Genomic DNA, 57671 nt, shown 5'->3' with positions numbered 1-57671 from the left:
TCAAGATTAGGTCGTTGCATGCGACGTTCAGGATTATTGTCAATCTGAATGTTGTGTGACAATTCTCGCCGAAAGGTGGTCGGGAAAAGGCACGGCGTTTGCATCGATTGTTTACGGGTAATCTGTTATACTAATATATAGATGAAGTTAGGTTAAGGATGCACCATGCGTATTCTGGTCGTTGAAGATGATGTGAAAACAGCCGCCTATCTGCGACAGGGGCTTTCCGAGAACGGGATGAACGTCAAGGTCGCCCATGAGGGGGACGAGGGGCTCAACCTCGCCCTCACCAGGGAGTTCGACCTCATTATCCTCGACGTCATGCTCCCCAATCTGGACGGGTGGCAGGTCCTGAAAAAGATCCGCGATCGGGGGAAGGGAATCCCCGTTATCTTCCTGACCGCCCGGGATGCGGTGCCGGACCGGGTCAAGGGATTGGAGTTGGGGGCAGACGATTACCTGGTGAAACCCTTTGCCTTCTCCGAGCTCATCGCCCGCATCAGGAACATCGTTCGTCACGGTCCCGCCAAACACGATGACGTTTATCGTGTGGGGGACCTCGAGATGGACCCGATTGCCCATACCGCCAAACGTGCAGGGAAGCGTCTCGATCTCACCCCAAAGGAATTCGCCCTCCTATCGCTCCTGATGCGGCGGACGGGCGAGGTGCTGACCAGGGTCCGGATTGCCGAGCGGATCTGGAACATGGAATTCGAGAGCGACACCAATGTGGTTGACGTGCACATGCGGCGCCTGCGCGCGAAAGTCGATGACCCCTTCGGCAGGAAGCTGATCCATACGGTCCGGGGGGTCGGTTATGTTCTGGAAGAGCGTGAGTCATGAATAACAAACTGGCCTTTCCCCGTATCTTTTCCCTCGTCGGCAAGCTGACGGTCCACTACACCCTGTTCACGTTCCTGATACTTCTGACCTCTACCGTCCTGATGTACTGGGGGCTGATCAGCTCTTTCGACAGGCGCAACGCAAGCTATCTCGATTCCCAGGTCCAGCTCATCGGGGAACTGTTGCAGAAGGGAGATCAAGAGGCCTTAAAGAAGGAGGTTCTGTACGAACATGTACCCGCCGAATATATCCGTCATTATGAGCGGGTTCTGGACGAGGGTGAACGTGTCCTGCTGGAAACCCCGGTGATGCAGAAGCTGGTTCCACCGCAACTTTTCACTGCGGAGTCTTTCAAAGGGAATATGAAGGCGCAGCGGTTTGCCGACGGCAACCTGTACGTGCTGAAATCGGCCTGGTTCCCTCTGGCGGGGGGGGGGAAGCGGCTTGTCCAGGTGGTGCTGGAAATATCCCAGGTGGAAAAAATCAGGGCGGATTATCGCCATAAGCTCCTGGCGGTGCTTCTTGTAGGGGTCTTACTCTGTGCAGGGGCCGGCGTCTTTATCGCGCGCTGGGACCTGCGGCCTCTCCGGGAGATCACGGATACCGCCCGGAACATTACTGTGTCCAATCTGGACGAACGTATCTACAAAGAGTCGTTTCCCCAAGAACTCCGGGTGCTGGCAACGGCTTTCGACGGCATGCTCGATCGCCTCAAGAATTCATTCGAAAGCCTTTCCGATTACAGCGCCAATCTTGCCCACGAACTGCGGACCCCCATCAGTATCCTCATGGGAGAGGCGGAGGTGGCTTTGTCACGGCAGAGGAGCGCCGAGGAGTACCGGCGGGTGATCGAGTCGGAACTGGAGGAGTGCCAGCACCTTACGCGGCTGATCGAAAGCCTCCTGTTTCTTGCCCGGTTCGACAGACACGAGATTGAACTGAAACCGGAAGAGGTGAATGTCTGTGAGTTGGTCGAGGGTATATGGGAATATTACGGCCCACTGGTGGAAGAGCATGGCATCACGTTCGACTGTACGGGTGATGTGCTCCTGAGGGGAGATCGGGAACTGCTTCGCCGGGCTTTCGGCTATCTCCTCCATAATGCCATTGTCTATAACAAGGAGGGGGGCAGGGTGGCGGTGGCGATGCACTACAGGGAGGACCGTTCCCCTGAAATCCGTATAAGCGACACCGGTTGCGGCATATCTCCCGAGAACCTCCCGCGCATATTCGACCGTCTCTACCGGAACGGCCGGTCCAAGCAGTTGTCGCCCATGTGGCCGGGGCTGGTGCTTCCCACCGCCAAGGCAATCATGGAGATCCATGGTGGTACGATCACCGTCGAGAGCGAACTGGACCGGGGGACCACCTTTACCCTCCGGTTCCCTCCTCCCACCGCATGATGCATTCTGGAAGATGACGAAATCGTAATCTTGTTGTAATCTTGCCGTGCGGCACTTTCCGTACTTTTCTCCGCCACCCCGGTTGTATTCCGAAAAACACCATCCTTTCTTTTCCCTGTACCAAAAGGTCCCGATTCCGGGACCTTTTTTTTATTTTGAAAAATGCAAATCATTTCAGTGGTTATCCGAACGTTGGATGTCTTCCTCGGCATATGTCGGACGAATCGGGCACGGCAGTTGCCAATATACGTATGAAAAGAAAATGCGTGGCGGACAAAACGGTTAATTTCCAATAACAATCGGGTAACGGTGAGATCAGGGTCGTTACTCACAACATACATCGGATGATGACGACACCTTTGGCGTCATCATGGCGATGCCAGCACGGAGGGGGCAGGGCCTACCGGGTTTTCACCGACTGGTCCTGCAGTGCACAAAGAAAAGGGGGTGGTTACAGCGAAAGGGTAATCAATGGGCAGTACGTAACCAGCAGTATGAAGAAATCAGCGGAAATGAAAGAAAAAACCAAACACAAGATCAAGAAAGGGAGAAAAAGATGAACGCATCGAAGATTCTAGTCGCGGCAGCTATGCTGACACTCGCGGCCTCGGGCAGCGCTTTCGCCTTCCATGACGGCGGCGTCGCCTACTGCGACGGTTGCCATACCATGCACAACTCTTCCGGCAACAAGTCCATGTCCGGCGGTCGCAACACTGCCCTCACCGGTTGGAACGCCGCTGGCAAAGCTTCCACCACTCAGTTCCAGGGCAATGCCTTCCTGCTCCAGGGCTCCGACGACAGCTCCACCTGTCTTAACTGCCATGCTGCCAACGATGCCACCGGAAGCGGCTATCACGTTATGACCTTCCCCGCTCCAGCCGTCAACGCTGCTGCGCCGGTCGAGCGTACCCCCGGCGGCGACTTCGCCTGGTTGACCCAGACCTTCCCGAAAGCCGGCTATGCTGCCCAGAGCATCGGCGAGCGCCATGGCCACAACGTAGTTGCCCAGGATTACGGCTTGACTGCCGACGCCACCCTGCTGACCGCCCCGGGCGGACAGTATGACGCGAAAGCGCTCTCCTGCGCAAGCTGTCACGATCCCCACAGCCGCGCCCGCATCGTCGACGCCAACGGCACCATCGCCTATGCCAAACCGGGTCAGAAGGTTCTGCCGATCGGCGCGTCCGGTTCCTACGGTGCAGTAGCCGACGCTAACACGGCTACCGGTGTGTACCGCCTCCTGGGTGGTGCCAACTACTCCCAGATGTCCTATAGCAACCCGCTGGCATTCAACGCTGACCCGCCGGTTGCCGTTGCTCCCAGCGCCTACAACAGAACTGAAGGAACATCCGACACCCGCGTCGCTTACGGCCAGGGGATGTCCGAGTGGTGCTCCAACTGCCACCGGTCGATCCACAACGACAACACCAACGCCGCCAACACCGCCCTTATCCACCCGGCCGGCAACGGTGCCAAGCTGACCGCCGCCGCCAATGACCTGAACGGCAATGCCACCGGCACCACCATCGCCGCTCTTTACAACGCCTACAAATCCTCCGGCGATCTGACCGGCACCCAGGCCGCTTCTTACAGCTCCCTCGTACCGTACGAGGAAGGGACTGGCGTCATCGCTACCCTGGCTGCCCATGCGGACACCACCGGCACCCAGACTGCGGGCCCCACGACCGGCGCTGAAAACGTCATGTGCCTCTCCTGCCACCGCGCCCATGCCACCGGCTTCAACAGCATGACCCGCTGGAACAACAACAGCGAATTCCTCACCGTCGCCGGCGCATGGCCTGACTTCGCCGCCGCTGCCGGTTCCGATTCGCTCAAGAACTCCAACGGTATGAACCAGGCAGTTTACCAGGCCGCCATGTACGACCGCCCGGCCAGCAAGTTTGCCTACGATCAGCGTTCGCTCTGCAACAAGTGCCACGCTAAAGACTAATCGATTAATTACGTATGTTATGCATGCCGGGGGCTTTGCCCCCGGCAAATTTTCCAATGTTAGTAAAGGGGGGCCGGTTGTGCTAACGGTCCCCTTTTGTCAGTAGTGCAGATTTTCACGTAACGGGACGAAGTGGTTGTAATCCCTGAGTGCGGGCAACAGCAATGTTTATGAAAAAACCAACAACGAGAAAAAAATCTATTGCCGACGCTTTGCCGACGGTGGCGAAGTGGCTGCTGCTGGCAGTTTTCCTGCTTGCCGGCGTCAATGCAGAGGCAAAACTTGATTATCTCTACAATCTCTCCAATTTCAACGGTCCCATTGCCTCCAGTTGGGTAAACTTCGGCATCGACACGGCGCAAAAAGAACTGTACGTCGTCAATCCTTCGGACCAGTCGGTTGACGTCTTTGATAAAAGCGGTCTCGTCGTGCATTCTTTCGGCGACGACGGCGAATTCGGCGTCATCCGCGGCCTTACCCTCGACGACAGCGGAACCATCTATCTCCTCTCTAATATCGGGACCCATTTCCGGGTCTTCGTGGCCAATTTCCGCGGAGCTCTCCAGGAGGAGCTCAAGCTGGAGGGGCTGTCCCCTCTGTTCACGGATGACTTTCGTCCGGACCGGATCTTCTGCCGAAAGGGTCACCTGTACCTGGTGGATACCCAGCAGTTCAAGGTCCTCATGACCGACCTCCGCGGCAGGTATGAGGATGGCTTCTCCTTCGCGTCCATTATCGGCGTCAATTACAAAAAGCGAAGCGACTTCGATATCCGCGGTTTCACTATTGACGGAGACGGCACCATCATCTTCTCTATTCCGGTTCAGTCACAGGTGTACCTGCTCTCTCCGGACAAGAAGCTCAAATCTTTCGGACAGCGGGGGAGCAGCCCCGGAAAGTTCAACGTCGTCGGCGGGGTTGCCGCGGACGATAAGGGGCATCTGTATGTGGCCGACACCCTGCGCTGCGTCATCATGATCTTCGACCGCACTGATGATTTCAAGTTCCTTGGGGAGTACGGGTACCGGGGATTTGCCACAGGGAACCTCATCGCCCCTATGGAAGTGGCCGTACTGGGAGATCTGGTCTACGTCTCCCAGAGCGCCAACCGTGGGGTGAGCGTCTACCGTTTTGCTTCGGAATAGACGCATTCCAACGCGGCCATGTCTTCTGCAGCACGTAAGGTTATTTACCCAGGAGTTACGGTTTGAAACAGCATGCAGTTGGTCGGGTCAGTGGTTCTGTAAAGGATTTGCCGTGAAACGATATTACCTGAACATAGTGCTGGCGTTGTTTGCCGTTTCCTGGCTTCTCGCCGGTTGCCAGGCACAGAGAATGCTTGTCAAGCCTCCCCTCACGGAGCAGGGAGAGCTCGTCCTCTATGTACGTCCCATTCCCCACGAAGCGCGGCGCCTGAAATTTGCCCTGTCACAAGTGCTAGCGGTGAAAGACGACGGCAGCGAGTATCCCCTGGAGCTTTCTTTCAAGGATTTCTCCAACGATCTCGCCAAACGGCAGCGCTTTTTCGCTTCAGGTCAGCTTCCCCCGGGTGAATATGTCGCTCTTGCCATGGGGGTCACCGGGGCGACCCTGCAGGACGAGGAGGGGGAAGAGAGGCTTCTTGTCCCGGAAAAGCCGGTCCGTATCGACTGTCGCTTCACTGTTACGCGTAAACGGGCCACCTTCCAGTCCCTGGCCTTCAACTACGACCAGTCGGTCATGACCGGTTACAGTTTCAGCCCGGTCTTCGCCGTTATTCCGGCGCCCCGGCCGGTGACGGGACTCATGGGCTACGTCAGCAATTCCGCTGCCAATACCATCACCGTCTTCGACAAGCAGTACCAGGAGGTGGTGGGGGTGATTGCCACCGGCTCCGGTCCCAAGGGAATGGCGTTCGACCGGCCGAGACGCAGGGCCTATGTGGCGCTTGCCGGTGACGATGCGGTCGAGGTGATAGACATAAATCTTGGCGAGGTCATCAACCGCATCCGCCTGAAGTCGGGGGACGCCCCCCAGGAGCTTGCCCTGACGCCCGACGGAAAGCTTCTTCTGTCGGTCGATACCGGCTCTAACACGGTGAGCGTGCTCGATCCCCTTTCTTACCTGGAACTGGCCAGGATTACGGTCGGCAGCAGCCCGACCTCGATCCTGCTCGATCCTGCCGGGGCCCGGGCCTATGTGTTCAACAGTTTTTCCCAGAACATCTCGGTCATCGACATTGCTTCCCGATCCGTTGCGGCAACCATCACGTCGGAGCCTGGGGAAGCGCGAGGACAGTTCAACAGGAATGGGGATGTGCTCTACACGGTCCATGAGATGAGCCCCTTTATACGGCTGATGAGCCCTTTTCCTTCGCTGGCTTTGCAACAGCGCTATCGCATCGGCATGGGGGCGGCAGCCATGAAGCTGGATACCCTGACCAACCTGATCTATGTGGGCAAACGGTTCGGTCCGGACATTGAAGTATACGAGCCTTCAACCTTCGTCTCCATCTCCAGCATTAACACGGGTGGAGGCGCCGTCCACATGGCAATCGACGGCGAGCAGAACAACCTCTATGTGCTCAATAGCGACAGAAAAACGGTGGCGGTAGTCAACCTCGTCACGCGGGAAGTGGTTGCCGAATTTGACGTGGAGGAAGCTCCTTTCTGGATATCCCTTATGGGGGAGAGGTAATTCCGTGCAGTTTTCCCGGATGAGGGCGGTTGGACCGGCCTCGGTATGTATATGCACAGCCATTGCCATTGCAATTTTCGGCAGTCTGCTGCCCGGAAAGTCGTGGGCCGATATGATAAGCGGAAGTGCGGAACTGGACGTAACCCTGTCCCGTAGTAAAGTTAAGGATGCGAACGGGGTGGTCACCTCGGACAGCAAAGGGAGCGATGTAATGCATAAATACAATCTGTCCCTGGATACCAATCCGTTTCCCCTGCTGAGGATTTCCGCCGGATCGGTGTTCCTCCAGGACATCTCTACCCTGCACGACCTGGGCACGAGTCCCCACTCCAGAACCACGACCCTTTCCCCTTACATCGACGCCATGCTCAGCAATACAATTTACCAGGCAGGGCTGGGATACAGCAGAACCGAGAGCTGGCAGACGGGGAGTAGTGAGACAACTCCGGCCACCGTCAACGAGGATTACCATGTCACGCTGGGATGGCGGCCGGCGGGTTTGCCCGATCTCACCGTCAGACTCTCCCATGCCAATACCTTTGACGTGGACCGGCTTAGCCAGGATACGACGACCAATATGGCCACCATAGGTTCCCAATACACCTACAACATGTTCAAACTTGGCTACCAATTCACCGGTACCGATTCCATGGACAATCTGCACGGTACCGACAATACGTCGCTGTTGCATAATGGATCGGTCAGTTATGCCGATCAGTTTTTCAACCAGCGGGTTTCTCTCTATACCCACTACAATGTGACCTACCTGCAATCCACGACAACGGCGGGTAACGGCGGCTTTGTGGATACTCCGCTCTTTCCCCAGAGCGGCATCTCCGCCTCGAACAGTGACCCTTCCCAGGGCACCGCAGAGCAGAACGTGGACAATCCTGCGTTGAAGGACGGCAACTTCACTGCTACCGCCGGCATCAACCTCGGCGTGGTCCCCGCTGCTGTCGATACCGGCAACAAATGGAGCATTGGCGTCGATTTCTTAAACGTGACGGAGATCAACAAGATCCTCATCTGGGTCGACCGGCAATTGCCGTCGGCCATAGCGGGCGCCTTCAGCTGGCAGGTCTGGGTAAGGAATGCAAGTACCGACAACTGGACCCAGATCGACCAGAACGGCAACACGGTGGCAGCCAATTCAGCAAACACGGTGCCGGCCACCTTCGGACCGTTCCAGAACAGCTTCACCCTGAAGCTGAACAACAGCGTAAAGACGAGATTCATCAAGGTGGTGGTCAATACCCTACCCCAGAGCACGGCTCTTACCAACCCTTCGTTCCAGAACCCGGAGCGGATATTTGTCACCGAATTCCAGGGGTTTCTCAGCCAGGCCGCGGCACAGGTGCAGGGGACATCGGCTAAAGTGAGCCAGAATTTCAACATGGATGTCCGGACCAGGCTGTTGGATTCCCCTTCTCTTTACCACAGCTTGAACCTTTCCCTTGCCGATACCACGGGAGGGGGGATCACGTATATCCTGGACAACAGCCTGATCCTCGATCACCGGCTCAACAGGATATTTTCCGTAGGGGCGAGTGTCGGGCGGGAAGACCTGTCTTCCGGTGGGCAGCAAAGTTATGCTTACCTGTACAACGCCTCCCTGAAGGCGACCCCTCTTGCCGGACTGAGCAATACCCTTGTTTACAGCGGCAGGATCGATCACTCGTCCAAAGGCACCACCGACAGCAATTCGGTCTATCTCACCAATCTGGCCCAGCCATACAAAGGGGTCGCCTTCAACCTGTCGACGGGATACAGCCTTTCCACCAACCTGACCGGACAGGAGTCGGGAAACCTGTCTCTCGTTGGAGGGGCCAGCATAACTCCCCGCCAGGACCTGAGCTTCAACCTGAGCTACAACCGGAGCATCACCACCCTTTCGGGGGCAGCCGCAGCATCCACCACTACTACCAGCCAGAGCGGCCTTATGGGGGCCACCTATCGGCCGTTCAGCAATCTTTACCTGTTCGCCTCGCTGGGGGTCCAGCAGGCGGAAAGCAGGAAAGCCCAGTATGTGCAGAATTACGGTGGCACCTGGTCGCCGTTTCCCGACGGCAATCTCCAGTTCAACTTTGCCTATAGTGAAAACGTCAACAGCCTGAACAACGAGAAAAACACCAGCCTGACCCCCTCTCTCAGCTGGAAGGTCGCGCCGAGAGCGATGCTGAGTCTTTCCTATTCGCTGCTTACCTCTGATTCGCTGGTGTCTTCTTCAAAATCCGATTACCTGTCAATGATGCTGCGCTTGTCATTCTAATTATCGCAGGAGTTTTTGTGCCTATGTGGTTCACGAGAAAATGGGATTCAAAAGGGATACAGTCGTTCCGGAAAGCGGTGCTGCTTCTGTTCATGCTTTCCCTGGCTGGTTGCGCTACCTTCCAGTCTTCGGACACCTTCCGCGACACGAATATGGATTTCGGCTCGATACGCACTGTCGAAGTCTTGCCGTTTGCCAATCTGTCCAGGGACAATGCTGCCGGCGATAGAGCACGGGACGTGTTTATAACCGAGCTACTTTCCACGGGAGCCGTTTATGTGGTGCCGGTTGGCGAAGTCAATCGTGGCATCGTCAGGGCCGGGATCAGCAACCCCGTTGCGCCTTCCACCGAAGAGATAGTGAAGCTGGGAAGCTTCATCAAGGCGGATGCCGTTATTACCGGCACCGTAAAGGAATACGGTGAAGTGAGGTCGGGTAGTGCCGTGGGCAACGTCATCTCTCTGAGTCTGCAGATGATGGAAACCCAGACCGGAAGAGTGATCTGGAGTGCCTCGACGACCAAGGGGGGGGTAGGGGTAACGGACCGGCTTTTCGGCGGCGGCGGAGTGCCGATGAACGTCATAACGGAAAAGGCTATAGATGAGCTCATCAACAAGCTTCTACCATAAGCTGTTGCCGGCTCTGGTCGGGCTTTTTCTGATAGCTGGCTGCGCTGGACAGAAGGAGATGGTGAAGTCGGCACCGACGGGTGGAGGGTACCGCATCGCCGTTTTGCCTATCGATAATCTGAGCGGCGGCAAGGCCCCCTTAAAAGAGTTGGGGCTGAAGTTGGCGGGGAACGTGAAGGCCGCCGGTTTCGACATACTTCCTGATGCATCCCTTGACCGTTTCATGGCCCGGCACCGCATGCGGAACATCGGCGGCATCGACGAAGATTTAGCCAAGGCCTTTGCCGAGGAAGAAGGAGTGAAGGGCGTACTCGTCTCATCCCTGGAGTATTACGCGGATAGTTTTCCCCCGAAAATATCCGTTACCTCCAGGCTTGTCAGTACCGGCAATGATCCGGAGATTCTCTGGATGGACAGCGCTGCCCTGGCAGGAAACGATGCCCCGGGCATTTTCGACACCGGCTTGATCAGAGAAGCGGCAACACTTTCCGACAAGGCGTTCGGCCAGCTAGCCCGTTCCCTGTCCGCTGACTTCGCTGTCGGTTTCAGGGGAGAGCAGCGGGGAGCGCAGAAGATATTTCCGCCGCGGCGCTTCTATCGAAAGGCGCTTGCCGCCGACAAACAGTTTCGCATCGTCGTTCTGCCCCTTTACAACCGGAGTGGCAGAAAATATGCGGGAGAGATCATGGCCCTACATTTCGTCCAGGAGCTGCACCGGCTTGGCAACTTTCACGTTGTCGAGCCGGGGATGGTGAGGAGTAAGCTTCTCCAGCACCGGCTCATTATGGAGGGGGGGGTGTCTAACGCCAACGCCGATGTGATTTTTGACGTGTTGCGGGCAAACATGCTTCTGACGGGAAAAGTCCTTGATTACCAGGATGCGCGGGGGGAGTCCGGCATCCCCACCGTGGATTTTTCCACGGCCATCCTCGACAGAGAGAGCCACATGCTCGTTCTTTCTGCAGACAGTTATAATACCGGTGACGAGCGTGTCCATTTCTTCGATCTGGGCAGGATCAACACCGCGTGCGGCCTGGCGATGGAGATGGTGCGCGGCATCGTCGGGCAACTTGTACCACGTTAGTAAAGGCATGAGTCCGGCCCGGACATTGAATTTGTCGCAGCCGGTACTATAATTAATCGTGATAATTCACTGACATACAGCCGGTAATTAGGTGATGTTACAAAGCGGAAATAGAAGGAAACGTATCATTATCCAGCCAAACCTGTGAGATCAGAGTGAGATCAGGCAAGGTTAAAGTAAAGGGGCCATATGAAAAAAGTATTTTCACGTATCGCGATTTTTTCAGGGGTGATGATCATCGGGTCGACGTCAGTCTTCGGAGCAAACCCGGAGCCAAAGAGTGATGGAGCGAAAGCCGCTGTAAAGGCGACGAAGGAAGCGGATACGAAGGGGGCGAAACCGGAAGAAGAATCGCTGATCGGGGTGAAATTCCCCGTGTTCTCTGCACTCTTTGACAAGACTCCTGTCGCCGCGGTAAATGACGAGCCGATCCTCCTTGAGGAACTGAAGGCAGCTCTCATGGGACTGCATCAACAGGCAACCGACGCCAGGTCCGGACTGAAGAAGGACTACCTCAAGGTGCTGAACCGCCTGATCAACTCCAGGCTGATCCTTGCCGAGGCTGCCAACATGGGACTCGACGAGACTCCAGATGTAAAGATCGCCGTCGATGCTTTCAAGATGGACCACATGCGGGACATGCTCAAAGTGCAGCAGTTCAAGGGAGTGACCCCTGACGCCAAACTGGTGGAGCAGTTTTACAAGGATGCGGTCAAGGAATGGAAGATACGGTCGGTAAAGCTGGACAAGAAGGAGGATGCCGACGCGCTGGTCAAGGAGGTCGCCGCCGGCGGCAAGTTCGACGAGCTTGCCGACAAGCTGATCGACAGCCATAAAGCCGAAGGGGTCAAAGAAGGGCAGTATATACAGCCCAAAGCCCTCTTGCCATACGTAGCCAATGCCGTATCGGCCATGAAAGTCGGTTCGGTTAGCCAGGTGATTCCCATCGGGCCTGCATTCACGGTCATCAGGCTGGAGGACGTCCGCTACCCTGCCGGTGACACCCAGGCACAGGAGGCAGCAGAGAAAAAGGCGGCGGAGGTCAAGCGAACCGAGGTCCTTACCACTTACAACAGCACGCTGGCTAAAAAATACGCCACTATAAACGAAAAGCTGCTCAAGCAACTCGATTTCGAGGCGGCGAAACCCGGCTTCAAGAAGCTGCTCGCCGACAAGCGGGTGGTTGCGCGGATGAAGGGGGCCGATCCAATTACCGTCGCCGATCTGGCGGATGCTCTGGCTGGCAGGTTCTACCACGGTATTGACGAGGCGATTAAGCAGAAAGAGGTGAATACGGTGAAAAGGGTTGCGCTGGATAACCTCATCTACCGGGTGGCTTTCATCAACGAAGCCAAGGCCCAGGGAATCGACAAATCCGCCGAATACCTGCACGATGTGAACGAGTACCGCAACTCCATTGTCTTCGGTGAATTCATCAAAAAGATCGTCGCCCCCGAGGTCAAGGTGACAGACGACGACATCGCCGCATACTACAAGGAGCACATCAAGGATTACACCATTCCAGCCATGGTGAAGGTGCAGGGGCTGGTTTTCCAGAAAAAGAACGCCGCCGAGGAGAACATGGAGAAGTTGAAGAAAGGCATCGATTTCGACTGGGTGAAGAACAATGCCGAAGGGCAGGTGGATAAGCAGAAAAGCGAGGACCTGCTGGAATTCTCGGGGAAGCTCCTGTCGATAAATACGATTCCTGATGGGATCCGGGAAACGGTACAAGGCGCTAAGGAAGAGGATATCAGGCTGTATGCCTCTCCCGAGGGCTACTTTTATGTCTTGCAGGTGAAGAAAGTCGTCCCGGAGACCCCTTCCGCCCTGGAGAAGGAGCGTAAACGAATCTTCAACGAGATGTTCGCCGGAAAGCTGAACAAAACGGTAGACGACTGGTCGGAGAAGCTGAGAAAAGCCTACCCCGTCAAGGTATATCTTGTGAGCGGCAGCAACTAATCAAAGGTTAGGGGAGAACCATGAAGGTTATTAAAATGCGACGCTATTCCCTGCTCGTGGCGGTACTGGCCCTTTTCAGCGTGGTCTGTCTCTTGTCCGCCACCCCTTCCCTTGCGGCAAAGAAATTCGTCAGCAAGGAATGTCTCGACTGCCACAAAAAGTTCGCAGACAAGTACCTGGACATGAAGGTCGTCCATCAGGTTGTCAAGGAGAAGAAGTGCGAGGATTGCCATCAACGTCATGGCATTGTGCCGAAACTCATTCTGAAGGGACCGGCCAATACCCTCTGTTTCAAGTGCCATAGCAAGGAAAAGATCGGCATGAACAAGCCGAATGTGCACACGGCGCTGAAAACCGGCAAGTGCTCCCTGTGCCATAACCCCCATGCCTCCCAAGCGAAATACCTGCTGAATGCGGAAGGCAATGGGATTTGTTACCAGTGCCATAAAAAAGAGAAATTTGAGAGTAAGGTGATACACACGGCGCTGACCAGGGATGGGTGCAAGGCCTGCCATCTGGCGCACAGTTCAGATGAAAAGAATCTGCTCGCAAAAGCCGAGCCGAAGCTGTGCCTTGACTGCCATGACAGCAGCAACAGTGCCTTCAGGAAAGCCCACGCCAATTACCCCGTGGAAAAAAGCCGCTGCACTATCTGTCACAATCCACATTCTTCGACCCAGCCCAAGCTTCTCAAGGCGAGTGCCCACAATCCCGTGGCCAGCGGCGGCTGTGATGGTTGCCACGATGCCGTCACTTCAAAGAATCCGTTTGCCGTTACCGTGAAGGGGAGTGAACTCTGCTACCAGTGCCACGAGGCAGCCAAGCTGAAAGGGGGCGGGACCGTGGAGCATGCGCCGTTCAAGAGCGGTGAGTGTCTTTCCTGTCACAATCCTCATACATCCGACTATTTGAGCCTCCTCGTGAATGAAGGCAATAGCCTCTGCGTGACCTGTCACGATGACAAGAAGGCTGCTCCCCTGTACAAGCATGGCGCAGTTACCCAGGGCAAAGGGTGTCTTTCCTGTCACAAGCCCCATGCCGCACCCAACAAGAGACTGTTGATCGCCAAAGGAGCGGATCTTTGCTATGCCTGCCATGCCAAGACGAAGGAAGCTCAGAAGTCGAGCAAGGTGATGCATCCGCCCTTTGGCGACGGAGATTGTCAGTCATGCCACAACCCCCATGGATCAAGTGTGCCGCGCATGCTGAAAGACCGGATGGATGCCGTCTGTTACGGCTGTCATAGCGATCTGGAAGGCAAGTTCAAACAGAGCCATACCCATAAGCCGGTTCTGCAGGGAAGCTGCACTGCCTGCCATTTCGCCCACGGCAGCGATGAGAAGAAACTTCTCAAGGCGCAGGTGCCCAAGCTGTGCGAGCCCTGCCACAGCGATTTCATGAAGCAGGAGGTGGGTGGCACCAACCATCAACCCTTTGCCGACGGGAACTGCCTTGCTTGTCACAATCCCCATGCCAGCAGCGTAGAAGGGATGCTTTCCCAGAAGCAGGATACCACTTGTTTCGGTTGCCACGATACGCTGGAAAAGGGGATGAAGGCCGCCGGAAGCAAGCATGAGCCGGTAACGGCAGGCAACTGCACCAAATGCCACAACCCCCATAAATCCAAGCTGACCAAGCTGCTTCTCGCCCAAGTGCCTGACCTGTGCGTTAACTGCCACAAGCCGATGAAGGAAAAACTTGCCAAAGAGACCCCCCATCCACCAGCACAGAAGAACTGCCAGGAATGCCACAAGCCCCACTTTGCCAACGTGCGGCCGCTGCTGGCCAATCAGACGACGGAAGTCTGTTCCCAGTGCCATGATCTGAAGGCAGCGTCCTTTGCCAAGGCACATCTCTCCATCGGCGTCGGCAACATGAATTGCATGAGCTGCCACGATCCGCACGCATCGAAGGATGCCAAATTCTTCAAAGAAACGGTGCATCCTCCCTTTGCCGCCAGATCATGCGAGGATTGTCACATTGTCGGAAAGCAATAAGAGGAGCTTGTCATGAATTTATCCCATATCCGTCTGGTCCTTTTGATTCTCACCCTTTCCCTGGGCATCTGCCTGACCGCCAATGCCCAGGATAGCGAGCTCAAATTCAAGCTGAAACCGGGAGCAAGCGGCAAGCTGTGCCTGGATTGCCATGATGCCTTCAAGGAGAAGCTTGCCAAGTCTTCGGTCCATACCCCGCTGAAGAAGGGGGATTGTATTGGCTGCCACAATCCTCACAGCTCTGATCACGGCAAGTTGCTGGCGGCCGATATGACGAACATCTGCGCCACCTGCCACAAAAGCATGGTGCCCGCCGGTGCCAAGAGCGTCCACAAGGTGGTGGCCGAAGGCACTTGCACCAAGTGTCATGATCCCCACAGCACCAACAGCAAGTTCAATCTCCTCAAGGGGGGGAACGAGCTCTGCTTTGAGTGTCACAAGGGGATGGGGGAAACGATCGGCAAGGCGAAATTCAAGCATTTACCCGTCACTAAAGGCTGCCTCACCTGTCACGATCCCCATGCTTCCGGCAAAGCCGATTTCCTGCTCAAGGATTCTGTCCCGGCACTCTGCATCGGCTGTCACAAGACCGACCGGCCCAATTTTATCAAGAGCCACATGGGCTACCCGGTGGCAGGGTCCAGATGTACCGGTTGCCATGATCCCCACGGTTCGGACAGGGGAGGTATCCTCTATAACAACGTCCACAAACCGGTCGTCAGCAAGATGTGCAACCAGTGTCACGAGGCTGCCAATTCCACCACCCCGCTCAAGACGAAGAAAGCCGGCTATGAGCTCTGCCGCGTATGCCACAGCACCCAGGTGAACTCCATGTTCGCCAAAAACAGGGTTCATTGGCCGATCCTCGACAAGGAAGGGTGTCTGAGCTGCCACAATCCCCATGCCTCAAAGCAGAAGGGACTGATCAAGGCAGACCTGATCACCACTTGCGGACGCTGCCATCAGGACACCATCAGACGGCAAGAGAAATCCATGACCAAGCACGAGCCGATAAAAGATGGGAAATGCACCTCCTGCCACGATCCCCATGCCTCCGACAACGCTTTCCTGTTCAACCAGGCAAACGTCATTGACCTGTGTGGAACCTGCCATGACTGGCAGAAGCATTCCACCCATCCCATCGGCGAGAAAACCCGCGATCCGAGGAACAAGAACGTCTCCGTACAGTGCCTCTCCTGCCACCGGGCGCACGGCACCGAATACAAGCATTTCATACCGTTCCCCACTACAAGTGATCTCTGCGTGCAATGTCACGAACAGTTCAAGAGGTGATGACGATGATAACTGGAACAATCAGACTTAACCTGGTCCTGGCATTGCTGATGATCCCCGTCCAATCCTTCAGCGCCCAAACGACGACGCTGAAACTGGTTCAGCCGGTTCTTACGGATGCCAAGGAGGGGATGCTGAAGAGCCCCCAGGGGGTTGCCTGCAACAAGGAGGGGCTGTTCATCGTCGGCGATACCGGCAACGGCCGGCTCCTGACGTATACTTTCAAGGATGATGCGGTAAAAGGGGGGGGGGAGGTCAAGCTCCCCCAGATGATCTATCCGCAACGGCTCCAGCTCAATTCCAAGGGGGAGATCTTTGTTCTCGACGGCAAACTGCGTCGCATACTCCGGCTGAGCCAGCAGGGGGCTTTCATCGGTTTCCTCGATCCTCAGGGGCTTCCGGGGGGGACTGCCCCCGTGCCCAAAAGCTTCAAGATCGACGAACAGGATAACATCTACATTCTGGACACTTATTCCGAAAGGGTAATCGTTCTTGATCCAGCCGGCAAGTACCTGAAGGAGGTTCCTTTCCCTTCGCCCCATGGCTTCTTTACCGATCTGGCGGTAAATGCCGAGGGGAGCATCTACCTGGTAGACGGCACCAACTCCACAGTCTTCGTGGCGGAGAAGAAGGCCATGGCCTTTGTCCCACTGACCAAAAGCATGAAGGCGGACATGGACTTTCCCGGCTATATCACCACCGACAGCCGGGGGAATATCTACCTGGTTGACCAGAACGGCGGCGGCATAATCGCCCTCGGCCCGGACGGGTCGTTCCGGACCCGCATGCTCAGCATGGGGTGGAAGCCGGGGCTGCTCTACTATCCCGGTCAGATATGCCTCAACAACAAGGGGGCCCTTTTTGTAGCAGACCGGGACAACAACAGGGTGCAGATTTTTGAAATGGCCAAATGATGACGTGTTGAAAGAGAATTGAGGGCGTCATCCACGAGAGAGACACTCTCGAATGGCTGGCGCCAGCGTTTCGAATACCTGAAAAACGAGGATATCATGGAAAAAAAGTCTGTGCTTCTGCTCATACCGGTCTTTCTGTTTGTTGCATTCGCATCCGCTTCTTTTGGCGACGGTTCAGCCACCAATAGCCGTACCACACAGGCCAAGGCAGCTAAAACGGCCATCAGGAAGGCAACCGGCCCGAATGCCGTGACGGTTGAGGAGGCCTACCGGGACAGCATCAAGCTTGATGGCAAAGTAGTCGTTATCAGAGGCAAAGTGGTCAAGGTTACTGCCGGGATAATGGACAAAAACTGGGTACACATCCAGGATGGGACCGGCTCATCGGCCAATGGTACGTACGATCTTACCTGTACCACTTCCGACCCGCTGCCGGCCAAGGATACAGTCGTTACCCTGACGGGAACACTGGCGAGGAACCGGGATTTTGGCGCAGGATATTTTTACAGCGTTATTGTGGAGAACGCCAGCTTCAGCAAGAAATAAGGCTGTGCCAAGTCCGCTGTTCCCTATGGCCTATTGCTTGTGCTGGTCCTGTTCATGACATTTGTTGCACAGGGACCATTGAAAGGTGGCGAAACTGCTGGCAGGCCTGCCATACATGGATTGCTGGTATTCCGCCATGGTTTTGCCGGTTGCATATTCACCCTGCTGCCCCTGTGGCGTCGAGGCATCGAGCCCGGGATAGGAACCGGACACGGTCAGGTAGGACCCCTTGGCTGTATTCCACCTGGTGCAGCTGTCCCAGGCGGAGGCGTGGGCGCGATGGCAGGTGAGGCACTGCACATTGTCGGTGGGGGATGCGCCGGCAGTGCTACCCGTATCGGTGGCAAGGGTTGACAGGGTGGAAATGCTCTCTTCGAATGGTACCAGCGAGTTGTATCCGACGGCGGGATTGGTGTTGGTGAGATTGCCGGTAGAGATATAGGCGTTGTAAGTCATAGCCACATTGCTGAGTTTGGCGTTGTACCCGGAAGGGTGATTGCCCACCGTAGTCGCAGGATTGACGGTATTATGCGTCAGGGCGCCATGACAGTTGCCGCACCATTCGGACATCCCCAGCCCGTAGGCCACCCGGGTGTCGGAAGTAGCTTCTGACCTGTTATAGGTGGCTGGAGCCACCGCGACAGGGGGGTTGGCGACAAAGCCGAAATTGCCTTGCAAAGAGCTCGGCTTGTAGTACTGCCCTGCCAGGAGACGGTAGGAACCGACGGCGGCAGATGAAGTAGGCTGTGCCCCGTAGGACCCCGAGCCGTCGATGGGCTTTCCCGTTGTGGCGATGGTGGTGCCGCCGGCATCCAGTATGCGGTATTTGCCGTGGGGGTCGTGGCAGCTGGTGCAGGCCAGACTTGCTGTCGGGTAGAATCCCCCGGGTGCGGTCGACCAGCGGGCGCCGTTGCTGAAGTAGAGAAAATCCGCCGCATTGATATTGTGACCGTGGTTTGCGCCGGGACTGGATTGGGCAGTTCCTGTGGAGGTGACCCAATTGTAGTTCTTTTGCAGGTAGGCGAAATCCCCTCCCGGGGTCAACTGGAGGGGATACGACCCCGGTGCCGGGACCGGATTGGTGGCAACCTTGTAGTTGTCGGTGGGGGTTGACCCCGCATGGCAGATGAGGCAGGTCGAACTCTGGTCGGAGCCCTTGAGCAGATAAGCGTAGCCTCTATCCGGCTGTCCCCCGCCTTTCGTCATCGGCAGATTTCCCGACGAGTTGTGCATGGTATGGCAGCCGTCACATCCGGCAACACCGCCGTTGTGGAAAGCAAGGGCAACCTTTGCTGAAACGGAACATGCCAGCAAGGCAGAAGCGAGGATTGTCAACTTAAAATAAAAAGTTTTCATAGGTAACCACCAGGCATTGATTTATAATTATACGGCTCTTTTTTTATAAGTCAACGACATAAATGTCTGATATTGAACTTTTTTTAACTGTCAGCCGTATATTTGTGACAGTAATTAATGTGTACTCCTATGCTTTATGTCAGATAAATTATTATACTAACTAGCAGTTGCTGTAGACATTAATTTTGCCAGTCAGTATGATGAAGCACTGATTGATGCTCATACTATTTTAAATAGCAAAGAGAGGTAGCAGAATGAAAATTAGTGCGGTTATTGTCATAGTTTTATGTGTCGGGGCCATGTTCGTTCCACCTGGTTCTGCCAGAGAGCCGAAAGCCCACATCTCGGCGTCTGCCCAGGCGGAAAACGCGGATAAAAGCCTCATCGACCTGAACCTGGCAAGTCGCGAGCAGTTGATGGCCCTGCCCGGCATCGGCGAGGGCGAGGCGAAAAAAATCATCGAGGGACGCCCGTATCAGATGAAGACCCAGTTGTTGAAGAAGGAAGTCATTCCCGTCGATACCTTCTACGGCATCGTCAACAGGATCACAATCGACCTGAATGCCTACGACAGGGTGACCAGGGAGAAAGAACGGAAAGCTTTTGCCGGGAAGATAAATAACGGTGCTAAAAAAGTGAAGACCCGCAGTGGCCTTGTCTACCAGGATCTGGTTACAGGGACGGGCATATCTCCTGACCAGGGAAAGACTGCCAAGGTGCATTATACCGGCTGGCTGAAGGATGGGACCAAGTTCGACAGTTCCCTTGACCGCAATGAACCCTTCAGCTTCGTCGTTGGCAAGGGCGAAGTGATCAAGGGGTGGGACGAAGGGGTCAAATCCATGAAAGTGGGGGGGAAACGGCGGCTGATCGTTCCCTCTCAGCTCGCCTACGGCAAAAAGGGGGCCGGTGGTGTAATTCCTCCCGGTGCTACCCTTATTTTTGAAATAGAATTGCTGGAGGTCAACTGATTACGGGCATGACAGATACCGTGGGGAGAACCAGAAACAAGTACAGGGAGAAAGTGATGACAAACGCAACACGAAACAAAATGTTCCAGCTTCTTTGCATGGGCCTTGCCGCCGTCTTCGCCCAGTCCGCCGGGGCAAATTTCTCGACGGGGTATTCTGCCTACCAGCACCATGACTATCCGACCGCCTTGCGCGAGTTAAAGGCGGATGGAGGCGCCCAGTCTGCCTACCTGCTCGCCATCATGTACTACAAGGGCGAAGGTGTACCCCCCGACAAAAAGGAAACAGTGAAATGGTTGAGGCTGGCAGCAGAGAAGGGAAACGCCATAGCCGCAAACAACCTGGGGATGATGTATGACAAGGGTGATGGCGTTGCCCAGAATGTGCCGGAGGCGGCAAAATGGTATCTCATGGCTGCTGAAAAGGGGCATGCCCCGTCACAGTTCAATCTGGGCCTCATGTATACCAATGGGGAAGGGGTCGCAAAAGACCATGAAAAGGCGGTGAAGTGGCTGCGCAAGGCCGCCCGCCAAGGGAATGTGAATGCGCAGAAGCTATTGCGAGTCATGGGTGAAAAACAGTAGGACAGTTCAGTTAAGGGTCTGCTGGAGTGGACGGCCCGGTTCCTCGCCAGTCGGAATGGATGTACAACCGGGAGCCTGGACGCGCCGGGTTCAAAAATTGTCAGGTATTCACGAGGTGAAAGGTTATGAAGTTTCTGAAAATGGCACTGTTGATGGTTTGCGTGGTCTCACTTTCCTGTCTGGTCGGATGCAGCAAGGCCGACACCCGGTTGGTCGGCAAATGGAAAAACCAGTCGTTACCGGAAATTGTGGAATTCAAGAGCGACAAGACAGGGATTTTTCTTGTGAAGGACAGCCCCTCGCTCCCCTTTACGTGGACGGTTGTGAAGGGGAGTGAGGTGAGAATCGATATCCCTTTCCAAGGGCAAGTACGTTCATTGACAGGAAGCGTGGAAAAAAATGTATTCACCCTGAACGGACAGGGGGAGCAGGCGGTGTATGTGAGGATGGAGTAACCGTCCACCGTCGAGAGCATCCGCAGGTTAACAACATATATTAACTTCTCCAGAGCCGCGGCTCCCTTTTCAGGGGGCTGCGGTTTTTTCCTTGGCGACAGTCGGTATCTGCCCGGATTTGTTGAATTTCGTGCTTTAGATTATCTCCGGCATGTGCAATAATCCACCTGCCGTTACAAGATAATCCTGAAAAGCACACTGCAAGGAGCTTGCCCCATGCTTTCCCCAAGGTCGTTCAGACAGGGCCTGTATATCTTGACGAGACTCTGCCTCTGCCTGTATCTGTCGGTCGTTGCTGCCCGGTATCTGAACAACCGGAATTATGCAGATTACATGGGCAGAGCGCTGGTGAAGATACATGCGGAAGCGCGGTTTGGTCTCGATTCCAGCCAGCTGGCAAAACTGCTCCTTGAGGGAAACCTTGCAAAGCTTCAGGAACTGCTTGACAGGAACGCCGGCATCTACGCCCTGGCGATAACCGACTGCACGGAAATGAAGGAGACATGCAGCGGACAGAAAATTCTGTTTGCGACCAATCCTGCCTTGATCCGTAGCGGAGGGATCCGCACGGAAGACTTGATACGCTATCCTTACGTGGTTCTGCGCCGGCCATCTTCCTCAATCCTCGACATTCTGGAGCACCAGGCGAAGGGGGGGGCCGGCAAGGGGACGATTATCGGCCGCGTCTATTCCATCAGTACTATCCCGACCTTCATAGAAGACTACCGCCTCTGGATGAAGGATCCCTTCCGAAACGACGATCTCTGGCGACGCTACCTGATTAGCATGACAACGTGCCTGTCGGGGGGATTGGGGTTCTGGATACTTATGGAACTGTTCCTGAAATTACGCCGGATCGAGCGAAAAAATGCCCGGCTGCGGGAACACGACCTGCTCCGGGATGCGGACATCTTCCTGCGGCAGTTCGAGGCAAAGGAACGGCAGCTCGAGGAAGAGGAACGCCGTTCCCACATTCAGTTCGAAGCGTACATTGGCAGGATACGGGAACTGGAGCGGAAGCTGCAGAATGTCGACGACTACCGCCGGAGCGCGGAAACCCTCATCCGGGAGTTGGAGGAGGAAAAGACCCAGCAGTCGGTGGCCTTCAGGGATGAGCTGGAACGGACCAACCTGCAGAAACAGGCGCTCCAGGCCGAGTTCGAAAAATACCGGAAAGACCCCCGGAAAGATCGGCCCGGTGCTTCGACGGCCCTGGAAATCGCCATAAATCCCCAGTTTGCCAACAGTTTCGAGAAGAAGGTGTACTCCGCTATCGCGAACAGTCCCCGGTGCCAGAAGGGTGACTGGAACGTGGTCACCAATTTCGATGTCGCCATCGGCAGGGGGGGAAGCCAGTTTGTGGACTGCATGGTCATCAGCAGGGACTGTCTGGTCGTGGTCGAGGCGAAAAACTATTCGGGAAGAATCGTTGCGGAGGGTGACCTGGAGAACACCGCCTGGCTCTGCCACAGCGCCGACGGCACGACGATGGAAGTCAAGAGCGCCTGGGGGACGAACCCGTACCACCAGGTGCGCGAATACACCATGAGCCTGATGAACCTGGTGAAACGGGGAAGGTGGAAACTGTCGATCTACGGGGTCATCGTTTTTCCGGAAAGGACTGACATCGCGGGGTTGGATGAAAAAATCGGCAAATTCTACCGGGTCACCACCTTCGACCGGCTGGTCGGCCTGCTCGGGAATCTGGACGCCGAGGCCCGTCGCATGAACGCCTTTACCAAGCGTCCTTCTCCCGAACAGATCGAGAATCTGATCCGTGGGAAATGAGGCGCATTACGTGTTGATCCCGGAGCGGAGGCTTGCTCTCACAATCTTGACCGGTCTAGTTCGGAAGGTTTTACCGGTCCGGCTTCGGCGATTACCTTGATCGCCCACAACTGAGACCCGCCAATCCCGTTTCCCGCTCTGCATGCTTGGAGTGCTCATTAACCACCTGAAAAAAACGTCGTATGTTGTCAATGATGTCCGCCACAACTACTGGGGTACTTGCCATAACATTCCCTTCATCTGCATGATTCGTAACCGCCTTGCATGTCAATCACGAAGAGCTATCACGTTGTTTTTTAGCATAAAACGTTGGCAAAGCCTATTGTAAAGGCATTCCTACGTGTCTTGTTTAAGCGCCTGTACGCATAGAAGTAGCAAGAACGTGCGGTGATTTTTCCGCAACGCAGTTTTTGTAAACGCGTCTTTGGGACGGTTTTTGTGAATTATGCCTTTTTAAAACAGTAGGTTGTGGTTTAAATAAAAAAACAAAAATTATAGTTGCATGGTAAATAAAAAGTTGTTATATTTTGCAACAGCAAATAATATTTTACGCATTACTATTGAGTGTCAGCAACGCAATAAATCGGCGCGATACAAAACGGGTTACCATGAACAGGAAGTTACTCATCAGCACAATTTTTGTCGCAGCGTTCTTCCTGCTCTTCCTGGGGATGCGCAATCCTTGCCTGTCGGGAGGAAGCACACCCAAGCAGCGCCCGCGTGCTGTTATCGAAAACACCACACAAAAGTCACTTGATATAGTCAAGTGGTTGAACGCTGAAGCCGCTGAACCCCCAAGGTTTTTCTGCCTCGCTCCAGTTCAACGCATAACGCTGTTAGCCCCTACCGTAAAGCCCTCCTCACCGACTTTCATATTAACCGAAAGCCTGGCCGCTCGCGCACCACCTTCATTCATGTCCCTGATTTCCTGATTCATCCTTTCTTCTCAGTAATGCTTTATGAGGCTCAACGTCTCAAAACAGCAGTTTTAATCTCTGCGGGTAGAATTCACCGCCCCTTGGGGCGTTGTTGTGTCGCATTGCAAGAAGCGATGCATTACTTGCAGTAGATACCCCGCTGCTTGCGGCGGGGTGATTCATTATCGCTGCTATTGAGAGTTGTCCACCGTTTCAGGCGGCAAGGGCTCAAGTGCATCATGTGTCGCCGCTTTGCATTCCGGATCGAGTATAAACAGGCTTTTCGAGCGTATTCGTTGATCTCTGCAATTTCGCGCTCGATGCCTATCCCCATGCTCCAGAACTTAAAAGAAGCGAGGGAGATATAAAAATGGTGAAAACAAACATTCAAGATTATTCCGTACGAACCGTGGAAAATGTATTTGACATACTGGAACTGATAACAATTGAAGATATGACGCAGGTAACGATACCCCGTCTCTGCTCCGTATTGAATATCAGTAAAAACAAGGCATTTCGACTCATGGTAACGCTCGAAAAACGGGGAATTGTGGAAAGGTATCCCGGAAGCGGCAATTATGGGCTTGGCGTCCGCGCCGTTGGACTTTCCCAGAAAATATTGCATTCCTCCAACATTATTGTCCATGCGCATCCGGTTATCGAAGAACTGGCAAAAAAACACGATGAAGCGGTGTACATGACGGTCCTGAAGGATGACGAGGTGACGTTCCTGGACATGGTTGACTGCGAGCAAAAAGTCAAGGCGGCTCCACTGATAGGCAAGCGTTTCCCGTACTTCAGCAATGCTGCCGGCAAGGTCATCAGAGCCTTGGAAACAAAGGAACTGAATAAAGTGCTCAAGAGAACAGTGCGGAAACAGGACCTTTGTAATTTGGACCTGCTGGAGAACGAACTGGCTGACATCAGACAAAAAGGGGTGGCTGTCGATTGCGATGGTCTGGGAGACGGTATCATCAGCGTTGCAGTGGCAGTCAAAGATTACGCTGGCAAGGTCGTTGGCGCCATAACGATTCTGGGCCCATCGTTCAGGATGCTGGCAGAGCGACTGGAAAATGAAATTATTCCCTCATTACGTGAGGGGGCGGAGATGCTTTCCGGAAGGTTCGGTTACGCGCGGGGATAACTGAAAGTAAAACACAACTAACCAGGAAAGGAGGAATGACAAGGCTGCAGCAACAAAATAATAGAAGAGGGTAGAAACTGGTTCGCGCTGAAATTCAAAAACATCCCACAAGGAGGAAGCTATGTCGGTAATAATCGCAAGCAAGATACAAAGCAATCCTAAATACCTTGAATTGGTCCATCGACGCAATACGCTTGGCTGGACGCTCTCGGCAGTTGTCTGTGTTCTGTATTTCGGTTTCACCCTGATGATTGCGTATACCCCTGATATTCTCACTACCCCCATCGCTGCCGGCAGTGTCATCCCGACAGGCATGCTGATTGGCCTCGGCGTAATACTGGCCTCATGTGCAACGACAGGAATTTATGTTTACATGGCAAACAAGACCTTCGACCCCATCATTGAAGAAATCGTTCGGGAGGCATCCAAATGAAAATATTTAAAACGGTTTCTTCAGCAATGTTGACCCTTTCTCTGCTGTTCGTCTCCACGCTATCGCATGCCTTTGATGTCCCCGCGGCTGCGCCTGCTGCTGCGATCCCGGCGGCAGCACCGCCACTCAACTGGCACGCCATTATCATGTTTCTTATTTTTGTCGGCATTACCCTGGGCATTACCTACTGGGCTGCAACCCACACCAAGACCGCGTCCGACTTCTATGCCGCCGGGCGTGGCGTTACCGGTTTACAGAACGGCATGGCCATCGCCGGCGACTACATGTCGGCCGCGTCGTTCCTTGGTATCGCTGCCCTGGTGTACTTCAACGGTTTCTACGGCCTGATCTTTTCGGTCGGCTGGCTGGTCGGTTGGCCGATCATCCTGTTCCTGGTCGCGGAACGGCTTCGAAACCTGGGTAAATACACCTACGCCGACGTTGTCTCCTTCCGTCTCCAACAGAGACCGATCCGCATCATGGCGGCCATAAGCTCTCTGATCGTCGTCATCTGGTATCTGATCGGCCAGGCGGTGGGCGCCGGACAGTTGCTGCACACCCTTGTCCCGCAAATGTCCTACAAGCTGTCCATCGTAATCGTTGGTGTGTTGATCATCCTCTACGTTACCCTGGGCGGCATGAAGGCCACAACCTGGGTACAGATCATCAAGGCCGGCCTGCTCTTGGGCGGTGCGTCCTGCATGGCGTTTGGCGTGATGCTTCACGAGGGCTTCAGCTTTGCAAAACTGTTCTCCGATGCAGTGGCCCTTCATCCCAAAGGTATAAAAATCATGCAGTCAGTGGTGCCGATCGGTGCAAAGGCTAATCCCATCGAGTCCATTTCATTGGGCCTCACGCTGATGTTCGGTACTGCTGGCCTGCCGCACATCCTGATGAGATTTTTCACCACAACTGATTCCAAGGCTGCTCGCAAATCGGTTCTGTACGGCACCTGCTTCATCGGCTATTTCTACATCCTGACCTTCATCATCGGTTTTGGCGCCATCATTCTCGTTGCCAACAATCCGGAGTATGTGGTTGATGTCACCAAGAGCGTCCTCAATCTCAAGGGCGGCGGCAGCATGCCGGCTATTTATCTGTCGCACGCCATCGGCGGTAACTTCTTCCTCGGCTTCATCGCCGCGGTTGCCTTCGCCACCATCCTAGCCGTTGTATCCGGACTGACATTGGCCGGCGCCTCGGCTCTGTCGCATGATATCTATGCGAGCGTCATCATGAAGGGTAAAGCGGACGAGAAGAAAGAAGTATGGGTATCGAAGATGAGTGTTATCGGACTGGGCATCCTTGCCGTGCTCCTCGGTATTGCCTTTGAGAAACAGAACGTTGCCTATATCGTGGCGCTGACCTTCTCAATTGCCGCCTGCACCAACTTCCCCATATTGGTAATGTCTGTTTTCTGGAAGGGCCTGACCACGCGCGGAGCGGTGATGGGCGGTTATACCGGCATCTTTGGCTCTATCGGACTGCTGATCATCGGACCGACCGTATGGACCAAGGTTCTCAGCATGGGGCCTGCCATCTTCCCGTATGACTTCCCGACCTTTGTTGTACTCCCTTTGGTGCTTATCGTTGCCTATGTTGCGTCAGTAACTGACGGCAGCGAGAGCGCGAAGAAGGAACGTGCAGCATTCGATGCACAGATGATCCGTGCCGAAACAGGTTTGGGCGCTGAGGCGGCTGCTGAACACTAAACCTGAGGTATTTATGATTCGGACTGGCTGCCGGAAATTCTCCGGCAGCCACGGAGAAAACAGGCAGCCTCGCTGTTCTGGGTGACCTGGATCCAAGGCGTTATAAAAAGGCAAATATAGCTATGAAAAGAACATGGGTGGCGCATTCCTTGAGAGGTCTCTGCAAACCGCTCTTACCGAGGCGCTCCGACACGTTTGACGAGATTTATGTCCGCCGGAACACCGGCATCGGCATGGCCAAGGCGATCGATCACTGATTTCTCACACCAAAGAGATTGTTATGATATGGGGGGCTATGCCCCCCTTTTTTTTCAGTGGAGTATTAGTTGTCGTTTTTTCCTGTATTAAGAGGGGCTTCCTTCAATACTGAGTTTTGATTTTCGCTGTTCATAAATGCCAGAGTAGATGAACACCACTAAACACCTGCTATAATTTTGCATAAGCAAATAATGTGTACATACCTAAGGTTCCTACAAAAGTACGTTGCAAAGGAGTTTGTTTATGGCAAATTCTCTCGACCTCGGCCTCATAGGCAACTGTCAGATAGGCGCACTGATCGACACTACCTCTGAGATCGTCTGGTATTGCTTGCCGCGTTTTGATGGCGATCCCGTTTTCTGTTCCCTGCTCGGCAATAGTGCTGCAACAGACCGGATAGGTTATTGCTCTGTGGAAATGAAAGATCAGATAGGGGCCGAACAGACCTATCTTGCAAACTCGGCACTGCTTGTCACACGCCTTACTGATGCCCAGGGTGGGGTTGTTGAGATCACCGACTTCGCTCCGCGCTTCCGGCAGTATGGTCGGATGTTTACGCCGACGATGCTGATCAGAACAGTTCATCGCCTGCAGGGGAGTCCCCGCATTCAGCTTCATATCCGCCCCTCCCATGATTATGGCCGGGGACGATGCGATATCACCTACGGCAGTCACCACATCCGTTACGTATCGCCCAATGGGGTAATGCGGCTCAGCACGGACGCATCCATTACCTCCATTCTTCAGGAGATACCTTTTTTTCTTGAAGATCGGATAACGCTGATCTTCGGCCCCGACGAGACGATCCCGGGAGGCATTCAGGAACTGGCCCAGAGGTTCCAAGCTGAAACGCTTTCCTACTGGCACGAATGGGTGCGTGACCTGGGAATTCCCTTTGAGTGGCAGGACGAAGTCATTCGCGCTGCGATTACCCTCAAGCTTAATACCTTTGATGATACGGGGGCCATCATTGCCGCCATGACCACATCAATTCCCGAAGCACCCGATTCCGGACGAAACTGGGATTATCGCTATTGCTGGATTCGTGATTCCTATTTCGTAGTCAACGCGTTGAATCGCCTGGGCGCTACCCGAACCATGGAACACTACCTGAGTTACCTGATCAACGTGGTCGCTGTTGCTCCTGGGAAGCAGATTCAACCGGTATACGGCATAGATGGCCGGGCACGACTCGAGGAGAGTGAAATCAATACTCTCCCTGGATACCGCGGCATGGGACCGGTCAGGGTTGGCAATCAGGCATATGAACAGCTTCAGCATGACGTGTACGGTTCGGCAATCCTTGCGGTAACCCATGTCTTTTTCGACCAGCGTTTGGTGAATCGTGGCGATACGGCCCTGTTCCATCGTCTTGAGCCGCTCGGAGAAACCGCCATACAGGTTCACGACCAACCGGATGCCGGATTGTGGGAGTTGCGTGGGACCAAGAGGGTGCACACCTTTTCCAGCATCATGTGCTGGGCGGCATGCGACCGGCTGGCAAAAATCGCCACGAAACTCGATTTGGCCGAACGTGCCACCTTTTGGAGCACACAGGCTGAGCGTATTCATGCAACTATCTGTGAGCGTGCCTGGAACGAACGTAAGAAGGCTTTCGCCGCATCGTTCGAGGGAGATACCATGGATGCAAGCCTTCTGCTGATGCACGATGTGGGATTTCTTGCGGCGGAAGACCCCCGATTTACAGGAACCGTGGTTGCAATCGAGAAAGAGCTGCGGCATAGCGATTACATTTTCAGGTATGTGGAGGAGGATGATTTCGGTGCACCCGAAAACGCTTTCATTGTCTGTACCTACTGGTACATATACGCTCTGGTGGCACTCGGCCGCAGTGATGAAGCTCGGCAGCTGTTCGAAAATCTGCTGGCGCGTCATAACCGCCATGGATTGATGGCCGAACATTTGGATGTGCGTACCGGCGAGCAATGGGGAAATTTTGTCCAGACTTACAGCATGGTTGGACTCATAAACTCTGCCATCCGTCTCAGCAAGCGATGGGACCATGCCTTTTAAAAAATGCGGAAAAGCCTATCTTGCAAAGAAAGGGAAAGGCTGCATAGTTCCTGACCGTCCCGGCAAAAATGTGATGGACGCCTGAGACAAGAGGTGCACGATGAAACCATTTCACGTGAGCGATTGCACACTTTTGACCAATATGAGTGGTTTGCCGGCTGCCGTAAATTTACGGGAACTGCGTGACCGGCTTGCCATATGCAGTGCCGATGTTCTCTATCACCATTTCTGTGAAACACCCCTGGTCCCCTTTTTCGACAATCCTGACTACCGCAATGATTTCGCCGTCTGGTCCAAGCTCCATCTCAGTGACCGGGTGCTGGCGGAACGTCTCGGGGTCATTGATCCTTACCTTGCCGCCGATATCGAAATTCTCCGTTCTCAGGTGCTTGACATTATAGATGAGCGCTTGAGTGAGGTTCAAGTAGTACCCACCGCACTCCCCGGCTCCGAATTCTATTTCCTGGAAGCAACGACCGTCGTTTTTGATACCGGGAACGTAATTGAACATCCAACCGGTCTGAGAAATGCCATCCTCAACATGACCAATAGCAGCATCTATTTTCATTTTCTGGAGGCGAAGCGTCGCCCACCCGTTTGCATTGACGATTTCTCCGCCTGGCTTGCCGACTGGGGGAACGATTTCGAGTCATATATCCAGGCACTGCAGTCTATCGATTTCATGTTCCTCACCCTTGCCGAACTCAAGAACGAACTGGCAGCCGTTGTGGCCATGCAAGGAGAATGACTATGGGACGCAAACTTGAAGCCTATGAAGGGATTGTGGGAACGGCAGTCATCAGGCAACTCCGGCAACTCGGCGAAAAACTTGCCGGGAAAAGGGTCGTACATGTCAACTCCACCCGTGAAGGAGGCGGAGTGGCGGAAATCCTTGGCTGGATGGTTCCCCTCATGGAGGATCTGGGGCTGAATGCACATTGGGAAGTGATTACCGGGTCTGGAGACTTTTTCAGCGTCACGAAATCCATCCATAACGGCCTGCAAGGTTTTCCGGTCACCATTTCCTCCGCAGGCTGGCAGACCTACCAGGATGTCAATGCCGTGAACTTCGAGCGGCTGCGTTCGTTACTGGAGGATGCCGATGTGGTCATCATCCATGATCCTCAGCCCGCACCATTGCTCAATCTCTGCAGCGACAGAAAAGGGAAATGGATCTGGCGCGGCCATATCGATATCAGTCACCCGTTCCGCCCGACTTGGAAAACACTGAAGAACTTTGTCGTGGGGTATGACGCCAGCATCTTTTCCATGTGCCAGTTCGCCCTGCCACTTCCCCATCCCCAGTTCCTGATTGCTCCCAGCATCGATCCCCTGAGTGACAAAAACTGCGATCTCGGCGCAAGCGAACTAGAGGAAGCAAGGGCAAGGTTCGGACTGGACCCTTACCGACCGCTTGTAGTTCAGATATCCCGCTTTGATCGCTTCAAGGACCCAATTGGCGTGATTGAAGCCTATCGGTTGGTTCGCAGGGTTAGTCCGATCCAGTTGATTCTTGCCGGTGGCGGAGCTACCGATGATCCGGAAGGAAAAGCCATGCTGGACGACGTGCTTGAAGCAGCTGCCGGTGACCCTGATATCCATGTGTTGCTCCTTCCCCCCGATGACCATCGTACTATCAACGCACTGCAGCGTCTGGCCGATGTCGTGATACAGAAGTCGACCAGGGAAGGTTTCGGTTTGACCGTCACAGAGGGGCTCTGGAAAGGGAAACCGGTCATAGGTGGTGATGTGGGTGGGATTCGCAGCCAGGTCGTCAATTACCATACCGGTTTTCTGGTAAACACTCCCGAAGGCGCCGCTCACCGAATCCGTTTTCTGCTCCATCATGCCGAACTGCGGAACAGCATGGGTATTAAGGCCCGTGAATACGTGCGTGAGCATTTTCTCCTCACCAGGCATCTCCGAGAGTACCTGACTCTTTTTCATCATCTTCTCAGTAAACGTGAAGAGAAGATGTTCTATGTTTGAAAATCACCTACCGGAATCCTATCCGTATTCTTCGGATCTCCTTCGGTGCCGTTCATCACCGCTTGAACAGAGAGGAACTATTCATGCAAAGGGATTCGGTTAACGACCGTCGTGGCGAAACAGACGCGGCTATTGACCCAGTCTGTGGCATGACCGTCGATCCGGCTACGACCGCGCACCGATTCGAGTACAAGGGTAAAAGCTGGTTCTTTTGCAGTGGTCACTGTCTGGAGAAATTCAAGGCCTCCCCCGAGAACCACATCGCCGCCAGCGGTAGCGCAATGATTGAAGAACCGGTGACGGGAGCAACCTATACCTGCCCCATGCACCCGGAGGTGGTGCAAAGTGGGCCGGGAGCCTGCCCCAAGTGCGGCATGGCGCTTGAGCCGCTGCAAGTCGCTCCCGAAGAGGAGCAAAACCCCGAACTGGCGGATATGCGGCGGCGTTTCCGAATAGGAATCGCCCTTACCCTCCCTCTCGTTGTCGTGGCCATGAGTGAGATGCTCCACGGGATGCCACTGAGGGGAGTTGTGCCAGCTGCCGGCTTCGGTTGGCTTGAGCTCCTCCTGGCGACGCCGGTAGTTCTCTGGTGCGGCTGGCCTTTTCTTGTCAGGGGGTGGCAATCGCTCATTAACCGCAGTCTCAACATGTTTACCCTCATCGGACTGGGGGTCGCCGTCGCCTACCTCTACAGCGTTGCAGCCACCCTCTTTCCCGACATTTTCCCCGATTCTTTTCGCGATGACCATGGAGCGGTGGCAGTCTATTTCGAGGCGGCGGCCATGATTGTCTCCCTCGTCCTGCTTGGGCAGGTGCTGGAACTGAAGGCCCGCTCCCGGACCGGTGCCGCCATAAGGGCGCTTCTGGGGCTTGCTCCAAAAACTGCGCGCCTCGTCATGGACGACGGTACGGAGGAAGACGTGCCGCTCGACCGGGTTGCTTCCGGGGATCGGTTGCGCGTTCGTCCCGGAGAAAAAGTGCCGGTTGACGGGACGGTGCTCGAAGGAAGGAGCAGTGTGGATGAATCTATGCTCAGCGGCGAACCTATCCCGGTTGAGAAAGGGCCGGGGGATCGGGTGACCGGGGCCACGGTAAATGGCACAGGCAGTCTGGTGATGCGCGCCGAACGGGTCGGCGCCGAAACCGTCCTGGCGCAGATCGTGCGCATGGTCTCCGAAGCTCAGAGAAGCCGGGCGCCGATCCAGAAGCTGACTGATGTCGTTGCCGGCTGGTTCGTCCCGGCCGTGGTGCTGGTAGCCGTGGCGACTTTTGTCGCATGGGGGCTCTTCGGGCCGGAGCCGCGCATGGCCCACGCTTTGGTGAATGCCGTTGCGGTCCTCATCATCGCCTGCCCCTGTGCTTTGGGGCTCGCCACCCCCATGTCGGTCATGGTTGCCACCGGCAAAGGTGCCACCATGGGAGTACTCTTCAAAAACGCCGAGGCGATCGAGCTTCTGCGCCAGGTGGATACCCTCGTGGTGGACAAGACGGGCACCCTCACCGAGGGGAAGCCGCGGCTTATGTCAATCGAGACCGTCGGCGAACTTGACGGCGAACGGCTTCTCTTTCTGGCGGCGAGTCTGGAACTTGGGAGCGAGCATCCCCTGGCCGCCGCCATCGTAAACGGAGCGCGGGAGGGGGGGATCCAACCTGCAGGGGCCGAATCCTTCGAGTCGGTGCCCGGCAAGGGGGTCAAAGGGCGGGTGGACGGCAGGGATATCCTCCTCGGCAACCGGCCGTTCCTGGAAAGCTTCGGTATTGAAGCCGATTTTCTCATCAACCAGGCTCAGGCCAGGCGCGTCGAAGGGGAGACGATCATGTTCGTCGCGGTCGACGGCAAGACAGCCGGACTGCTCGGCGTCGCAGACCCCATAAAGAGTACGACCCAGGAGGCGATCAGGAAGTTGCACGGGGAGGGGATCCATGTTGTCATGCTTACCGGCGACAACCGTATCACGGCCAAGGTGGTTGCGGAAAAGCTCGGCATCGATGAGGTGATCGCCGAGGTTCTGCCGGAGGGAAAGGCCGACAAAGTGAAGGAACTTCAGGAACAGGGAAGAGTCGTGGCCATGGCAGGGGACGGGATAAACGACGCGCCGGCCCTCGCCCAAGCCACAGTGGGAATCGCCATGGGGACGGGGACCGATGTGGCGATGGAAAGTGCCGGTGTGACCCTTGTCAAGGGGGACCTGCGCGGCATTGTCCGGGCGCTTCTCCTCAGTCGGGCGACCATGCGAAACATCAAACAGAACCTCTTCTTCGCTTTTGTCTACAACTCCGTAGGTGTCCCCGTGGCAGCCGGGGTGCTCTACCCCTTTTTCGGTATTCTGTTGAGCCCCGTCATTGCTGCCGCGGCCATGAGCCTAAGCTCGGTTTCGGTTGTGGGTAATGCCCTCCGTCTCAGGTGGGCACGTCTCCGATAGAAGGCAATTAATAAAAATGGCACAGGAGGAGGTCACCATGCTGGAACGCATACAGGGATTGCCGGATAATGTTCTCGGCTTTGAGGCAAAAGGAGAGGTTACTGGAGCCGACTACGAATCTGTGCTCATTCCGGCCGTTGAGAATATGCTTGCACAGCGAAAGAGTATCCGCTTTCTTTACCACCTGGGAAACGAGTTCACGGGGTTCAATGTCAAAGCCATGTGGGATGATGCGAAGGTTGGATTACAGCACCTCGCTGCCTGGGAGCGGGTTGCCGTGGTCACCGATGTGGAATGGATTCGTGTGGCAATGAAGGCGTTCGGATTTGTAATGCCGGGAAAGCTGAGGGCCTTCGGCAACGACGAGCTTGTGGAGGCTCGGCGATGGCTTGAAACATAGAGGGATAACATGTCTGAAGGTCTGAGTTCATATGATGGTTTGTGCCGACTGGAGTGAGCAATGAATATCTCGTTGGACAGATTCACCTGCCGGGTGAGGGCATGGCTGCTGAGTCAGTCTGAAAAGATCAATCACCGCGGGGTCATCAAGGATGTTTTCGCCGAAGGGGAGATGTCAGCGGGCTATATCTTCTCCCTCAGCGTGGCGAATCTGATTGCCCTCTGTGGCCTACTTGTCAACAGTTCCCCGGTGATCATCGGCGCTATGCTCATCTCTCCGCTCATGGGGCCGTTCTTAAGCTTTGGTTTCGCCTTTGTCACGGGGGATGGCATCATCTGGAGCAAGGCAGTAAGAAAGATCATCCTGAGCGTTACCTTGTCAATCATTGTCGCCGCTTTCGCTACCTATCTATCCCCCCTTAAGGAACTTACCGGCGAAATCGTCTCCCGCACGAGGCCCAACCTCTATGACCTTATCATCGCCTTTCTTGCCGGCCTGGCCGGAGCGAGTGCCCTCTGCACCAAGAAGAACTTTCTGACTGTCGTGCCTGGAGTAGCCATTGCAACTGCTGTCATCCCTCCCCTGAGCGTGGTGGGCTTTGGGCTGGGAACATGGAATCCGCAAGTCTTTTTAGGTGGATTCCTCCTCTTTTTTACCAACTTCGTCGCCATCGTCATCTCGACCTGTATCGTCTTCTACTTTTACGGCTTCCGGCGGAGTATGGCCACAGAAGTCGAACTTTCCCAGTTTAAGAAGCGTCTGGCGTTTCTTGTGACAGTTCTCATAGTCATTTCCATTCCGCTTGGCTATACCCTTCAACGTTCTATCAGTGAAGTCAAACTACGCAACACAATCCGTGACGTCCTGCATGCCAGACTGGACAGGGCAAATCAGTCCCATCTCGCTACCTTCACGTACAAGGTCGGAAACGACGACGTGCTGGAGATCGATGCGGTGGTAAACACCGTGCGCTACCTGAATGAAGCAGACGCGAAACAGGTGGAGAGTGCTCTGTCATCGACTTTGCGGCAAAAAGTGGCCCTCAACCTCGAACAGATCAAGGTTCAGACTGGCGGACTCAAAGAATTGCCGCGATCGCAACCTCCCGCGATCGCTTCGTTGAAGCCTGTCGTTGAGACACCGATTAGCCTCGGCGACCACCTGAGGACTGCCGTGAAACGGACAGAAGACCGGCTTGCACAGGTGATAATCCCTGCCAGGATTGCCGATCTCTCAGTCGGCTTGCGCAATTATTCTGCAGGCGGCTTAGCCATCCGGATGAAACTTCAGCGTGACACTCCCCTGACTGGCGACGAGACGGCATGGCTGCGGAGGTATCTTGCCGCGGACTTGGGTAGTGAGGTTCAACTGACGGTCGAAACCGCGCCTTTCGTCCCCTTGCTTGTATTCCGGACAGGGGAAACTAACCTTTCCGAAGAGATGAGAAAAAAGATGCTCGAACTCAGGGAGGTCTACCAATCGGACAAGAGTGTAACTATCCAGGTAGAAGCGTTGCCCGGGCGGGCCAGTAGCAAAGAAAGACGACTGGCGGCTGAACGGCTCAGTGGTGCGGCAGATTACCTGACCACGTCGTGCGGGGTGCCCCGTGACCGGATTACGACGAAAATCGGTCCTCTGCGAAGAAAGGGTGCGGCGGTAAAGATTTCTGTTTTGGCCGAATGAAACGTAAGATGACACCGCGAACCATGAACAGCCTTCTCGGAGCCAGATGCAAGGAAACGTTACTTGCGCATCTAGGGTAGTATGAGGCACAATTCCAACGAAAAGCCGGACAGCAAGGTAGACGCGACCCAGGAGAATGGCATGCGCCGTGGTCTTGCGCTTAGCATTACTGCTCTTGGCGTTGTCTATGGCGACATCGGCACGAGTCCTTTATATGCGCTCAGGGAGTGTTTCCACGGCAGCCATCCCCTCCCATCAACGCCGGAGAACGTACTCGGCATACTTTCCCTCGTCTTCTGGGCTCTCACCCTCGTGATCTCCGTCAAGTATCTCCTTTTTTTGACCCGTGCGGACAACCGCGGAGAAGGGGGTATTTTGGCGCTCCTTGCCCTTCTCACCCCGCGGCAGTTTCTTTCAACAGCCCAGCGTCGCTATCTGCTTCCTCTCGGTCTTTTCGGTGCAGCCCTTCTCTATGGCGACGGGGTGATCACTCCCGCTATTTCGGTCCTGAGCGCCGTTGAAGGTCTCAAGGTGGCTGCTCCGACTCTGGAACGATTCGTCGTTCCAACCACCGTTCTGATCCTCATCCTCCTTTTTCTCTTCCAGAAGCGCGGGACCGCAAAAGTAGGTGCCGTATTCGGTCCGGTCATGGCAACCTGGTTCTCCGCCATCGCCATACTCGGCATTGGTGGCATCGTGCGGGCACCCGAGGTCATTTATGCCATAAATCCACTCCATGGCGTTCTCTTTTTCATGGAGAACGGCCCCCTCGCATTTCGCGCTCTCGGTTCTGTTTTTCTCGTGGTAACGGGCGGAGAAGCCCTCTATGCCGACATGGGACATTTCGGCCGCCAGCCGATTCGCCGGGCATGGTTCGCCTTTGTGCTCCCCGCCTTACTCCTCAATTACTTCGGCCAAGGCGCCCTGCTTCTCGTCCGCCCTTCAGAGGCGACCGAACCATTCTACCACCTGGCTCCGACGTGGGCGCTTTATCCCCTCGTAATCCTTGCCACACTTGCGACGGTGATCGCCTCCCAGGCCGTCATTTCCGGTGCCTTTTCGCTAACCAGCCAGGCAATGCAACTCGGTTACAGCCCTCGTTTCCGACTGGTCCAGACTTCATCCGAGGAGATCGGCCAAGTTTATCTTCCGACTGTTAACTGGGGACTTATGCTTGCCACTCTCACCCTCGTTTTCGGCTTCGGTACGTCGACAAACCTCGCCGGCGCTTACGGTGTCGCCGTAACCACCACCATGGTCATCACAACCATACTCGCCTTCTTCCTCATGGTGAAGCGCTGGCACTGGAAAGCCACGACAGCCTGTACACTGGCCGGGCTCTTTCTCTTCATCGATCTCTCCTTCTTTGCCGCTAACCTCCTGAAGATCGGCAATGGCGGCTGGTTTCCACTTGTTGCCGGCACGGCGGTCTTTACCCTCATGGCCTCCTGGCGGCGTGGACGGAACGTGCTCGGCAAGAGATTGCGGGGAGGCAGGGAATCCCTTGAAGGTTTCATCGACAGGGTTGCAACTGCACCACCCTACCGGGTGCAGGGGACAGCGGTCTTCATGACCGGCCGCCCCACCGGGACCCCCCCCATTATTCACCATCATCTGTCCCACAACCAGGTACTGCATGAGCAGGTCATCATTCTAACCGTACTCACGGAGGAGGTTCCCCGTGTGCCGGCCGCCGAGCGGGTGTCCGTAACCGTAATGCCGCTGGGATTCGCACGGGTCATCGTCCGGTACGGTTTCATGCAGAGCCCCAACGTCCCTGTGGCGCTTCGGCAGTGCGAGTCCCTGGGGCTGTCGGTAGAGCTTGAGCACACGACCTATTATCTTGCCCGTGAAACTGTCATCTCCACGCCGCGGCCATCGGGAATGATGCGCTGGCAGGAAAAGCTCTTCGCCTTCATGTCCCGCAACTCACTGCCTGCGACCGCTTTCTATAATATTCCGGCTGAACAGGTGGTCGAATTGGGGCAGCAGGTGGAAATCTAGTCTCACGCCAAAGCGTCGCCACATCCGGCTCACTGTTCACGTGTTGCCACCTCCACGCTCGCTCCCCTGATGCGCAGGTCTCTTTGCGGAAACGGAATCTCGATCCCGTGCGTGCAGAACTTGTCATAGATGGCAAGGTTGAGAGCGCTGATGAGAAGCCCTTTCCGGTGGACAAGGGTGGTACTCCAGGCCCGCAGTTCGAAACCGAGGCCACTGTCGCCGAATTCCATGAGGCGGACCGCCGGGGCTGGCTTCTCCAGAACGTCAGGATTTTCCCCCGCAACCTCCAGAAGAAGCCGTTCAACCAGCTTCACATCGCTCCCGTAGGCAACGGAAACGGGGATGCGGAAACGGACCTTCGGATCGCCGTGACTCCAGTTCACGACGTTCTCGGTGATGAACTTCGAATTGGGGACGATAATGGCGATGTTATCGTTGGTCACCACTGTTGTGCTCCGTCCCCCGATATGCATGACATCCCCCTCCACATTTCCCACCACGATCCGGTCCCCCACCTTGATCGGACGTTCAAACAGGATAATGAGGCCGCTGATGAAGTTGTTCACGATGTTCTGGAGACCGAAGCCAAGACCAATACCGACGGCGCCTGCCAGGACGTTCAAGGCGGTAAGGTCGATTCCTGCCGTCTGGAGAATGATGACGAAGCCGACGGCTATGATGAAGTAGCGAATGATGGTGCCGGTTGCCTGGCGGGCACCGATATCCATTTTCGTCCTGGTGAGGAGTTGCTCGACGATCCATTTACGTAGTCTGCCGGTCAGGTAGAAGAGGAGCATGGAAAAGACGATCAGGTAGATGATGGCCAGAATAGTTAGCTGGGTTGCTCCGAGAGTCAGGATCGGCACGTCGAAGTAGCTCTTCATCTCTTCAAGCCATAAACGAAAGTCTGTCATGGATGCCTCCCGGCTAGAATGGCCAGAACCAGGGGATCAGGATGGTGGCCAGGAACCAGAACATGATATTGAGCGGCGTGCCGACCCGGAGAAAATCGGTATAACGGTAATGGCCGAGGCTTTAGACGAGGGTGTTCGCCTGATAGCCGACCGGCGTCATGAAGGCGGCCGATGCGGCATAGGTAACCGCCATGAGAAAGGGGCGCGAATCAACACCGTACATATTTGCAACGGCAATGGCGATGGGAGTGAGGAGTGCGGCAGTGGTGCCGACAGTTACCGTTGCCGGGTGGGTGAAGCCGTCGATCCCTTCTTCCGGAGTGACCACTCCCGAAATAATGAGTCCGGTCATGACCATGATCGAGACGAGGTCTATCGGCAGTTTCTCAGTGGCGAAGAGGATTATCGCCCCGGTGACGAAAGTAAGGACGATGGCGATTTCAACGGTCATCTTGCCACTTTCGTCTATCTCCGCTGCTCGTGCCTGAAGTTCCTTTTCCCTGACCGGAAGTAGTTACTACCATGGAACCGCCTCCGGTTCCTTCTTCACGAGAAGGACCGAACATGGCATTCTGCGGATCAGGCTCTCGTTGCTGCGGCCGAAGAGAAAGTGTTCCAGACGCCCTTCTTCGTGCGCCAACATGATCATGAGATCAATCTTTTCATCATGGACCGTTTTCAGTATCTCGTTAGTCGGTTCCCCTTCCTTGATCAGTACCTTGATCTGCATTCCCTGCGACTTTTCTTCGCGGATGATCCGGTCCAGATCCGCCTTTGCTTCCTTGAGGATATTTTTGTACTCCTCTTCAAGGGAAACAGTCGGCAGATTCCATCCCTCGAGGCCAAAAGGATTGTGGACCGCATGGATGACGAATAGTTCGGCGTGGGACAATTTTGCCAGGGTGATGCCATAGTTGAGCACCTCCCGGCAATATTTGGTCATTCTGCTGACGACGAGAATCCTCTTGATGTTTGTCATGGATAAACCCTCCTTTCTTCTTTAATACAATGATATCACCAATCCTGTTCGATATTGAGATTGCCCTTGCAACTGCGCAGCTACGCCAAAACCTGTTCCCGCCGCAGGAACTTGTAGGCCCACATCTTGACAAAGTCGTTGGCCACGAACCAGGCGAGGGCATAGCCCCACACCAGGAGGGCATACCCCCAACCGATGGGGGCGACGAGCCAGCCATAGACGGCAAAGAACGTTGCTGCAATTTTGGTCGCCATTGCCAGCCAGAACAGAATAGGAGAGGGAAACGGTCGTTGCCAGAAGTGCTTTTCAGTTCGGGTGACGAAGATCGTCAAATGACCGGCAACTGCCAGCTTAAGGAAGACAAAGCTCTGGACTGTCGCCACGGGAAGCTTCAGATATTTCTCGGCAATGTAGAAGATGCCGAAGCTGGCTATGACGCCGGCGATCCCGAGCAGCGTGGCCACGGTCAATACTTCGGTCATGTTCCAGCGAATTGGCTTTTCGTCTACTTTTGTGTTGTCGAGGGCGATGGCGAGAATCGGGATGTCGTTCAAGAACGCCAGGATGATGATCATAATGGCAGTAACGGGATAAAAATTGAAAATGAGGATCGAGGCGGTCATGAAGAGGATGACGCGGATGGTTTCAGCGATCCGGTAGATGCTGTAGCTCTTCATCCGCTCGAAGGTGATCCGGGCTCCCTTGATTGCATCGACGATCACGGAGAGGCCTGGTGCCAGCAGCACCAGATCTGCTGCGGCCCGCGCCGCATCGGTCGCCCCGGAAACTGCTATGCCGGCATCGGCCTTTTTGAGCGCCGGCGCATCGTTTACCCCGTCGCCGGTCATGCCGACGATATGACCTGTCCTCTGCAGTTTGTCGACGATGAAGTATTTGTCTTCGGGGAATACCTGAGCGAAACCGTTGGCAGCTTCGATCAACTCGATAATTTCCGATTCATGGCTCCGCACGTACCCCTTGGGGAGGGTGAGGTTCTCGAACTCTTTCTCCAGAGTCTTCACCACTCCGTCGGCAAAACGGCGCGCCTCCTCAGCCGAGACCTCAGGCGCCAGCTTCCGGTACAGCGCCGTTGAGATTACCTCCCCCAAAAGGACCAGTTCGCGGGTGCTGGCGCCGCTCAGTTCCCTGGCGTTGAAAATGTCGGAGCCGATCCCGAGAACTGTTGCTATATGTCTGGCAATTGCGAGGTTATCGCCGGTGATCATTTTCACGTTCAATCCGAGGTTGACGGCCTCGGCGATAGTGCTTTTCGAATCATCCCGCGGCGGATCAAAGAGGGGAATGAGCCCGACAAATCTGAAGTGCGGTTCCTCAGCTTGTCGTGCGGCGACACCGAGGGTACGAAATCCGGTTCCGGCCGCATCTTCCACATGGCGTAATATGGGCGCCTTATCGATATCCTCTCCGCAGAGATCGAGAACCACCTGGGGAGCCCCCTTGGTGACGGTAAGGCTTTGGCCGTTTGTCGTAACGACCGCCTCCGTTCTCTTTCCGACCGGATCGAAGGGGATGAACCGTTCCCGGCGATACTGGTGCACCCCCTCGTATCCACCCGTCTTGCGGAGATATTCGAAGATGGGAAGTTCAATGGGATCGCGGTTCTCCTCCTTGGAGGCCAGGGCGGCATAGAGCATCAGCTCTCCATCTGAGTAACCGGTGGCGGCGATCGGGTCGGCAATGGCCATCAGGTTCTGGGTAAGGGTGCCGGTCTTGTCGGAACAAAGGATGTCGACGCCGGCCAACTCCTCGATGGCAACGAGGCGGCTGACGATGGCCTGTTTTTTCGCGAGTGCCATTGCGCCGACGGCCATGGTAACTGAGAGGATGGCGGGCATGGCCACCGGGATGGCGGCCACCGTCAGCACCAGGGTGAATCTCAGGATCTCCACCATGTTCTCATGGCGGAACATGGCCGTAATGAGGATGATCACCACGAGAAACATGGTAATTATGATGAGGTAATTGCCGATATGGATGACGGCCTTCTGGAAGTGACTCCGTTCTTCCTGCTCTGCCCGAGCGACCAACGCGACCGTCTTGCCGAAGAAGGTGGCGAGCGCCGTATTGACGACGACCCCGAGCATTTCTCCCTGTTTGACGACAGCGTTGGCGTAGACGAGTTCACCGATGCTTCTGCTTACCGGCAATGACTCACCGGTCAAGGCAGACTGGTCTGCCAGGAGGAAATCGCCGTCGATGAGTTTGACATCCGCCGGCACCAGATCGCCGATTTTCAGTTTGACAATATCACCGGGAACCAGATCGGCAGCGGCAATAGATTGATACCTGCCGTCCCGCAAAACTAGGGCCTGTTTTGCCAGCTTCTCTTTCAGAACTTTCAGAGCACTCAGCGCTTTTGATTCCTGCCAGAAATCGATACAGACGTTGGTGACGAGCAGAATCGAGATGATCGTAAAATCCGCCCATTTCCCGACCAGTGCCGACAGCAGGGCCGCGGCCTCGATCATCCACGGGATCGGCCCCCAGAACCTTCGTAAAATCCGATGATAGAGCGGCTCCTCTTTTTCCGGGATCTCGTTCGGGCCGTATTCCCTCAACCGCTTTGCGGCCTCATCCGACGACAGGCCTGTATTCCGGTCTGTGCCCAGCTCCGCCAGAGCGGTCTCCGGAGATAACCCGGCAAATGCCTCGGTTGTCTTTTGCATGATGCCCCCTCCTTATTAAATCAGGAGTTACATGAACCTGCTTGTCTCTTCTGATGGAGACGATGTTTTTCAACTCCCTGCTGCAGGTTTGATATTCAGTATAACCCTAAAAAGGAGGCTCACAATTGTGGGTAGCTATGGCGTGCAGTAACAGCGTGACGAGACAGTTGGAGGTGAGAATTGTGCGACGGGTCACTCTGGCAACTGACGGAAAAGGGGTGTCAGTTGGCTGGGAGCCATACGGAAAACTCCGGATGTGACACAACCACGGGGGAAAAGAATTGTTTCCGCATGAAAACCAGCTAATGGCGTTTCTTGATGGCGAGCAACTTTCCGGCGACGATGGCGATCACCGATAAACCGATAGAGAGAAGCGCTCCCATCTTTGCTTCCTCCTGGAGAACCTGATCCACGAACGCCTGATCGGCGATGAAGAGCGATACGGTGAAGCCTATACCGGCGATGAGTCCCACCAGAAAGAGGTCTCTTCTCTCCATACCCTCCGGCAGCGGAAAGCCGATCTTCCCCCCGAGGAGTGCACAGGCGGAGATCCCGGCGCACTTGCCGACCAGGAGTGCTCCGAGCACGAACCAGGTTACCGGGCCGAGAGAGGAGAGGCTGACGCCGGCATTGACCAGGCCGAACGTGAAAAGACCGAAGTCGACGATGATCTTCCATTCGTGCTCGAAAGTCGACAGGGTCGAGACATCCTGCGGGTCCTCCTCGAAGAGTTCCTTCTCTTCCCGTAACGGATGCGGGAGAAACGGCACAATCGGCACGAGCGCCAGGGCGGGATGGAGGTTGGAGAAGTGGAGTCCGGCCCAGGAAAGTCCCCCACCGAGCAAAATGTAGGACCAGTAGCTCTTCGCTTTTCTGCACCGCAGAATCCAGGCCGCCAGCATCCCCGCGCAAGTTAGAAGGAGCCACCCCGGTGCCACCGGCTGGGATGGGTCGGGGTAGAAGATGGCGATGATGGCAAGCCCTATAGCGTCGTCGACAATGGCGAGGAGGAGGAGAAAGGAGATGGCGGGATGGTTGTTGCCGAAGACGAGCCGTGCCACGAGCCAGGATATGGCGATGTCGGTGGCGGTGGGAATCCCCCAACCGTTGACCAGTGCGGGCGAGCCGGCTAAGGCGTTCAGAAAGAGGTAGATGGCGACCGGCCCGGCGACCCCTCCGAAAGTTGCCAGGAGCGGATTCACCGATCTTCCGATGGGGTAGAGATCTCCCCCCGGCATGCAGTTCTGGGTTATCTCCGCCGCTGCGATCCCGAAGAAGAACACCATGAAGATGTCGTTGGTGAGAAAATGGACGCTCAGAGGCCCCATCAGCCTTGCGTGGATAAAGTGATGATAACCTTCCTGGTTGAGATTCGCCCAGACGAGGGCAATAATGACTCCTGTAATGAGGGGTATGGAGAACTCGCGCAGCAGATTAGCTCGTTTCTTCATACGGTATCCTCACTTTATCTGGAGGGGGATTCTCTCCCAAACGGACCGGTTGTTTCGTTTATCACCGATTCACGTTACGTGGTTATGTCGAGTCCGACCATCCGGCGAATTTCCTCTATAAGTGATGAATGGTCTTTGACGATTCGTGCCCCAGCGACAGGAAAAGAGCTTCCCACCATGAGAGCATTTCCCCCCTGATGGATGACCCATCTCATGGCAACGGCATCATTTTCATCATCACCCGCGTAGACGACCACACCGTTTGAAAGGTCGAATTTTAGTATTTGACAGAGCATACGTACGCCAAAGGCCTTGTCAACTTCGGGAAAGAGCTGAATTTCCAGAACCTCCGGACCGCTGAAAATCCTTACCGGATGGGGTGGCCGCCAGGCTACGATCCGCGAATAAAGTTGTTCCTTGGCGAGCAAAGCAGCGTTGCGGGTATGGAGCGCAACAGACCATTTCTTGTCCTCGAGTTCAACACCGGGAATCACGGAAATATTGCTGAGATCATGCAGGAGTGGATCTCTTGTCCGGGAGAGTTGTTCTTCCCAATTGCCCTCAGACAAGACGCGTTGTCCGTCTGGAAAGCACCACTCGATACCACTTCCGCCTCCCAGATAAACTCCCCTTATCGGCACTCGCGGAATCAGGTCCTCCACGGAGCGGCTGGAAAGAACCGCAACCCGCTGGCAGGGAAGGGTGACTAAGGTTTCCAGTAGTTGTTTGCATTCAGGGTGAAGCTGTGCCCGTTCCCTGTCAGAAACCAATGGCGACAGGGTACCGTCAAAATCAAAAATCCAGAGCCTTTCTTGAGCCATTCCATCTCCTTTGTTGCATTTACTGGCGCCGGCCGATGCGTAAAGCCAGTTTTTCACGCTGCCGGATACGGGCAGCGTCGAGCAGCATACGTCCTGCCCAGCGATAGACGTTGAAATCCCGTACCAGTGCCCGCATGCTTCGCATCCGTTCCTGTTGCTCGAACGTAGGCATTGAAAGTGCCTGGAACAGTGCGTCGGCGGTCTGTTCGATATAGTAGGGGTTTACAAGCAGCGCTTCATGCAGTTCGTGGGCTGCACCGGTAAACTGGCTGAGGATCAGCACCCCTTTTTCGTCATCCCGGGCTGCCACATACTCCTTGGCCACGAGGTTCATGCCATCGTGGAGGCTGGTCACCATGCAGACATCAGCAGCGCGGTAATAGCGGTTTACGAGCTCCGGTTCATGATGTTCAGCCTTGAGAATAATAGGCTGGTAGGAACCTGCAGAGAACCGCTGGTTAATGCGCGTTGCGAGGTTGCGGACCTGTGCTTCGAATGCCTGGTAATCTTCAAGTGCCGAACGGGTGGGTGCGGCGATCTGAATGAAGCTGAATCGTCCGACCATTTCCGGATGCAATTCCAGCATCCGTTCTACTGCAAGGAAGCGCTCCAGTATGCCTTTTGTGTAATCCTGACGGTCAACGCCGAGTCCTAGCAGGTGAGTGGGAGGGAGTCCGAGTGACGCCAATATTTCATTACGGCATTCGTCGACCGTCGGAATAGTATCCTTCCATGGGTAAGGCCACTGAATCGAGATGGGGTAGCTTTCCACCAGCGTCAAATTGCCGCCGTGGGAAATCGTTGAAGATTCATGTTCGATGCGAGTTTCCAGGTAGCGGTCCACGGTTTCGAGAAAGTTCTTGCAGTGAAAAGGGGTATGAAAGCCGAGGATTGTGCTGCCGAGCATCCCCTGGAGAATCTCTTCCCGCCATGGGCAAATACCAAAAGATTCTGGATTAGGCCAGGGGATGTGCCAGAAAGTTATGACTGTGGCCTTGGGTAGGGCAGTTCGGATCATTCGCGGTAGGAGTGCGAAATGGTAATCCTGCACGAGCACCACCGGGTCGTCGCTGTCGGCCTCCTTTACAACTGCATCGGCAAACCGTTTGTTGATAGACACATACTGCTGCCAGTCACTGGTGCGGAAGATAGGGCGGACGTGGGCGATATGGCAGAGGGGCCAGAGCCCTTCGTTGGAAAAACCGTAATAATAACCATTTTCTTCCTCTTTTGTAAGCCAGATGCGGCGCAGAGTGTATTCGGGATGACTTGGCGGAACCGGCACGCGGTCGTGACGATCAACGGTCTCGCGGTCGGCTGAGCCACTGCCATGTGCGATCCATGTTCCCGAGCAGGCCCGCATGACAGGTTCCACTGCAGTGACCAGGCCACTGGCTGGTCGGTGAATTTCGACCTGCCCCTGCGTTTCGGTATGGATGTATGGTTCGCGGTTTGAGACGACAATAATCCGTTCACCGGTAAGCTCTTTGTGGAGAAGCCTGCGGAGGGCGTCGGGGTTCCAGGTAATTGAGGCGTCATCGGCAAAACGGCGCTCGGCATCGATGTTCCGAAGGAGAGCCCGCAGGTCTCCTACTAGTGGCTGTAGTTCAGAACTGGCGGCCGGTTGGCTAAAAGGACGGAAAATCCCCTCGCCCCGCAGCATTGATCTGACCCCCTCGACCCAGCCACGCCAGCAGAGATGGGCGACCAGCACTGTGATCAGTGAAACCACTACACCAAGGACGGCAAATAGAATAATTACATACTTCTGAGTGTCGCTGCTTCGCCGTTCTATAAAACTCATATCATGCACGAGAATGAGGGTTCCAATAGCTTCCCCCGACATCTCGATCGGGCTGGTGGAAATGTATAGCGACCCTTGGGCCAGTTTTAGTATTGAACCGGATTTAGCATGGCCAATGCCAGCCAGGTCGCAACCAAGCGATTCAGGGAATGTAGGGGTCTTGTAGAGTAGGCTGCCCTTTCCATCGCAAAATCCCAGGGCAAACAGCCTCTCATCTTTGATGGCCCGCATGAAAAGGGCATTGATTTTCGTCCTGTCCCGCTGTTTGGCCATTTCTGTAAGGGGGTCGTGGAGAGTGCTGGCGATGAGACGGGAACGGATGTCTATATCCTTCTCAAACCAGTGCAGGGTTAGTTTCCCCACCAGCGGCATTACAGCATATGCAAGCAAGACTAGGGCCAGTGCCAGAGGAATGATAAATCGGAGTGAAAGACGTAGTGAACGGAGTGAAACCATTAGGCCTCCATATGTGCAATTCCAAATAATGAGTGAACCCAGCATTGTGGCGTTGCTAGATTACGCATACGTATGCAGAGGTGTGGCGGATTCCCCTCCTTAATTGAGCATCACTATTGTTTTCTGCCCACTTAATCATTCAAACATCAGGCGTTTGGTTAGTATGTTTGGTAAGTATCTGTAGTCTGCTCGGTTTTAGGATGAATGCAGTGGATGCGGGGTTATGTTCTCTGCTCCTAGAATCCGCACCATTTGTGTCATACCTTCAACCACATGGAGGAGCTGTTCGTCTGACAACTCATTCAGACCTTTCAGAAGCATAACCTGAGCAACTTCAGGGGCTTTGACAACTACTTCTTTTCCCATTTCGGTGAGATTTAGGTCAACTGCCCGGCGGTCTTTCATTGAGCGGGTTCGCGTGACCAGCCCTTTCCCTTCAAGCCGGTCGAGGATCCCAACAACAGTTGCCGGGCGCAGGTACATCTGGGAAGCCAGCTCCGAAACCCGCAAAGGAGAAGCTTTTGCCAGGATCTTCAAGGCCCAGAGTTGTGGCCCTGTCAGACCGGTAAATTGTTCGGCAGTTCTTGAATAATCGTTTATCGCCTGGAATATCCGCCGCAAGTTGTCAATAACCTCCGAAATTTTCTCCGCGTTTTCCCTCATGGCCGCTCCAAAATTGACTTGACAAAATATTTAGTGTAGCGAATAATTAGCAACACTAACTAAAATAATGAATCCTCATCAATTCGTCAAGGATTGTTTTGCAGTACATCTCTCGTTGGGTTTTCAAGAAAAGGAGGCAACAAATGAAAAAACATGCTGTAAGTTTGTTATTGGTGGCGAGTAGTGCCCTGTTCGTTGTCGGCGGTTGTGCCAAGAGCGAAATGGTGAAGAAAGAAGAGCCAGTCGTGCCGGTTTCTAACGTTTCCGGCACGGTCAAGTCAGAACCGGTCAGTAAGAAGCCGATCACGCAGTCACCGATCAAGGAAAGCGCCGTTCGCGATACAATAAATCATATCCCGAATGCGGGTGAGTTAAAGGCCGCCCTTGAAAAAATCTACTTCGATTTTGATGCGTATGCTCTTTCCCCACAAGCCCGCGCATCTCTTGCGAAAAACGGTGAGATTATGAAGAAAGACCCTGCCATAAATGTGCGGATAGAAGGAAATTGCGACGAACGCGGCTCAGACGAATACAACCTGGCTCTGGGGGAAAAGCGGGCCAAGGTGGCAATGCAGTATCTGGCGACTTTGGGTATTCCTGAAAAGAGGCTGTCTGTCATCAGCTACGGCAAAGAAAAGCCTGTTGCTGCCGGCCATGATGAAGCCTCATGGGCCAAGAACCGTCGGGATGAATTCGTTATCGTATCAAAGTAACATTTCCTCAAGCCCCTCCATGCTTGGCATGAGAAGCAAGCATGGAGGGACTATCTGATTTTCGCGGGTCCTCCATGCAGAGAAAGCTTTTCGAACAGATAACCCTCATTGCCAGTGTGATCAAGTGGACCACCTATGCCACGATCGTAGGTGTACTGGTCGGCTGCGGCACGACGGTGTTTCTCACCACCCTCACCTGGACTTCCAGCCAGGCCGGCCGTTACCCTTGGCACTATTACTTCCTGCCACTGACCTTCGCTGTCAGCAGCTTCTTGGTTGCCTGGCTCGCCCCCGAAGCTGAGGGGCACGGGACCGAGAAGGTGATCGAGGCGGTGCATAAGCGGATGGGTCGGATCCCCTTTAAGGTTGTACCAGTGAAGCTTCTGGCCACGGTGATTACCCTTGCCGGTGGTGGCTCTGCTGGTAAAGAGGGACCGTGCGCCCAGATCGGCGCCGGACTTGCCTCATCGTTTGCCAATCTGCTCCGGCTCGACGACGTGGATCGTCGCAAGCTCGTCATCTGCGGGATCAGCGCTGGCTTTGCCACGGTGTTTGGCACACCGGTCGCCGGAGCACTCTTCGGCGTCGAGGTGCTGGTGCTAGGTCAAATGTTCTATGATGTGCTCTTCCCCTCGTTCGTCGCCGGGATTGTTGGCTATCACGTCACCACCAATCTGGGTGTACAGTACGCGCACGCACCGCTCTGTATCCCCCCGCAGATGACCGGCTGGAGTATGGCGGAAATTATCCTGCTCGGGGTCTGGTGCGGTCTCATTGCCCTTTTCTTTATCGAGATGATGAAGCTGAGTCACAGATCCTTCGTCCGATTTTTCAAAAGCCGGCTCCTGAGGGGGGTGGTAGGAGGGGGGATGCTCGTGCTGATCGCCGTGTTTGCTTCGCCGGCTTACCTGGGGCTTGGCCTCGATACTCTCGATGCAGGCTGGAAAGGAACGGTCCTGCCGACCGGCGCCTTCTTCTGGAAAAGTATAACCACCTCAATCACCCTCGGCTGTGGCGGAAGCGGCGGGGTGGTCACCCCCATTTTCTTCATTGGCACGACAGCGGGAAACCTGTTTGCCCATCTTTTTAATCCCCAGTACATCGCCTCTTATTCTGCGATCGGTATGGTGGCGCTCCTGGCGGGTGCTGCTAATACGCCCATTGCAGCATCAGTGATGGCGATAGAGTTGTTCGGCCCAGCGCTTGGTCCTCATGCAGCGGTTGCTTGCATGGTCAGCTTTCTGGTTGTCGGCTACCGGAGTATCTATCCGAGCCAAGTTCTGGGGATACAGAAAAGTGCCTCCCTGCCAGTCGTCACGGGAAAACCTGTCGGAGAGTCTGATGCGGCCGTCGTTTTCTTCCGTGAAAAGTCCCTGATCGGCATGATTTCCAAGATGTTACGTGTAATTTGGAAGGGGAAAGAAAAATGAACACACGGATCAGCTGGAGACTTATGTGTGTCTTGTTTGTAGCCATGCTTTGCGGGTGCGCAACCGTGGACCAGAAAGTATCCCTGCTCTACAGCCCCGTCACCGACATACGCTCGGGCAAGGGAGAGCTGTTGTTGTTAGCCCCCTCCTCAGGCGGGAAAGAGGGCGATGCTAGCGCTCAATGGGTTATTGGCAGGGTGAAAAACGGCGATGGGGAAACGATTGGCACCATTGTTAGCTCTCTGTCGCCCGAAGATCTTCTGCGGGACGCTTTCAACCAGGAATTTACGACTGCCGGTTACACGGTTACTCAGGTCTCGAAGCTGCCACAGGATGTGCATAGGGGGATCGCCGTTTCGAAAATATCCCTCGCCTTTGAGGACGAATGGAGCTTGCCTAGGGACAAAGCAAGCGCCATCCTGGATGTTGCCGTCGAGATATGGAAGGACGGACGGAAAATACGTCTGCTTAGTTATGAATCGCGAGTTTCCGACGTTGCATTCAGGGATCGTAAACTTCTTGCGCAGCAACTACTGGAGAAGGGGCTTCACGAGATCATGAGGCAGGCTGTGCCGGAGATAGTGACCAGTCTGGAAATGTAGCGTCTTAGATTCGCGACGCAACAGGTCGAGCTTCTGCTCAGGATCCCCCGCTACGAGCGACTATCTGGACATTGCTGGTGTGCCGTGACTTAGGTGGAAGTACAGTTCGACATTACTTGTATGCTTGGAAAGTGCTTTTTTTATTACACTCGTGGCTAGGCAACGAGAACCATAATCTGAGAAAATACTATGGAACCCCATAAGCTGAGAATTTTAGCCAAATTATGGTCAAAGTGACAAAATATCAGCTAGTTAGAGTGTTGGCGGAGGCACATGGGAATCGAACCCACCGGGGAGATTTCTCATCCCCCCCACTAGTTTTGAAGACTAGGCCGCCCACCAGCGACGGACGTACCTCCGTAGAGCCCTTTAGTACCGTATTTGCCGGCGCCCGTCAATTCATAAATCATCATAATGAAATAGGGTCACCCGGGACACTCGTTATGCTCCCAAGGGAACGGTGAAGAAAACCTTCGTCCCGACGCCGGGTGTGCTTTCCACCCAGATTTCCCCCCCATGGGCCTCCAGGATGTTCTTGACGATGCACATGCCGAGGCCGGTCCCTTCTATGGCCGTGTTCGAGGCGTCTGCACGGTAGAATCTGTCGAATATCCTTTCCACTTGTTCGGGCGCCATCCCGATCCCCCTGTCATCCACGCAGACCTGCCAGGCGTCTTCGAGTCTTGTGCTGCTGATGCGGACCGGCCCACCATCGGGATAATACTTCACTGCATTGCTGAGGAGGTTCTCCATCACCTGTTCCAGTTTGCCGCTGTCGGCGAGAAGAGTGCCGGGTTGGTCGGACAGGTGCAGTTCGAAGGTGTGCCTGACGGATATCTTCTGTCCGTACAGCACAGCCTGGCGAATGATCTCGTTGATGTCGCACGGTTTCTTGTCCACAGGAATGGAGCGTCCTGCTTCAATCCTGCTCAGGTCGAGCAGGTCATCCACAATCCTGGACAGTGCCCATGCTTTCCTGTTGATGTAGGAGAGTGCGTCATTCTGCACGTCGGGGGAGCTGGTTTCCGACAACAGCAGTTCCGAATAGCCGATGATGGAGGCAAGGGGGGTGCTGAGCTCATGGGCGGCGGTTGAGATGAACTCGCTCTTCATCCGGTCTATTTCCCGCTCGTTGGTAATGTCATGGATGATGGTGATCATGCCGAGGGTGCGTCCACTCTTGGCCTGGATGACTGAAGTCCTTCCCTGCATGATGTGCCGTTGGTCCGAACCGACCGGCGCAATTTCGAATTCGAACCGCATGCCGCTTTTCTGTTGAGCGAGGACCGAGGTGATTTCTTCAGGAAGTTTATTGTCGCCGATAAGCGCCTCGATGGGGCAGTGGGCAACTTTTTTCAGGGTGGAACCGAATATTTTCTCGGCAGACTGGCTGAGAAGAATGATACGTTGATGGGAATCGGTGACGATGAGGATATCGGTGACGGATTTGAGGATGCTGTCCACCCGGGTTCTGATCCCCCGGGCGACCAGATAGCCGGCCGGTACGGAAAGGAGCACCATGACCAGGGCGGTTACCATGACCCAGCTACCCATCCTGTCCAAGGCAGTTGCCATCCGCTTCAGGGGGTCGGCGAGATCGCTTTCGTAGTAACCGGCGCCGATGACCCAGTCCCATGGCTCAAAATAGGTGATGGCGACCGATTTGTAACGGGGTGCCGGCTCATCGGGATTTTTCCAGGAATAGCTCATGAAATCCACCGGAATCGGGTCCGATTGCTCCCTTCTGAGAGCCAGGGCCTTCCCGATGATGGTCTGGACAAAGGGATGACCGTCGGCGTCGAGGGAGTTCCAGAGGTTCTCGCCGTCACGTTTGCCGTCCTTGGAGATGAGATACTGCCCCTGCTGCGCCCCCGATCCACCAAGGACGAAGACGTAGCCGGTCTTTCCCACGACGATGTCCATTATCCCCTTGCGGAGGCTTTCCAGGTTTTCTTCCTTGACGCCGACGTAGAGAGCCCCCACGATTTTTTTGCGGTCGGAGTCCCATATCGGTTCGTAGGCGGTGACGTACCAGGCGTTGACCACATAGGCTCGCCCCTGGAATCTCTTTCCCTCCAGCAAAGTCGTAATTACCGGGCTTGGTGTGCCATCGGGGGCGGCTGCGGGGATATATGTGCCGATGGCACGGCTGCCGTCGGCATTTTCCACGTTGGTACAGACACGCAGCATGTCCCCTTTGTCGTTCATCCGCTGGAAGATGGTGACACTCCCTCCCACCAGTCGTTTCACCTCGTCGACCACGGGTGAGACCATCTGCCGGTCCCGGTTTTGTCCCAGCCACTTCCCTCCCACCATCATTTTCGGAAGCGAAATAGTTGCTTCAGCGTGGTTCAGCTGATTGACTGCGGTCCAGGTGACCTTGTCCCGGCCGAAGGAGACCGGACCCGAGCGCTTGAGCGCGTCCTCGGCGACCAAAAGGTTGTGATTCACCGTTTTCTGGACCGCTTCCTGGGCCGAACGGCACATGAGATACACGTCACGGGCGATTTTCTGGGCTTCGCTTTTTGCCTGCTCCTCGATTTCCCTGCCGAAGAACTCCTTGAGCACCTCCTTCTGGTAGAGGGCGACGCCAAGGGCCACGACCGTTGTCAGAGCAATCGGCAGTATGGCCATTCCCGTTATCTTCACTCCAATTTTCAAGGAATCCCCCTGGGCGAGCAGCATATGGAGATTTCGATTAGTGGATGCTAACTCTATCATTAAGAGTCTGATTGTGCAATGTTTTAGGCAGTTGTATTAGCTTTACAGCGGATGCTAAAAGTGATAGACAGTGCAGCAGCGCCCGAAGCGGGTATACAGCACTTGTGCCGAGGTGGTGAATGCCGTGGTGCCCCGATTATCACGACAGATTCCGGCAGCATAGGAGGGGACGGTGATTCCTCTCAAGGATTACAACCCGACCCGCCATTTCCCCTTGCTGACGGTCGTCCTGATCGTTATCAACGTGATGGTATTCGTGCGAGACCGCCTTACCGGTCACCTTGAGGAGGTACTGGTACCAACCCGCCACGGTGCAGTCACCGCTACCCATTTTATCGGCGGACTCTCTGACCGCTTCGCCCTCGTGCCGGCAAATCTTCTCTTGAACCCCTTCCAGCAATGGATAACGGTTTTCACTTCCATGTTCCTTCATGGGAACTGGCTCCATATCGGATCCAACATGCTGTATCTCTGGATCTTCGGCAACAATATCGAGGACCGTCTCGGCCCTGCGCACTTTCTCCTGTTCTATTTCATCTGCGGAGGGGTGGCCGCCGGAGCCCAGATAGCCAGCGCACCCCTTTCCACGGTTCCCATGGTCGGGGCGAGCGGGGCGGTTGCGGGGGTGATGGGGGCCTACCTGGTGCTCTACCCACGGGCGCGGATTCTGACCTTGATACCGATCTTCATCTTTTTCACCACCGTCGAACTCCCCGCCTTTGTCATCATTGGCTACTGGGCGCTGTTGCAATTTCTCAACGCGAGCTTGCTGGGGAGTGGAGAGATGCAGGGGGGAGGGGTGGCCTATTTTGCCCATCTGGGGGGATTCATGGCCGGCATCGCCATGATTCTCATCGCAGGTGGAACACGTCGGCGGCGGTTTTACTGACAATAGCCGACAGGGTTGGACCTTCCCTGCTGATGTGAAGCGAACATGAAAGGGGTGTTTCGGGATGTGGTACAATAGACGGGAACGTCGAAAGGAGGGGACCCATGAAAAAAAGGTGTGTAACTACTGTTGCGGCGCTGGCACTGTTGACCTCCTGTGCGGCACCCCATCTCCGGCAGGCCATGGTGGATACACCCAATTCCTGTTACCGGCTCGAGCGGGTTGAGGAGGACCGGGTCTATCTTACCTCGGGGGGGCAGCGGATCTGCCTGCAGGTGATCGGCCATGTGCCGGTGGAACTGGATCCTGCCATCCTCCGGGTGAGGCTTTTCACCGACGGCAGGTTCTGGATGGAACAGGATATCCCTGCGGTGCAATCCGTGCCCAAATGAAGGTAATGCACTTCTGGCCCTGATGGCACCGGAACAAATCGTAAACGCTAGTAGATTATGATATAGCCGTGATCCTGGGCTATCTTGGAAATTTCCAGAGTGTCTTTAATATGGTAGGTTTTCCCTTCCAGGGTGAAGGTATAGCCTCCTTCCGGCACCGGCACGGCACTTTCCAGCAGAGTTTCAAACAGGGCTGTCTTGATCATTTTTCCCTCTCACATCGGTGTGTTCCCCTGCTTATACCATTCCGTTCCCGCTGAGTAAAGCCTGCCGTTCAGCGTAACTTGAGTTCCCCGGCAAGTGTGTCATAGTTTCCTGAATGTACCATCTCATCCAGAGGTTTGCCATGCACCGAACAAGAAAGAGCGGCATCCTGCTCCACCCCACATCCCTTCCAGGTAAGGAGGGAATCGGCACCCTCGGTACGGAAGCCCGCCAGTTCGTGGATTTTCTCCATCTCGCCGGCCAGTCGGTCTGGCAAGTGCTTCCTTTGGGTCCGACCGCCTACGGCAACTCTCCCTATTCCTGTTACTCTGCATTCGCCGGCAACCCGCTTCTCATCGATCTGGCCGCACTGGTTTGCGATGGGGACCTGGCGTCCCGCGATGTGAAGGGGAGCTTCCCCGCAGATTGGGTTGATTTTCCCCAGGTGGAGACGCATAAGCTGCCGCTTTTGGAGCGGGCTGCCGGGGCGTTTTTTGCGGCTGCCGATCAACAGCGGATGGAGGAGTTCTGGCATTTCTGTGACGCCAATAACTGGTGGCTGCAGGACTTTGCCCTCTTTATGGCATTGAAGAGTCGCTTCAAGGGGAAGAACTGGAGCGCCTGGCCCCGGGACATCTCCCGCCGGGAATCTGCCGCCTTGCAGCAGTACGGCGAAGAGCTCGGTCCCCAGATCGGCGCACACAAGTATGTCCAGTGGCAGTTTTACCGCCAGTGGCACGATCTGAAGAGCTATGCCGGCGCAAAGGGTGTGGAACTCTTTGGCGACATCCCGATTTTTGTCGCCCATGATTCGGCCGACGTCTGGGCCAATCCCGGTCTGTTCCATCTGGACGGGGCAGGGCAGCCGACGGTGGTGGCCGGAGTTCCCCCCGATTACTTCAGCAAAACCGGCCAGCTCTGGGGAAACCCCCTTTACCGCTGGGAGGAGATGGCGGCCGGCGGCTACGATTGGTGGACGGCCCGGCTGCGCAGTTCCTTCGCTCTGTACGACCTGGTGCGCATCGACCATTTCCGCGGTTTCGAGGCCTACTGGGAGGTCCCCGCCAAGGAGAAGACCGCCGTCAACGGGCGCTGGGTCAAGGGACCGGGCGAGGCATTGTTTACTGCACTGGAGACGGCGCTGGGGAAGCTCCCCATCGTGGCGGAAGACCTTGGGGTCATTACCCCGGAAGTCGAGGTGCTCCGGGACCGGTTTGGTTTTGCGGGGATGAAGATTCTCCAGTTCGCCTTCGGCTCTGGCCCTGACAACGCCTATCTACCCCATAACCATGTCCGGAATTGCGTCGTCTATACCGGGACCCACGACAACGACACAACCCTCGGCTGGTTCGACTCGCTCAAAGACAAGGACCGGCAGAAGGTGCTCCGCTATCTGGATTGTGCCGCGAGCGGCATGCCGTGGGGGCTTGTTCGTGCTGCAATGGCTTCGGTGGCGGCCCTTGCGGTGATTCCCCTGCAGGATTTCCTTGAATTGCCTGCTTCGGCACGCATGAACGTTCCCGGTACCCCCCGCGGTAACTGGAGCTGGCGGTTTACAGGCGACGTGCTATCGGAACCCCTTGCCAAGAAGGTGCATGAACTCACCGAAATATTCGGACGTCTCAATAGATAGATGTCGTTAGAAAATTGTTGACAAGATATGTAGGATAACCATAAAATCCGCCAGCATAATTCTTTACTAAAACCATTGAAAACACCATGCAAACATCCGTTTCGAGAGGAGAACACCCATGTCCGACAGCAAATTCAACTTTGACACCCTGGCCCTCCATGCCGGCCAGAGTCCTGACGCCGCAACGTTGTCCCGTGCCGTCCCCATTTACCAGACCGCGTCATACGTCTTCAAGAGTTCGGAACATGCTGCCAACTTGTTCGGGCTCAAAGAATTCGGCAATATCTATACGCGCCTCATGAACCCGACCACTGACGTGCTGGAAAAGCGGCTGGCTGAGTTGGACGGCGGAGTCGGAGCGCTGGCCCTGGCTTCCGGCCAGGCGGCCACGACCTTTGCGGTCCTGAACATTGCCAGTGCCGGGCAAAACATTGTTGCCACGAGCTACCTGTACGGCGGTACCTACAACCTTTTTCACTACACCCTCCCCAAACTCGGCATCAATGTGAAGTTTGTCGACACCTCCAACCCGGACAACGTGCGTCGGGCCATCGATGCCAATACCCGCCTCGTCTACATGGAGTCGGTGGGGAACCCGAAAAACAATGTAGATGACTTCGAGGCGATTGCACAGGTTGCCCATGAAGCGGGGATACCGTTTGTCGTGGACAATACGGTCACTACTCCCTACCTGTTCAAGCCCTTCGACCATGGTGCCGACATCGTTGTCTACTCCCTCACCAAGTTTATTGGCGGTCACGGCACGAGCATCGGCGGTGCCGTGGTGGACAGCGGCCGGTTCCCTTGGGATAACGGCAAATTCCCCGAGATAGCCGGCCCCGACCCCTCCTATCACGGTCTCAACTACTGGGAGGCCCTTGGTAACCTCGCCTACATCCTGAAGATGCGTCTTACGCTGTTACGCGATATGGGTGCGGTGTTGTCGCCATTCAACTCCTTCCTCATCCTCCAGGGGCTGGAGACCCTGCACCTGCGGATGTCCCGCCATGTGGAGAACGCACAGAAGGTTGCGGAATGGTTGGAGGCCCATCCCTTGGTCAGTTGGGTGAACTATCCTGGGCTGACCAGTCATCCCGACTTTGAGCGGGCGAAAAAGTATCTTCCCAAAGGGACCGGTGCGATCATCGGTTTTGGCATAAAGGGGGGGCTGGAAGCAGGTAAGAAATTCATCGACAATGTCAAACTTCTGTCCCACCTTGCCAACATAGGTGATGCAAAGACACTCGTTATTCATCCGGCCTCGACCACCCACCAGCAGCTGAGCGAGGAGGAGCAGCTTTCCACGGGGGTGAGTGCGGACTTCATTCGTCTTTCGGTTGGGGTTGAGGATGTTAGCGACATCATCGCCGATATCGAACAGGCGCTCCGGGCGTCCCAGGCGTAGTTTATCCCTCCGTACGTACCATGGCGGGCGGCTGGACACAGCCGCCCGATGTTTTTTCTACTCTAACGAAAAAAGGCTTGACGGTAGTGGATGGGTTTGGTATAAACACGTCTTTCGCCGGGCGGGGAAGAATGCCGCTGAAAAAAAAAGTGGTTAGGGCGAAAAAAAGATATTGACAGCAGAAGATGG

47 protein-coding genes, 1 tRNA gene and 1 pseudogene are annotated in these 57671 nt (G+C 55.1%); 36 read left to right on the top strand and 13 right to left on the bottom strand.

Translation table 11 applies throughout. The annotated features are described in order from the left end of the window. The first annotated feature begins 165 nt into the window (after nucleotides 1-165). From LDN04_RS15190 to LDN04_RS15130, 13 genes are all read left to right on the top strand, one after another. Entirely contained in the window at nucleotides 166-843 is a 678-nt protein-coding gene (locus LDN04_RS15190) for a heavy metal response regulator transcription factor (protein ID WP_223912451.1), read from the top strand. Further along, nucleotides 840-2246: a heavy metal sensor histidine kinase gene (locus LDN04_RS15185; protein ID WP_223912448.1), complete on the top strand. Its 1407-nt coding sequence runs from the start codon at nucleotides 840-842 to the stop codon at nucleotides 2244-2246. The genes LDN04_RS15190 and LDN04_RS15185 overlap by 4 nt, the downstream gene beginning before the upstream one ends. 556 nt (nucleotides 2247-2802) lie before the next feature. Beyond that, nucleotides 2803-4197: a cytochrome C gene (locus LDN04_RS15180; RefSeq protein ID WP_223912445.1), complete on the top strand. Its 1395-nt coding sequence runs from the start codon at nucleotides 2803-2805 to the stop codon at nucleotides 4195-4197. 170 nt (nucleotides 4198-4367) lie between these two features. Next, on the top strand, nucleotides 4368-5342 hold the full coding sequence (locus tag LDN04_RS15175) for a hypothetical protein (RefSeq protein ID WP_223912442.1): 975 nt from the start codon (nucleotides 4368-4370) through the stop codon (nucleotides 5340-5342). Nucleotides 5343-5454: 112 nt separating this feature from the next. Continuing rightward, nucleotides 5455-6873, top strand: coding sequence for a YncE family protein (locus LDN04_RS15170; RefSeq protein WP_223912439.1), 1419 nt, complete (start codon nucleotides 5455-5457; stop codon nucleotides 6871-6873). A 112-nt stretch (nucleotides 6874-6985) separates the two neighbouring features. Then, a complete protein-coding gene (locus LDN04_RS15165; protein WP_223912436.1) occupies nucleotides 6986-9142 on the top strand; it encodes a hypothetical protein in 2157 nt (718 codons plus the stop codon). A 23-nt stretch (nucleotides 9143-9165) separates the two neighbouring features. Beyond that, the gene (locus tag LDN04_RS15160; RefSeq protein ID WP_223912433.1) at nucleotides 9166-9771 is read left to right on the top strand and encodes a GNA1162 family protein; all 606 of its coding nucleotides are present in this window, start codon (nucleotides 9166-9168) and stop codon (nucleotides 9769-9771) included. Next, nucleotides 9743-10855 carry a hypothetical protein gene (locus LDN04_RS15155; RefSeq protein ID WP_223912430.1) on the top strand — a complete coding sequence of 371 codons (1113 nt, stop codon included), beginning with the start codon at nucleotides 9743-9745 and terminating at the stop codon, nucleotides 10853-10855. Before LDN04_RS15160 ends, LDN04_RS15155 begins: the two co-directional genes overlap by 29 nt. Nucleotides 10856-11044: 189 nt before the next feature. Next, nucleotides 11045-12817, top strand: coding sequence for a peptidylprolyl isomerase (locus LDN04_RS15150; RefSeq protein WP_223912427.1), 1773 nt, complete (start codon nucleotides 11045-11047; stop codon nucleotides 12815-12817). Nucleotides 12818-12837: 20 nt separating this feature from the next. Then, complete coding sequence (locus tag LDN04_RS15145) at nucleotides 12838-14814, top strand: cytochrome c3 family protein (protein ID WP_223912424.1); 1977 nt, start codon at nucleotides 12838-12840, stop codon at nucleotides 14812-14814. A gap of 12 nt (nucleotides 14815-14826) precedes the next feature. Beyond that, nucleotides 14827-16107: a cytochrome c3 family protein gene (locus LDN04_RS15140; protein WP_223912421.1), complete on the top strand. Its 1281-nt coding sequence runs from the start codon at nucleotides 14827-14829 to the stop codon at nucleotides 16105-16107. Between the two features lie 5 nt (nucleotides 16108-16112). Next, nucleotides 16113-17021 carry an NHL repeat-containing protein gene (locus tag LDN04_RS15135; protein WP_223912419.1) on the top strand — a complete coding sequence of 303 codons (909 nt, stop codon included), beginning with the start codon at nucleotides 16113-16115 and terminating at the stop codon, nucleotides 17019-17021. A gap of 96 nt (nucleotides 17022-17117) precedes the next feature. Beyond that, the gene (locus LDN04_RS15130; protein WP_223912417.1) at nucleotides 17118-17567 is read left to right on the top strand and encodes a hypothetical protein; all 450 of its coding nucleotides are present in this window, start codon (nucleotides 17118-17120) and stop codon (nucleotides 17565-17567) included. 30 nt (nucleotides 17568-17597) lie between these two features. Here LDN04_RS15130 and LDN04_RS15125 read toward each other — a convergent pair whose 3' ends face one another. Then, the gene (locus LDN04_RS15125) at nucleotides 17598-18923 is read right to left on the bottom strand and encodes a cytochrome C (protein ID WP_223912415.1); all 1326 of its coding nucleotides are present in this window, start codon (nucleotides 18921-18923) and stop codon (nucleotides 17598-17600) included. 254 nt (nucleotides 18924-19177) lie between these two features. On the opposite strand from LDN04_RS15125, the pseudogene LDN04_RS16865 reads away from it, so the two are divergent. The 16 genes and pseudogenes from LDN04_RS16865 to LDN04_RS15050 form a co-directional block, all read left to right on the top strand. Continuing rightward, a pseudogene (locus LDN04_RS16865) lies at nucleotides 19178-19456 on the top strand (ComEA family DNA-binding protein); the annotation flags it as partial. 42 nt (nucleotides 19457-19498) lie between these two features. Beyond that, nucleotides 19499-19894 carry an FKBP-type peptidyl-prolyl cis-trans isomerase gene (locus LDN04_RS16860; RefSeq protein ID WP_374045176.1) on the top strand — a complete coding sequence of 132 codons (396 nt, stop codon included), beginning with the start codon at nucleotides 19499-19501 and terminating at the stop codon, nucleotides 19892-19894. Nucleotides 19895-19974: 80 nt separating this feature from the next. Beyond that, nucleotides 19975-20478 carry a tetratricopeptide repeat protein gene (locus LDN04_RS15110; protein ID WP_223912413.1) on the top strand — a complete coding sequence of 168 codons (504 nt, stop codon included), beginning with the start codon at nucleotides 19975-19977 and terminating at the stop codon, nucleotides 20476-20478. Between the two features lie 125 nt (nucleotides 20479-20603). Continuing rightward, nucleotides 20604-20933 (top strand): hypothetical protein, encoded by a 330-nt coding sequence (locus LDN04_RS15105; RefSeq protein ID WP_223912411.1) that lies wholly within the window; start codon nucleotides 20604-20606, stop codon nucleotides 20931-20933. Nucleotides 20934-21188: 255 nt separating this feature from the next. Beyond that, complete coding sequence (locus tag LDN04_RS15100; RefSeq protein WP_223912409.1) at nucleotides 21189-22721, top strand: nuclease-related domain-containing protein; 1533 nt, start codon at nucleotides 21189-21191, stop codon at nucleotides 22719-22721. A gap of 1287 nt (nucleotides 22722-24008) precedes the next feature. Next, nucleotides 24009-24782: an IclR family transcriptional regulator gene (locus tag LDN04_RS15095; protein ID WP_223912407.1), complete on the top strand. Its 774-nt coding sequence runs from the start codon at nucleotides 24009-24011 to the stop codon at nucleotides 24780-24782. A gap of 121 nt (nucleotides 24783-24903) precedes the next feature. Continuing rightward, nucleotides 24904-25215 (top strand): DUF485 domain-containing protein, encoded by a 312-nt coding sequence (locus LDN04_RS15090; RefSeq protein WP_223912405.1) that lies wholly within the window; start codon nucleotides 24904-24906, stop codon nucleotides 25213-25215. Between the two features lie 26 nt (nucleotides 25216-25241). Further along, nucleotides 25242-26927: a cation/acetate symporter ActP gene (gene actP / locus LDN04_RS15085; RefSeq protein ID WP_374045175.1), complete on the top strand. Its 1686-nt coding sequence runs from the start codon at nucleotides 25242-25244 to the stop codon at nucleotides 26925-26927. Between the two features lie 122 nt (nucleotides 26928-27049). Further along, the gene (locus LDN04_RS16855; protein WP_255573442.1) at nucleotides 27050-27184 is read left to right on the top strand and encodes a hypothetical protein; all 135 of its coding nucleotides are present in this window, start codon (nucleotides 27050-27052) and stop codon (nucleotides 27182-27184) included. A gap of 244 nt (nucleotides 27185-27428) precedes the next feature. After that, complete coding sequence (locus tag LDN04_RS15080; RefSeq protein WP_223912399.1) at nucleotides 27429-29219, top strand: glycoside hydrolase family 15 protein; 1791 nt, start codon at nucleotides 27429-27431, stop codon at nucleotides 29217-29219. A 100-nt stretch (nucleotides 29220-29319) separates the two neighbouring features. Further along, nucleotides 29320-29967 (top strand): DUF5752 family protein, encoded by a 648-nt coding sequence (locus LDN04_RS15075; protein ID WP_223912396.1) that lies wholly within the window; start codon nucleotides 29320-29322, stop codon nucleotides 29965-29967. Between the two features lie 2 nt (nucleotides 29968-29969). Then, nucleotides 29970-31208, top strand: coding sequence for a glycosyltransferase (locus LDN04_RS15070; RefSeq protein WP_223912393.1), 1239 nt, complete (start codon nucleotides 29970-29972; stop codon nucleotides 31206-31208). An 83-nt stretch (nucleotides 31209-31291) separates the two neighbouring features. Then, nucleotides 31292-33631: a heavy metal translocating P-type ATPase gene (locus LDN04_RS15065; protein ID WP_223912390.1), complete on the top strand. Its 2340-nt coding sequence runs from the start codon at nucleotides 31292-31294 to the stop codon at nucleotides 33629-33631. A gap of 37 nt (nucleotides 33632-33668) precedes the next feature. Further along, complete coding sequence (locus tag LDN04_RS15060) at nucleotides 33669-34031, top strand: STAS/SEC14 domain-containing protein (RefSeq protein WP_223912388.1); 363 nt, start codon at nucleotides 33669-33671, stop codon at nucleotides 34029-34031. A gap of 60 nt (nucleotides 34032-34091) precedes the next feature. Further along, complete coding sequence (locus LDN04_RS15055) at nucleotides 34092-35714, top strand: TIGR00341 family protein (protein ID WP_223912385.1); 1623 nt, start codon at nucleotides 34092-34094, stop codon at nucleotides 35712-35714. A 141-nt stretch (nucleotides 35715-35855) separates the two neighbouring features. Continuing rightward, nucleotides 35856-37718 (top strand): potassium transporter Kup, encoded by a 1863-nt coding sequence (locus LDN04_RS15050; RefSeq protein WP_223913403.1) that lies wholly within the window; start codon nucleotides 35856-35858, stop codon nucleotides 37716-37718. 29 nt (nucleotides 37719-37747) lie between these two features. Here the strand turns inward: LDN04_RS15050 and LDN04_RS15045 are convergent, their stop codons facing one another. From LDN04_RS15045 to LDN04_RS15010, 8 genes are all read right to left on the bottom strand, one after another. Continuing rightward, on the bottom strand, nucleotides 37748-38632 hold the full coding sequence (locus tag LDN04_RS15045) for a mechanosensitive ion channel family protein (protein ID WP_223912382.1): 885 nt from the start codon (nucleotides 38630-38632) through the stop codon (nucleotides 37748-37750). A 121-nt stretch (nucleotides 38633-38753) separates the two neighbouring features. Then, nucleotides 38754-39083 (bottom strand): hypothetical protein, encoded by a 330-nt coding sequence (locus tag LDN04_RS15040; RefSeq protein ID WP_223912380.1) that lies wholly within the window; start codon nucleotides 39081-39083, stop codon nucleotides 38754-38756. Between the two features lie 66 nt (nucleotides 39084-39149). Beyond that, complete coding sequence (locus tag LDN04_RS15035; RefSeq protein WP_223912377.1) at nucleotides 39150-39611, bottom strand: universal stress protein; 462 nt, start codon at nucleotides 39609-39611, stop codon at nucleotides 39150-39152. An 80-nt stretch (nucleotides 39612-39691) separates the two neighbouring features. Beyond that, complete coding sequence (locus LDN04_RS15030) at nucleotides 39692-42298, bottom strand: plasma-membrane proton-efflux P-type ATPase (RefSeq protein ID WP_223912373.1); 2607 nt, start codon at nucleotides 42296-42298, stop codon at nucleotides 39692-39694. A 302-nt stretch (nucleotides 42299-42600) separates the two neighbouring features. Beyond that, on the bottom strand, nucleotides 42601-43749 hold the full coding sequence (locus LDN04_RS15025) for a Na+/H+ antiporter NhaA (protein WP_223912370.1): 1149 nt from the start codon (nucleotides 43747-43749) through the stop codon (nucleotides 42601-42603). Between the two features lie 74 nt (nucleotides 43750-43823). Further along, on the bottom strand, nucleotides 43824-44570 hold the full coding sequence (gene otsB, locus LDN04_RS15020) for a trehalose-phosphatase (RefSeq protein ID WP_223912366.1): 747 nt from the start codon (nucleotides 44568-44570) through the stop codon (nucleotides 43824-43826). Between the two features lie 19 nt (nucleotides 44571-44589). Further along, nucleotides 44590-46830 (bottom strand): trehalose-6-phosphate synthase, encoded by a 2241-nt coding sequence (locus LDN04_RS15015; protein ID WP_223912363.1) that lies wholly within the window; start codon nucleotides 46828-46830, stop codon nucleotides 44590-44592. A gap of 195 nt (nucleotides 46831-47025) precedes the next feature. Continuing rightward, nucleotides 47026-47493: a MarR family winged helix-turn-helix transcriptional regulator gene (locus LDN04_RS15010; protein ID WP_223912360.1), complete on the bottom strand. Its 468-nt coding sequence runs from the start codon at nucleotides 47491-47493 to the stop codon at nucleotides 47026-47028. Between the two features lie 143 nt (nucleotides 47494-47636). Between LDN04_RS15010 and pal the strand changes: the two genes are divergently transcribed. The 3 genes from pal (at nucleotide 47637) to LDN04_RS14995 (ending at nucleotide 50238) form a co-directional block, all read left to right on the top strand. Then, entirely contained in the window at nucleotides 47637-48206 is a 570-nt protein-coding gene (pal, locus tag LDN04_RS15005; protein ID WP_223912357.1) for a peptidoglycan-associated lipoprotein Pal, read from the top strand. Between the two features lie 74 nt (nucleotides 48207-48280). Further along, complete coding sequence (locus LDN04_RS15000; protein ID WP_223912354.1) at nucleotides 48281-49636, top strand: chloride channel protein; 1356 nt, start codon at nucleotides 48281-48283, stop codon at nucleotides 49634-49636. A 65-nt stretch (nucleotides 49637-49701) separates the two neighbouring features. Continuing rightward, complete coding sequence (locus tag LDN04_RS14995) at nucleotides 49702-50238, top strand: hypothetical protein (RefSeq protein WP_223912351.1); 537 nt, start codon at nucleotides 49702-49704, stop codon at nucleotides 50236-50238. Nucleotides 50239-50499: 261 nt separating this feature from the next. Here LDN04_RS14995 and LDN04_RS14990 read toward each other — a convergent pair. Beyond that, a tRNA-Sec gene (locus tag LDN04_RS14990) sits at nucleotides 50500-50597 on the bottom strand. Between the two features lie 82 nt (nucleotides 50598-50679). After that, nucleotides 50680-52899: a Cache 3/Cache 2 fusion domain-containing protein gene (locus LDN04_RS14985; protein ID WP_223912347.1), complete on the bottom strand. Its 2220-nt coding sequence runs from the start codon at nucleotides 52897-52899 to the stop codon at nucleotides 50680-50682. Nucleotides 52900-53131: 232 nt separating this feature from the next. Between LDN04_RS14985 and LDN04_RS14980 the strand changes: the two genes are divergently transcribed. Continuing rightward, nucleotides 53132-53848, top strand: a complete 717-nt coding sequence (locus LDN04_RS14980) for a rhomboid family intramembrane serine protease (protein WP_223912344.1) — start codon at nucleotides 53132-53134, stop codon at nucleotides 53846-53848. Between the two features lie 104 nt (nucleotides 53849-53952). Continuing rightward, nucleotides 53953-54240, top strand: a complete 288-nt coding sequence (locus LDN04_RS14975; protein WP_223912343.1) for a hypothetical protein — start codon at nucleotides 53953-53955, stop codon at nucleotides 54238-54240. A gap of 47 nt (nucleotides 54241-54287) precedes the next feature. On the opposite strand, the gene LDN04_RS14970 is transcribed toward LDN04_RS14975, so the two are convergent. Beyond that, nucleotides 54288-54446: a hypothetical protein gene (locus LDN04_RS14970; protein ID WP_223912341.1), complete on the bottom strand. Its 159-nt coding sequence runs from the start codon at nucleotides 54444-54446 to the stop codon at nucleotides 54288-54290. A 140-nt stretch (nucleotides 54447-54586) separates the two neighbouring features. On the opposite strand from LDN04_RS14970, the gene malQ reads away from it, so the two are divergent. Beyond that, nucleotides 54587-56077 carry a 4-alpha-glucanotransferase gene (malQ, locus tag LDN04_RS14965; RefSeq protein WP_223912339.1) on the top strand — a complete coding sequence of 497 codons (1491 nt, stop codon included), beginning with the start codon at nucleotides 54587-54589 and terminating at the stop codon, nucleotides 56075-56077. Nucleotides 56078-56195: 118 nt separating this feature from the next. Next, on the top strand, nucleotides 56196-57482 hold the full coding sequence (locus tag LDN04_RS14960; RefSeq protein ID WP_223912338.1) for a homocysteine synthase: 1287 nt from the start codon (nucleotides 56196-56198) through the stop codon (nucleotides 57480-57482). Nucleotide 57483: 1 nt separating this feature from the next. Here the strand turns inward: LDN04_RS14960 and LDN04_RS14955 are convergent. Further along, on the bottom strand, nucleotides 57484-57671 hold a 188-nt coding region (locus LDN04_RS14955; RefSeq protein ID WP_223912336.1), incomplete at its 5' end, for a hypothetical protein.

Source organism: Geobacter sp. AOG1 (assembly GCF_019972315.1).
Taxonomy (GTDB): Bacteria; Desulfobacterota; Desulfuromonadia; order Geobacterales; family Geobacteraceae; genus Geomobilimonas.
The sequence above is the reverse complement of the archived record's forward strand: the minus strand, read 5'-3'. Positions and strand labels throughout refer to the sequence as shown.

Coding starts and splice junctions, on each gene's coding strand:
- LDN04_RS15190 (WP_223912451.1), top strand. CDS start 166: ATGCGTATTCTGGTCGTTGAAGATGATGTGAAAACAGCCGCCTATCTG.
- LDN04_RS15185 (WP_223912448.1), top strand. CDS start 840: ATGAATAACAAACTGGCCTTTCCCCGTATCTTTTCCCTCGTCGGCAAG.
- LDN04_RS15180 (WP_223912445.1), top strand. CDS start 2,803: ATGAACGCATCGAAGATTCTAGTCGCGGCAGCTATGCTGACACTCGCG.
- LDN04_RS15175 (WP_223912442.1), top strand. CDS start 4,368: ATGAAAAAACCAACAACGAGAAAAAAATCTATTGCCGACGCTTTGCCG.
- LDN04_RS15165 (WP_223912436.1), top strand. CDS start 6,986: ATGATAAGCGGAAGTGCGGAACTGGACGTAACCCTGTCCCGTAGTAAA.
- LDN04_RS15160 (WP_223912433.1), top strand. CDS start 9,166: ATGTGGTTCACGAGAAAATGGGATTCAAAAGGGATACAGTCGTTCCGG.
- LDN04_RS15155 (WP_223912430.1), top strand. CDS start 9,743: ATGAGCTCATCAACAAGCTTCTACCATAAGCTGTTGCCGGCTCTGGTC.
- LDN04_RS15150 (WP_223912427.1), top strand. CDS start 11,045: ATGAAAAAAGTATTTTCACGTATCGCGATTTTTTCAGGGGTGATGATC.
- LDN04_RS15145 (WP_223912424.1), top strand. CDS start 12,838: ATGAAGGTTATTAAAATGCGACGCTATTCCCTGCTCGTGGCGGTACTG.
- LDN04_RS15140 (WP_223912421.1), top strand. CDS start 14,827: ATGAATTTATCCCATATCCGTCTGGTCCTTTTGATTCTCACCCTTTCC.
- LDN04_RS15135 (WP_223912419.1), top strand. CDS start 16,113: ATGATAACTGGAACAATCAGACTTAACCTGGTCCTGGCATTGCTGATG.
- LDN04_RS15130 (WP_223912417.1), top strand. CDS start 17,118: ATGGAAAAAAAGTCTGTGCTTCTGCTCATACCGGTCTTTCTGTTTGTT.
- LDN04_RS15125 (WP_223912415.1), bottom strand. CDS start 18,923: ATGAAAACTTTTTATTTTAAGTTGACAATCCTCGCTTCTGCCTTGCTG.
- LDN04_RS15110 (WP_223912413.1), top strand. CDS start 19,975: ATGTTCCAGCTTCTTTGCATGGGCCTTGCCGCCGTCTTCGCCCAGTCC.
- LDN04_RS15105 (WP_223912411.1), top strand. CDS start 20,604: ATGAAGTTTCTGAAAATGGCACTGTTGATGGTTTGCGTGGTCTCACTT.
- LDN04_RS15095 (WP_223912407.1), top strand. CDS start 24,009: ATGGTGAAAACAAACATTCAAGATTATTCCGTACGAACCGTGGAAAAT.
- LDN04_RS15090 (WP_223912405.1), top strand. CDS start 24,904: ATGTCGGTAATAATCGCAAGCAAGATACAAAGCAATCCTAAATACCTT.
- actP (WP_374045175.1), top strand. CDS start 25,242: ATGTTGACCCTTTCTCTGCTGTTCGTCTCCACGCTATCGCATGCCTTT.
- LDN04_RS16855 (WP_255573442.1), top strand. CDS start 27,050: ATGAAAAGAACATGGGTGGCGCATTCCTTGAGAGGTCTCTGCAAACCG.
- LDN04_RS15080 (WP_223912399.1), top strand. CDS start 27,429: ATGGCAAATTCTCTCGACCTCGGCCTCATAGGCAACTGTCAGATAGGC.
- LDN04_RS15075 (WP_223912396.1), top strand. CDS start 29,320: ATGAAACCATTTCACGTGAGCGATTGCACACTTTTGACCAATATGAGT.
- LDN04_RS15070 (WP_223912393.1), top strand. CDS start 29,970: ATGGGACGCAAACTTGAAGCCTATGAAGGGATTGTGGGAACGGCAGTC.
- LDN04_RS15065 (WP_223912390.1), top strand. CDS start 31,292: ATGCAAAGGGATTCGGTTAACGACCGTCGTGGCGAAACAGACGCGGCT.
- LDN04_RS15060 (WP_223912388.1), top strand. CDS start 33,669: ATGCTGGAACGCATACAGGGATTGCCGGATAATGTTCTCGGCTTTGAG.
- LDN04_RS15055 (WP_223912385.1), top strand. CDS start 34,092: ATGAATATCTCGTTGGACAGATTCACCTGCCGGGTGAGGGCATGGCTG.
- LDN04_RS15050 (WP_223913403.1), top strand. CDS start 35,856: ATGCGCCGTGGTCTTGCGCTTAGCATTACTGCTCTTGGCGTTGTCTAT.
- LDN04_RS15045 (WP_223912382.1), bottom strand. CDS start 38,632: ATGACAGACTTTCGTTTATGGCTTGAAGAGATGAAGAGCTACTTCGAC.
- LDN04_RS15040 (WP_223912380.1), bottom strand. CDS start 39,083: ATGACCGTTGAAATCGCCATCGTCCTTACTTTCGTCACCGGGGCGATA.
- LDN04_RS15035 (WP_223912377.1), bottom strand. CDS start 39,611: ATGACAAACATCAAGAGGATTCTCGTCGTCAGCAGAATGACCAAATAT.
- LDN04_RS15030 (WP_223912373.1), bottom strand. CDS start 42,298: ATGCAAAAGACAACCGAGGCATTTGCCGGGTTATCTCCGGAGACCGCT.
- LDN04_RS15025 (WP_223912370.1), bottom strand. CDS start 43,749: ATGAAGAAACGAGCTAATCTGCTGCGCGAGTTCTCCATACCCCTCATT.
- otsB (WP_223912366.1), bottom strand. CDS start 44,570: ATGGCTCAAGAAAGGCTCTGGATTTTTGATTTTGACGGTACCCTGTCG.
- LDN04_RS15015 (WP_223912363.1), bottom strand. CDS start 46,830: ATGGTTTCACTCCGTTCACTACGTCTTTCACTCCGATTTATCATTCCT.
- LDN04_RS15010 (WP_223912360.1), bottom strand. CDS start 47,493: ATGAGGGAAAACGCGGAGAAAATTTCGGAGGTTATTGACAACTTGCGG.
- pal (WP_223912357.1), top strand. CDS start 47,637: ATGAAAAAACATGCTGTAAGTTTGTTATTGGTGGCGAGTAGTGCCCTG.
- LDN04_RS15000 (WP_223912354.1), top strand. CDS start 48,281: ATGCAGAGAAAGCTTTTCGAACAGATAACCCTCATTGCCAGTGTGATC.
- LDN04_RS14975 (WP_223912343.1), top strand. CDS start 53,953: ATGAAAAAAAGGTGTGTAACTACTGTTGCGGCGCTGGCACTGTTGACC.
- LDN04_RS14970 (WP_223912341.1), bottom strand. CDS start 54,446: ATGATCAAGACAGCCCTGTTTGAAACTCTGCTGGAAAGTGCCGTGCCG.
- malQ (WP_223912339.1), top strand. CDS start 54,587: ATGCACCGAACAAGAAAGAGCGGCATCCTGCTCCACCCCACATCCCTT.
- LDN04_RS14960 (WP_223912338.1), top strand. CDS start 56,196: ATGTCCGACAGCAAATTCAACTTTGACACCCTGGCCCTCCATGCCGGC.